Below are 42,061 nucleotides of genomic sequence, written 5' to 3'. Positions count from 1 at the left end.
TGGTTTTCTTGGCTGCCTTGGTTGGGGTCCTGGTTGCCTTTCGAGGCGTGGTTTTCTTGGCTGCCTTGGTTGGGGTCCTGGTTGCCTTTCGAGGCGTGGTTTTCTTGGCTGCCTTGGTTGGGGTCCTGGTTGCCTTTCGAGGCGCGGTCTTCTTCGCCACCTCGGTCGCGGCCTTCCTGGCGGCCTGGGTCGCGGTCTTCGTTGACTCTCGGGCTGCGGTCTTTCTGGCCACCTGGGTCGCGGTCTTGGTTGATTCTCGGGCGGCGGTCTTCTTGGCCACCTGGGTCGCGGTGTCTTTTGCCACCTGGGCCGCGGTCTTTTTGGCCACCTGGGTCGCGGTCTTGGTTGATTCTCGGGCGGCGGTCTCTTTTGCCACCTGGGCCGCGGTCTCCTTGGCCACCTCGGTCGCGGTCTTGGCTGACTCTCGGGCGGCGGTCTCTTTTGCCACCTGGGCCGCGGTCTCCTTGGCCACCTCGGTCGCGGTCCTGGCTGACTCTCGACCCGCGGTTTCCCTGGCCACCTCGGTCGCGGTCTTCGCTGACTCTCGGGCCGCGGTCTCCTTGGCCACCTCGGTCGCGGTCCTGGCTGACTCTCGGGCCGCGGTCTCCTTGGCCACCTCAGTCGCCGTCCTGGTTAACTCTCGACCCGCGGTTTCCCTGGCCACCTCGGTCGCGGTCCTGGCTGACTCTCGGGCCGCGGTCTCCTTGGCCACCTCAGTCGCCGTCCTGGTTAACTCTCGACCCGCAGTCTCCCTGGCCACCTCGGTCGCGGTCCTGGCTGACTCTCGAGCCGCGGTCTCCTGCGCCACCTCGGTCGCGGTTTTGGTAGCCACCTTGCCTGGTTCCTCGTCGGGCGACTCGTCATCCTCGGTCTGGTCGTCCCGAGCTGGCTCGTTCTTGGCCTTCTCACCCTCGGCCTGGCCGCCGTCTTCCGAATCCTGATCGTCGGCGCGGTCGTCCTGGGAGACCTCCTCGCTGTCGCGGATCACGCCGTCGTCCGTACCCGCATTTCCCGGCGAGCCGCCCTCATCGATGGACTCCCGGCCATGGCGGGAACCGCCGTCACCGCTGGCGGCGTATTCGGTGAGCCTGTCCGTGAGGTCAACCATCCGCTCATTCACGGTGGACACCGCATGGTCGGCGAGCGCGCCGGCGAAGTCCCGCAGGCCCGCGACCAACTTGCCGCCGGTCGAACCGTTTCCGTTACCGCTCGTACCCTGGCTCACCTGTCGTCCCCTCCGGAACCCCGCATCGACACCGCCCGTGCGGTGAGGCGGTCACCGATCCTGCCGGCGGAGCGCGCGACGACGCCGATCGCGGCAGACTTGCCAGCGCGACCGCTTCCGCCCCTGGTGGGGCCCACTTTGGCCGCTTACCCGCCGTCGGCGCAGCGAAACGCGGCTTACGTTACGTAGAGGATGGCTGCATGCTCTTCGCCACTTCGGCCGTCAACAACGTCAGAGCCCGACCCGAGCGAATCCGACGACCGAAACGTTTGGTTCAGCCCCCGCTGCCGTACGGGCGGGTAATGATCTCCAGGAAGTGCCCGCTGGGATCTTCCCAGTACACACCGCGTCCGCCGTCATTGGTGTTGATCTCGTTGGGGCGACGTCGTCCTGGGTCAGCCCAGTAGGCCAGACCCCGAGCGCGGATCCGGCCGAAGATCTGGTCGAACTCCGCCTCGCTCACCAGGAACGCGTAATGCTGCGGGTGGACCGGCCCGTGGTCGTCGGCGAAGTCGAGTGAAACCTCGTTGTCGACCTGTACGACCAGGAACGGGCCGAACGGCTTGGGCTCAGCCAACCCCAGGATCTCGGCGACGAACGTGGCCGACTGCTGCTTGTCGCGGACCCGCACGATGGTGTGATTCAGCTGGACAACCATCCCTCAAGTCTCACACGCGAAATCTTGGGCAGTTACCGCTCGTGCTGCGGAACGGTAACTGTCCAAGGTCTCGACACGAATCAGGCGGTGCAGGCGACGCCGTTCAGGGTGAAGCTGGTCGGCCTCGGGTTGCTGCCCGTATGGGTGCCGTTGAAGCCGATGCCGGTCGACGCCCCCGGTGCCAGCGCACCGTTGTAGGACAGGTTCGTCGCGGTGACCGCCGTACCGGTCTGGGCGAACGTCGCCGACCAGCCCTGGCCGACCTTCTGCCCGGTGTGCGGGAAGGTGAAGCCGAGGCTCCAGCCGTTGATCGCGGTCGTCCCGGTGTTGGTGATCGTGATGTTCGCGGTGAACCCGCTGCCCCAATCGTTCGTCGCGTACGCCACCCGGCAGGCACCGGCAACGGGCGGCGCCGACGTGGTCACGGTGACCGACGCCGACGCAGGCGAGGTGTTGCCGGCCGCGTCGACGGCCACCACGTAGAAGGTGTACGCGGTGGCCGCCGTCAGCCCGGTCACCGCGAGTGTGGTGCCGGTGGGCGACCCGACGAGCAGGTCCGTCGCGCGGTAGACCCGGTAACCCGTGACGCCCACGTTGTCGGTCGACGCCGCCCAGCCCAGGGTCACTCCGGTCGCGGTCACCGCGGACGCGGTCGGCTGGCCGGGCGCGGTCGGCGCGACGGCGTCCGGCGCGGGCGGGTCGGTGGTGGTGAGGGAGACCGCTGCGGACGCGGCGGAGCGGTTGCCCGCGGCGTCCTTGGCCACCACGTAGAACGCGTAGGAGGTGGAGGCGGTCAGACCGGTCACCGCGAACGTGGCGGCGGTGGGCGAGCCGACGAGGACGTCGGTGGCGCCTGCCTCACGGTAGACGTCGTACCCGGTGACGCCCACGTTGTCGGTCGACGCCGCCCAGCTCAAGGTCGCGCCGGTCGCGCTGACCGCCGACGCGGTCGGCCGGCCGGGCGCCGTCGGCGCGGTGGTGTCCGGGGTGGGCGTGCCGGGCTCGACGCCCCAGACCCGCCGACCACCGGTGTAGAGCGGCACGTTGCGGTTTGGCCCCGCGACGGTGCTGTACGACGGGTCGTTGGTCGGGTCCCAGGTGCCACCCTCCGGCACGCCGACCTTGAACTGCACCTCCATCCGGTGCTGCGACTGCCCGGCCGGGGCGATGGTGTGCCCGGTGCAGTCGACCTCGACGTACCAGAGGTCGCCGGAGACCTGGCGAGCCGTGGACGGCGACGGGCAGCCCTGGGTGTAGCCGGGGGTGACCACGACGGGCGTCGCGCCCTCGGCGCGGAAGTAGTAGCGGAACTTCGCGTCGGTCAGGGCGCGGGCCGGGTACGCGGAGCGGTTGTAGATGATCGCCTTGAGCCCGGTGCCCCTCGGCTCGGCCTGCATCACCGTGGTCTCCACGGTCAACTCGTCGAGGTCCGGGGTCTCGGCGACGGGGAAGTTCGCCAGCGGGGTGCCGCCGTGCTTGGTCACCAGCGCGGCGAGCGCGGAGGTGAAGCCGGCGTTGTAGTCCGTGGCGACCTCGTTCATCACGTAGTCCGACCGGGTGTCGCTGTACGCGTCGTTGGCCGACGAGGGCCCACCCACCAGCGCGCCGTAGAGCACGTGCCGGGTCTGCTCGGGCACGGTCTGGCTGTCCCACCAGGAGCCGTGCGCGGTGCGGTGGTGCGGGTTCTTCGGCGAGTTGGCGCCGAACCCGATGACGTAGCTGGAGTTGCGCGGGTTGTCGCCGAGCGCGTAGTTGATCTGCCGCAGCGCGAAGTCCTGGTAGCGGGCCTTGCGGGTGGCGTCGGTGAGGTGGTCACCGTGCAGCAGGGCGACGAAGCTGGTGTTGGACGCGTAGCGCAGCGCGCCCCACGAGTCGAGCACGGCCATGCCGCCCGGCGAGTACGGCACCCGTTGCCCGTTCACGCCGACGGTCCAGTAGTCGAGCCACCGGTTGGCGTCGTCCAGGTACTTCTGCTTGCCGGTCAGGCGGGCCAGCAGCACGTACGCGCCGTACTGCTTGTTGTCCCAGGCGATCGTCCACTTGTAGGACTTGGTGGTGGTCTGGTTCTCGTTGCCGAGCAGGTCGTACCCGCTCTCGGCCTTGGCGAGGTAGCCGGCGTCGCCGGTGGCCCGGTACAGCCAGATCGCACCCCAGACCAGCTCGTCCTGGTAACCGCTCCACGACCGGTAGAAGTTGGTCGCGTCGGTGATGCACTCGTGGTAGCTCTTCCGCACCGTCTCGGCGAACGTGTAGAGCTGCTTCGCGTGGCCGAGCAGCTTGTCCGCGTACGCGGCGTCGGTGGGTCGGAAGACCATGGACGACGCGGCCATCGCCGCCGCGGTCTCCCCGGCCAGGTCCGCGCCGCCACAGCTCGCATCGATCTTGTACGCGGGACGCGCCATCGGCATCACCTCGGCCGGACCCCACCACTTGTGGTCGGCGTCGCCGTTGCCGATCTGTCCGTAGAGGACGTTCGGTGACGGGTGCGCCTTGACGAAGTAGTCGTTGACGAAGCGCAGGTTGTTGAGCAGGTGCGGGAGCTGACCTGCGGCCACGTAGCCGTCCCGGTACTCGACCGCGCCCCAGGCGAGCATGGTGGCGCTGAACGCCATCGGGAAGCCGAACTTGACGTGGTCACCGGCGTCGAACCAGCCGCCGGTCAGGTCGAGCCCGACGTCGGCGCCGTCGGTCAACGCGGAGTCCCCGCGCCAGGAGACGCGGTTCCAGGAGGGCTTGGGGCCGGACTGCTGGGCCTCGTAGAAGAGGAGGGACTTCTGCAAAGCCTCGGCGTAGTTGAAGGCGGCCGCGGCGGCCTGCACGCCGGTCGTGGCGGGGACGGCCGCGGACGCGGGACCGGGGACGGCGCCGAGGGTGAGCCCGGTGACCAGGGCCGCACCGGCGGCGAGGACACGGCGTGGCCACGGCTGGTCGGACCGCGCCCGCCGGAGGCGTCTGACGTCGTGCATGACGGCTACTCCTGTCAGAGGGTGGTGGAGCAGGTCCAGGGCTCGGGAGCGCTCCCATGGATAGACGCCAATGTAACGGGAACGTCATCAGTTTGTGAAGCGGTCTTACGGGCGTGGGCGGAAGTGGTGCCGGACCGCGTACCGGAAGACCTCCTCACCCAGCTTCGCCCCGTCGACGTCCGCGGTGCGGAAATGGACGCCGCCCCAGACCCGGGCGCCGATGAGCTCGGTGAGAGCCTGCGAGAAGCTGGTGAACCGCCGGGTCGTACCCGAGTCGGCGCTGTAGCCGCTGAACGTGACGTCGTCCCGGCCGAAGAAGTAGCGGTACAGCGACATCCGGGCGCCAGTGCCGCACGCGTGACCGGAGGGGTACTCGGGGAAGGGCGGTGTGACGAGAAGCGACGTCCAGCCCGGGTCCGCCGCGGTGCGAGGATTGCCGTCCGTGTCTGCCAGCGGGATCGCCGTGACCGGACGCCAGTAGCTCCAGAAGTCCTTCTGGCTGAAACAGGCCACACCTGAGTCGGCCACGACGAGGTCGGTCATCGCGAAGAACCGGGCGGTCTGCAGGACGTCCAGCCGCCGGCTGGTTGCGAGCTGGCGCTTGATCTCCCAGTTCACGGATCGGCGGTCGTGCCACCAGATCGCGGCCTCGGTCTGGTCCTGGGTGCGTACGGTGCTCGTAGCCGAGCCCAGCTGCTTGACCTCGTTCAGGTCGCGGGCGTACGCGGCGCTGGTGAGAGCAGGAGGCCCGGGTGTGCGGAACGCCGACACGCGGGGGAGGAGGAACGGCCGCATGTGCCCGGTCCACGCGCCCTGGGACAGGAACAGCGGCGGCGTCGGCCGCCATCGGCCGGGCTCGGTGCCGGTCGCCCACTGCTGGTCTCCGAACGCGCCGTCGTCATGCCGGGCGGCGACCATCGCGGCCGCGGCCCGGTCTCCGACCCGGATGCCGCCCTGCTTCGGCCGCCCGTCGGGTATCGCGGCGAGCGCGGCGTCGTACTGTGCCCGCAGGCGCGACTGCTGGGCGGGGAAGAGCGCGGCGAGCACCCCGTGCGCGGCGGTGGCCACGGCCGCGTCCACCGACTCGGTCCCGCCGGCCGACGGCGCGACGAGGTACGGCTCGTACGGAGTCCCGGCGATCGCGTTCACCGCGTCGTAGACGGCGCCGTTCACCATCGCGAAGCTGCGCACCTGCTCGTTCGGCTGCTGGGCGGCGATGTCCCAGATCGCCGTCTGCGCGTTCAGGTCCCAGGTGACCACGGCGTTGGCGCCGGAGGCCGCAGCCGTCGCGGCCGGCGCTAATCCGACCATCGTGGACGCGAGCAATGACCCGAGCGCGAGGGCTACGGGAAGGGTGCGGGACCAGATCGTGCGGCGCGGCGACGGCCGACCTGTCATGATCTCCCCTTGATCTGTCGTCGGCGGTGGCCTCGGCAGGCCGCCCTTCCGCGCTGCCCGGAGAGGCATTGGCAATCATCGACGATAGCATCGACGGTCCTAAATTCTCTCGCCTCCCGTGGCACGTCTCGCGGTCGTGCGTGGCTAAACCACCAGCAGTGTCTTGCCGACCGTGGAGCGGGCCTCGATCGCCGCGTGGGCGTCGGCCGCTTGCTCCAAGGGGAAGCGTTGGCCGATCACCGGGCGCAGGTGCCCGGCCTCGGCGAGCGCCAGTGCCTCCGCGGACAGTGCCCGCAGTTCTTCGGGCGTGCCCGTGGCGCCGCGGATCAGGGTCACGCCGCGCGCGGCGGCCTCGTCGTCGGTGACGTCGGACCAGGTGCCGCTGGACAGGCCGTAGCTGAGCATTCGGCCGCCGGGGGTGAGCTGCTCGAAGGCCGCTCGGGCCACCTCGCCGCCCACCCCGTCGAAGACGACGTCGAGTGGCCCGACGTCGGTCGCCCAGCCGGGCACCGTGTAGTCGACGGAACGGTCCGCGGCCACGTGTTCCAGCTTGGCGGCGCTGGCGGCCCCCGTGACCGCAGCGCCGGTCGCCTTCGCGAGTTGGACCAGCAGTGTGCCGACGCCTCCGGCGGCCGCTTCGACCAGGACCCGCTCGCCGGGCTTCACAGCCGCGGCCCGGAGCAGCAGCAGCGCGGTACGGCCGTCCGCGAGCAGCGCCACCGCCGTGTCCAGGCCGAGCCCGTCGGGCACGCGCACGAGGCCCGATGCGTCGACCGCCACCCGCGCCGCGTAGGCGCCCGAGCCGCCGGTCGAGGTGACCACCCGGGTGCCGACCAGCGCCGGATCCACCTCAGGGCCGACCGCGGTGACCACGCCGCCGACGCCGTTGCCGGGCACCATCGGGAAATCGCCCTTGAACGGGCCGAAGCCGTTCGCCCGGAACATGGTCTCGATGAAGGTGATGTTGGCGTAGGCCACGTCCACCAGCACCTGTCCCGGCGCGGGCGACGGGTCGGGTGCCTCACCCGGCACCAGGACGGATGGGTCGCCGAACCGGGTCAACCACACGACTCGCATACGACGAAGGATCACACCTCAACCGAGGTTGAGGTCAACGCTCGGAAACGCCGCCGAGGACCGGCTTGACGTCGACGATCGGCGTACCGTCGAGCGCCTCCAGGTTGTTGACCTTGACGTGCAGGCCGTCGACCTCCAGCACGGTCACCCGGTGCAGGCCGATCGGGTTCGGGCGGTCGGGGGAGCGGGTGCTGAAAACGCCGGTCAGCGGCCGGTCGGCGGCACCGCGCGGGCGCACGCGCAGCACCGCCCGGTCGGCCCGGTCGAACCAGGTCAGCAGCAGCACCTCCTGGCCGGGTGCGAGGTCCGAGAGCGCGTCGGCGACCGTCGGATCGAACCGCAGCCAGGCGTCCGGCCCGCCCTCGTCGCCCTGTCTCGGTGCGGCCGCGGGGTCGGTGAGCGCGGAGGAGACGACCCCGACAGGCGTAATCTCAATCATCCGGTGATCCTAGGGACGCGAGGCGCCGCGCGAGGTACTCGCGCTCCGGCTCGTTGCCGACCAGCTCGAGTGCGGCACGATAAGCCGAGGCCGCCTCGGCGGTGCGGCCCAACCGGCGCAGCAGGTCGGCGCGGGCCGCCGGCAGCAGGTGGTATGAGGCCAGGTGGCGGTCCGCGGCGAGCGAGTCGAGCAGTGCCAGCCCGGCTTCCGGACCGTCCACCATGGCCACCGCGACCGCGCGGTTGAGCTCGACCAGCGGCGACGGCGCGACCGTGCGGAGCACGTCGTAGAGCGCGACCACCTGCGGCCAGTCGGTGGTCGCGACCGAGGCGGCGTCGTCGTGCACAGCGGCGATCGCGGCCTGCAGGGCGTACGGGCCGGGCGGCCCGCCGGTCAGCGCCTCGACCACCAGCCGCCGGCCCTCCGTGATCATGTCGATCGTCCACAGTGAGCGGTCCTGGTCCTCCAGGAGCACCAGGTCGCCGTTGCCGTCCACGCGAGCCGGCCGGCGCGCGTCGACCAGCAGCATCAGCGCGAGCAGGCCGGTCACCTCACGCTCGGCGGGCAGCAGCCGATGCAGGATCCGGCCGAGCCGCACGGCCTCGTCGGTCAGGTCCGCGCGGACCAGCTTGTCGCCGCCCGTCGCCGCGTACCCCTCGGTGAAGATCAGGTAGACCACCTGGAGGACGGCCGGCAGCCGGTCGGGCAGCTCGGTCGCCGACGGCACCCGGAACGGGATCCGCGCCTCCCGGATCTTGCGTTTGGCCCGCACCACCCGCTGCGCCATGGTGGCCGGCGGCACGAGGAACGCCCGAGCGGCCTCCGGGGTGGTCAGGCCGGCGAGGCAGGTGAGGGTCAGCGCGAGCTGGGCGTCGAGCCCCAGCGCCGGGTGGCAGCAGGTGAAGAACAGCCGCAGCCGCTCGTCGGGCGCGTCGTCGCTCCACACCGGGTCGAGCGGCGGTGGGCTGTCGCGGCGGTCGGCCTCGACCTGGAGCAGGGCGAGCTTCGCGGCGAACACCTTGTCGCGCCGCAGCAGGTCGACGGCGCGGTGCCGGGCCACGGTGAGCAGCCAGGCGCCGGGGCGGTCGGGCACGCCGTCCTTGGGCCAGCGGGCCACCGCGGAGGCGACGGCGTCGGCCGCGACCTCCTCGGCCAGGTCGAGATCGCCGAGGGTACGGACGAGCCCCGCCAGCAGCCGCCCCCACTCTTCGCGGAAGACGGCCTCGATCGAGGCGGCGCCCGTACCCATCGGCTGCGGCTCGTCTATTCGCCGAACTCCATCACCGGGCGGACCTCGACCGAGCCGTACTTTGAACCGGGGCAGCGCTCGGCCCACTCGATCGCCGCGTCCAGGTCGGGCACGTCGATCAGGTAGAAGCCGCCGAGCACCTCGCGGGTCTCGGCGAACGGTCCGTCGGTGACCGTCCGCTGGCCGTCCTTGACACGCACGGTGGTCGCGGTCGTGGACTCCTGGAGCGCGTCGCCGCCCTTGCCGATGCCGGCCTTCTCGATCGCCTCGGAGTAGGCCCAGTACTCGTTCATGACCTTCTCCGCCTCGGCCGGGTCCGGCGTACCGGGGGTCTCCTCGCTGTAGATCAGCAACAGGTAGCGCATGGGGTTTCTCCCTTGGCAGGCGGTGGTCGGTGACCACCTCTCATCCTGACGACGAGCGACTTTCCCGCAATCGACATCCCGGCGCGAACTTTTTGGACCGGTACCGAAAGCGTGACGCACCGGCGTTACTGCTGTGGCGCTTGTGCGTCCAGTTCCTCGAAGAGGGTGACGTGCAGATCGCCGGGCGCGTCCAGCCGCGAGTTGAGCGACCGCCACGGTGTCTGCGTCGGCGGTGCCACCGTCTCGGCACCGGCCGCCGCCAGCTTGTCGGTGTCCGCCGCCGCGTCGTCGACCTCGAACGCGATCCGGAACCGGGGTGCCACGGGCCGCCCGACCTCGACCTCGTCGATGTAGCGGTGGTGCGCGGGGTTGGCCAGCTCCAGCGTGGCCCGGCCGGCCTCCAGGATCATCACCTGAGCGCCGTCGCCGCCGCTGAACGCCGCCTCCTCGGTGAGCCCGAGCGCGTCACGGAAGAACGCCACGGCGGCGTCGTAGTCCTCGACCTCGACCACGAGGCGCATCTGTTTGACCGTCATGCCGGCAAAGCTAGCCCCGACTCGACCTTGTCCGCAGCTCCCGCAGGTGCTTGGCGATCGCGCTGATGTCCCGGTCGCCGTAGCCGTCGTCCAGCGCCGCGGCCAGCGCGGCCTTGTTGGCCTGGGCCTGTGGCACGGGTACGCCGGTGCGCTCGGCCAGCGCCAGCACCAGGCCGGCGTCCTTGTCGACCAGGTCGAGCGAGAACGCGACCTGGGCGTGGTCGGGATGCTCGAAGACCTCCCGCTTGTACTTGAGGTACGGCGCGCCGGTGGCGCCGGCCAGGAACACGTCGTACGCCGTGGCGGGGTCGATGCCGGCCGCCTCGGCCAGCACGTACGCCTCGGACAGCCCCTGGTTGATCGCGATCAGCAGGGTGTTGATGGCGACCTTCATCGTCGCCCCGGTGCCCGTGGGTCCAATGTGGAACACCTTGCCGAGGTGGTCGAGGACGGGTCGGACCCGGTCGATGTCGGTGGCCGCTCCGCCGGCGAGCACCGCGAGCGTGCCGGCCTCGACGCTGGAGACGCTGCCGGACACCGGGCAGTCGACGTGGATGCCACCGGCGCCGCGCACCATCTCGGCGAGCCGCAGCGTCGTGCGCGGGTCGATGGTGCTCGTGTCGATGACCGGGGTCCCGAGGCCCAGCCCGGCGACGATGCCGTCGCGCCCCTCGTGGGCGCCCAGGTCGGCGGCGTCGTTGGCCAGCGCGACGAGCACGACGTCGGAGGTGCCGGTGGCCTCCCGGGGCGTGCCGGCGACGGTAGCGCCGGTGCGGGCGGCGATGTCGTCGGCCCGTTCCCGGGTGCGGTTCCAGATCGTCACCGGATAGCCGGCGGCGCGCAGCCGCCCCACCATCGCGCCACCCATGTGCCCCGTGCCGATGATCGCCACCCGTGTCGACTCGCTCATCACCCCATCCTTACACCGCCAGCGGGGCTGGTGGCGCGGCCTGCCGCACCTCCTCGGCGAAATGACAGGCGACGGTGCGAGGGTCCTGTTCGGCGAGCGCGCGCAGGGCCGGGGTCTCGCTGACGCAGCGGTCCTGGCTGAAGCGGCACCGCGTGTGGAAGCGGCAGCCGCTCGGGGGGTCGCTCGGGCTGGGTGGGTCGCCGGCGAGCATGATTCGGCTGGCCAGCCGCCGGCGCGTGCGGTCGACCACCGGGGACGCGGACAACAGCGCCTGGGTGTACGGGTGCGCGGGCTGGTCGTACACCGTGTCGGTGTCGCCGAGCTCAGCGAGGCGGCCGAGGTACATGACGGCCGTGCGGTCGGCCACGTGCCGGACCACCGACAGGTCGTGGGCGATGAACAGCAGCGCGATGCCCATCCGCTGCTGCAGGTCGCGCAGCAGGTTGACGACCTGCGCCTGGACGGACATGTCGAGGGCCGAGACCGGCTCGTCGCAGACCAGCACGCGGGGCTCGAGAGCGAGCGCGCGGGCGATGCCGATGCGCTGGCGCTGACCACCGGAGAACTGGTGCGGATAGCGGTGCATGAGCTCCGGCGCGAGGTTGACCAGCCCGAGCAGCTCGGCCACCCGGTCGCGGCGGGCGGCGGAACCGGTGACCCGCTTGTGCACGACCAGCGGCTCGCCGATCAGCTCGAGCACCGTCATGCGCGGGTCGAGCGAGGTGTACGGGTCCTGGAAGACCATCTGCACCTCGGAGCGCATGAGCCGGCGGTCCCGGCCGCGCACCTTCGTGACGTCCTTGCCGTTGACCGTGATGCTGCCGGAGTCAGGGCGTTCGAGGCCGACGATCATGCGGGCCAGCGTCGACTTGCCGCAGCCGGACTCGCCGACGATGCCGAGCGACTCGCCGGCCCGCAGTTGGAGGCTCACGCCGTCGACCGCGCTGACCCGGGACCGGCGCAGGCCGGACCGGCCGGTGTGAAACGTCTTGTGCAGGTCCTGGGCGTCGAGCACCAGGTCACCCGGCGACGGCGACATGGCGAACCTCCTCGGAACGGTGACAGGCGGCGAGCCGGGCGGACGTGTCGGTGAGCACGGTCAGCGGCGGGCGCGTCGTGCGGCACTCGTCGACGACGTACTCGCAGCGGGGATGGAACGGGCAACCGTCCGGCTGGTTGGACGGGCTCGGCGGGCTGCCGGAGATCGCGTGCAACCGGCCCTCGCGGCGGTCGGCCCGGGGCACGGACCTCAGCAGCGCCTCCGTGTACGGATGGGCGGGCGCTCTGAGCAGGTCGTCGGCGCTGCCGGCCTCGACCACCCGGCCCGCGTACATCACCATGACCCGGTCCGCGACCTCGCTCACGACGCCGAGGTCGTGGGTGATCAGCAGGACGGCCATGTCGAGGTCGCGGCGCAGGGTGTCGAGCAGCTCGAGGATCTGGGCCTGGACGGTGACGTCAAGGGCCGTCGTGGGCTCGTCTGCGACGATCAGCTCGGGGCGCAACGCGATGGCCATCGCGATGAGGATGCGCTGGCGCATGCCGCCCGAGAACTGGTGCGGATAGTCGGAGATCCGGCGGGCCGGCGCCGGGATGCCCACCTGGCCGAGGAGGTCCACCGCGGCGGCCCGCGCCGCCCGGCGTGACATGTCGCGGTGCTCCCGGAACAGCTCGCCGAGCTGGTCGCCGATGGACAGCACCGGGTTCAGCGCGGACAGCGCGTCCTGGAAGACCAGGCTCATCCGGGTGCCGCGCAGCTTGCGGTGCTGCTGCTCGGACAGGCTGCGCAGGTCCGTGTCACCGAGCTTGAGCGTGTCGGCCGTGACGGTCGCGTTGCGGTCGGAGAGCCCCATGATCGCGCGCGCCGCCGCCGACTTGCCGGAGCCGGACTCGCCGAGGAGCGCGACGAGCTCGCCGCGGGCGACGTCGAGGTCGACACCGACGACGGCGGGCACGGGACCGCGGCGCGTGGTGAACGTGACCGAGAGGCCCCGCACCTCCAGCGCTCGTGACGTGGAGTCAATCGACGATTCCATTGCGTGTTCTCCCCAGTAGCGAAACGGACGTTCCTGCCCGTAGTTCACCATCTTGGCGTCCATCACGCCTGTTCTTCTTTTGCATCTTGACTACAGCGCCGAATTTTTGCAACCCTCCCATTCATCGCCGATCATGCCGCCCGCAACGTCGGGTGCACGGCGACGAAATCTGCGACACAGAGGGAGGGCTTCGATGCTGGAGAGCGCGAAGCGTTACACCGGGTACACGGCCTACGACTACCTGGAGCCGGGCAAGGACTTCAAGGTCTTCGAGTACGCCGAGCAGATCAGCCGGGTGCCGGCCTATCAGGGCCTCGAGCTCTCCGACAGCCAGCGCGAGCGGGTTGTCCGGCTGCTCACCGACGAGATCGTCATCTCCCTGCACGACCACGTGCAGGTCTTCCCGCAGGACATGGGCCAGTTGCGCGAGCACATCCGGCAGGGCCGCGAACCCACCGGCTACCGCGGCCTGGCCCGCTCCGGCATGACCGCCGTGTTCGACAACGGCATGGACGGCACCTGCTGCATCTCCAGCGACGCCGGCTGGAAGTACCAGGACGTGCTGTTCGACCTCGGTGTGCGAATGGCCGACATCGCCCACCAGGACTTCGTCATCAAGGGCGAGACGCTCAAGGACATCTACCGGGCGCACGAGACCGGGCGGATGGCGCACGTCTTCGCGCTGGAGGCGGCGACGCCGATCGAGAACGAGGTCGACCGGCTCGACGTGCTCTACGGCTTCGGCGTACGCCAGATCGGCATCGCCTACTCCGAGTCCAACTACCTCGGCAGCGGCCTCAAGGAGCGCGGCGACGGCGGCCTCACCTACTTCGGCGAGAAGGCGGTCGAGCGCATGAACAAGCTCGGGTTCGCCATCGACATCTCGCACTCCGGTGACCGCACCGCGCTGGAGACCGTCCAGCACTCGACGAAGCCGGTGTTCATCACCCACTGCGGGTCGCGCGAGGTGTGGCCGACCAACCGCATGAAGCCGGACGCGGTCATCAAGGCGTGTGCCGAGCGCGGCGGCGTCCTCGGTCTCGAAGCGGCTCCCCACACGACCCTGTCCGCCGCCCACCCGCGGCACAGCCTCGAGTCGGTCATGGACCACTTCACGCACTGCGTGGACCTGATCGGCATCGACCACGTCACGTTCGGCCCGGACACCCTGTTCGGCGACCACGTGGGCCTGCACAAGGCGTTCGCCAGCAACCTGTCCACGAAGGAAGCCCACGGTCGCGTGGAGTTCCCCGAGGTGGAGTACGTCGACGGCCTGGAGAACCCGGCCGAGTGCTTTTACAACATCATCGGATGGCTGGTGAGCCACGACTACTCGGACGACGAGATCCGCAAGGTCGTCGGCGGCAACACCATCCGCGTCCTGGAGGAGGTCTGGGTCTAGATGCGCCTTCGTCAGTCCCTGATAGCGGTCGCCACCGTCGCGGCGATGACCGCGATGACCGCGTGCAGCCCGAGCGCGCCGGACCAAGCCGGTGGCGCGAGGGACAGCGGTGACACGCTGACCATCGCGACCACGACCGACGTGGTCAACTTCAACCCCCTGATCGGCAACAGCCGCACCGACAACTGGATCACCAGCCTGATGTACCCGCGGCTGCTCTCGATCTCCGCGGACGGCCAGAAGTCACCGTTGCTGGCGAAGGACTACGGGTTCACCAACCCGACGACCGCGTTCTGGAATCTGCGGGACGACATGAAGTGGAGCGACGGCAAGCCGGTCACGGCCGACGACGTCGCGTTCACCATCAACTCGATCCTGCGTGACAAGCCGGCCGGCAACACGACCTACGGCCAGCTTGTCAACGTGGACTCGGCTTCCGCGCCGTCGCCGACCCGGGTCGAGCTCAAGCTCAAGCGGCCCGACTCGACCGTGGTGACCGAGGTCGGCTTCTGGATGAACGTGGTCCCGAAGCACGTCTTCGAGCCGTCCGGCAACGTGGCGAAGTTCGCCAACGACAAGGACTGGGTCAGCGCCGGTCCGTACAAGCTCACCGCCGTCGCCAAGGGCCAGAGCTACACGCTTGAGCGGGTCACCCCGTACCCGTTCGCCCCGAACAACACGCCGATCGTGAGCAAGATCGTCTACCGGGTCTATCCCGACATCAACACCGAGATCCTGGCGCTGAAGAACAACGAGGTCGACCTGATCGCCAACGCGCTGCCGCCGGCGCAGGTCAAGAACCTGCAGGGGACGCCGGGCATCAAGGTGCAGGAGATCCCGGGCCTCGGGTACGCGCACATGACGTACAACATGAAGCACCCGGCCCTTGCGGACCTCAAGGTGCGGCAGGCGCTCGCGCACGCCGTCAACTACGAGGCGATCCGCTCGGTCGTGCTGCAAGGGCAGGCGGTCACGACCGGATCCAGCCCGATCCCGCCGGTGCTCAAGGAGTTCGCCGACCCGTCGAGCAAGGAGTACGAGTTCGACGTCGAGAAGTCCAAGCAGCTGCTCACCGAGGCCGGTTACGGGCCGAGCAAGCCGCTGACGCTGACGATGATCTACTCGCTCCAGGACGCGGTGACCTCGCAGTGGGCCAACCTGGTCAAGGACGACGCGGCCAAGGCGGGCATAACCATCAACCTGCAGGGCATGGACCGCAACACCTACCTCGCCAAGACCGACGCGGGTGAGTACGACATCTACGCCGGCAACTTCGCGATCATGGACGACCCGACGACCAACATGGCGTTGACCTACCTCCCCGGTGGGGCCATCAACTACACGCTGGTGGACGACCCCGCGCTGAACTCGCTGATCACACAGGCGCAGGGCACGACCGACAAGGCCGCGCAGAAGCAGTTCGTGCAGCAGGCGGCCGCGATGGTGCGGGACAACGTCTACGACAACGTCATGTACATGCAGAACCTCTACATCGCACACAGCGACAAGTGGAGCGGCTTCGTCGTCAAGCCCAGTGAGCTGCTGTCCGTCGTGGACCCGCAGTCGCTGGCGAACGCGAAGAAGAGCTGACGGAGAACTGACGATGACCCAGGTTGTCCGATTCACGGCGCGCCGACTCGGCAGGGCACTGCTGACCGTCTGGTTCGCGGTCACGGTCACCTTCCTGCTCCTCCGGCTGTTGCCAGGCGACCCCGCGCTCGCGGTGGCCAGTCCGAACATGACGCCGGAGGCACGGCTGGAGCTGTTGCGCCAGTACGGCCTGGACGAGCCCCTCCTCGTCCAGTACGGCAAGTACCTCTGGCAGCTCGTGCACGGCAACCTGGGCATCTCGTTCGCCCGGCAGATCCCGGTCAGCGATGTCCTCATGGAACGACTGCCGTGGACGCTGCTGCTCACCTTCTCCTCCTTGTTGGTCACGGTCGCGGTCGGCATCCCGCTCGGGGTGCTGGCCGCGACCCGGCCCCGCGGCTTCCTCGACCGGTTCACCCAGGTCGGCGGCGTCGTCGGGCAGTCCCTGTTCGTGCCGAGCGTCGGCATCTTCCTGCTGTTCTTCCTCGGCCTGAAGCTCCACCTGCTGCCGATCGGCGGTTCCTACTCACCGGGCGTCTACGGCCCGGCGTGGTACCTCGACGTCGCCAAGCACCTCGTCCTGCCGTGCCTGAGCCTGATGCTCGTCCAGCTCGGCTCGTACGTGCTGACGCTGCGCTCCACGCTCATCGACGCGCTCGGTGAGGACTACTGCGTCCTCGCGCGGGCGAAGGGCATGCCCAACCGCAAGGTGGTCTGGAAGCACGCACTGCGCAACGCGTTGCTGCCGACCACCACGCTGGTCGGCCTCCAGCTCGGCTATCTCGTCGGTGGCGCGGTGCTGACCGAGACCGTCTTCGCCTATCCCGGGATCGGGCGTGGCATCTACGAGGCGGTAACGCAACTCGACTTCCCCGTGCTCCAGGGCGCGTTCGTGCTGCTCGCGGTCACCGTCGTGATCGCGAACATGCTGACCGACCTGACGTACGGCGTGCTCGACCCGAGAGTGAGAACGGCATGACGGCTTCCGTGGCAGGGCTGGACAGCGTCACCAACGACCAGGTCACCGCGGCCCGGGCGACCTGGTCGGCGTTCCGGCGGAACCCGCTCGGCATGGTCTCCGTCGGCATCCTCGTGGTGCTGGTGATCGTCGCCGCCTGCGCGCCGCTGATCGCCGCCTATCCCACCGGGTACGGCGACCAGGTGCTCCAGGGACCCTCGGGCGCGCACTGGTTCGGCACCGACAACCTCGGCCGCGACATCTTCGCCGAGGTCGTCTGGGGTGCCCGGCTCAGCATCCTGATCGCGGCGCTGTCCTCGGCGCTCGCGATCGCCATCGGGGTCGTGGTCGCCGTGCTCGGCGCCTATTTCCCGAAGGTCGACTCGATCGTCGGCACCGTCGTCGACCTGTGCCTGTCGCTGCCCGTACTCCCGCTGATGATCCTCGTCGCGGCCCTGGCCGGGCCGAGCCTGGTCACCCTCGTCCTGGTGATCGCGTTCTTCTCCTGGCCCGAGGTGACCCGGGTCGTGCGGTCGCAGGCGCTCTCGGTGGTCCGGCTGCCCTATATGGACGCGGCCAAGCTCACCGGTGGCTCCTCGGTCTGGATCATCCGCAAGCACCTGCTGCCCGCGGTCGCGCCGGTCATCGTCGTCTCGGTCGTGCTCACCGCGTCGCGGGCGGTGCTCTCCGCGGCCGGCCTGGCCTTCCTCGGCCTCGGCGACCCGACGAGCTGGTCCTGGGGGCGGATCCTCTACGAGGCCCAGCAGTCCGGCGCGATGCAGAGCGCCTGGTGGACCACCCTGTTCCCGTCGCTGGCGATGCTGGCCCTCGTCGTGTCGGCGACCCTGATCTCGATCGCGTACAACGACGCGCGTAACCCGCGCGCCCGGGAGGACTAGTCCATGCTGGACACCCAACGGCTGCCGGCCGGCTTCTACGCGGCGCTCCAGAGCGACCTGCGCACCGCCCTCGCGGCGGAGGGGCTCGACGCGGTCATCGCCGACCACCCCGACGACGTCGCCTACCTGACCGGGTTCTTCCACCACCCCAACGAGCGGCCGGCCGTCGTGCTGGTCGCCCAGGACGGCCCGGCCCTGCTGCTCGTGCCGGAGCTGGAGCGGGAGTACGCGCTCGCCCAGCACGCGGCGGCCGAGGTAGTCGCGTACCCGGAGTTCCCGGGGCTGCGCCCGCCGCTGAGCTACCTCGGTGCGGCCGCGGAGAACGGGAAGTCGCGGCGGATCGGCTACTCCGCCGGCCTGACCGTCGACCGTCTCGACCAGGTGCGGGCCGCTTTCCCGTCGGCGACGCTGGTGCGGTCCGAGGTCGTCATGCACGCGCGCTACGTCAAGCGGCCCGAGGAGGTCGCCCTGCACGCCGAGGCGGCCCGGATCACGGACCTCATGCTCGTGGCCGGCCGCGCGCTCGTCTCGGAGGCTGTCGCTGCCGGTGGCGAGTTGCCCAGCGAGGCCGAGCTCGCCGCGCACATCGGGCAGGTCGGCACGTCCACGATGTACGCCGACCACACCGAGGTCGTGGTGGTCTCGTTCCTCGCCGGCGGGCTGGTGTATTCGGGGGCGAACAGCGCCCGCCCGCACGCCCTGCCGTCGGGGCACCGGCTGCGTCCCGGCGAGACGTTCATGCTCTCGCTGGGCTGCGCGGTGGGCGGGCGTTTCGTCGAAGGTGAACGGACGTTCGTTCTCGGAGAGCCGTCCGCCGACCAGCGCCGCTACTACGAGGTGGTCCGGGAAGCGCAGGAGGTAGGCGGTGCCGCGCTCCGGCCCGGCGTGCCGTGCTCCGAGGCCAACCGGATCTGCCTCGACGTGATCCGCGACGCCGGGCTCGGCCACTTCCTGCGCCACCGGCAGGGGCACGGCATCGGCCTCGGCATGCACGAGGCGCCGTGGCTCTCCGACGGCGACGACACCCCGCTCGCCGCCGGCATGGTCGTCTCGAACGAGCCCGGCATCTACATCCCCGGGCACGCCGGCTACCGCATCTCCGACTCGATGCTGATCACACAGGACGGTGCGCGGCCGTTCACCTCGTACCCCCGCGCCCTCGACGACATCGTCGTCCCGGTCTGAAAGGAACCATCCCGTGCGGCTCAGAATCAATGACAACGAGCTCGAGGTCGAGGTCTTCGGCGCCGACGACGCGCCGGTGCTGATCGCGCACCACGGCGCGCCCGGCCTCGGCTCCCGGGCCGAACCGCGTGCCACCTTCGCGCCGTTCGCCGACACGTTCCGGGTCATCGTCTTCGACGCCCGCGGCTCCGGGGTCAGCGAGGGCAACGCGCCCTTCACCCACGAGCAGTGGGTGGCCGACGTGGACGGTCTGCGGCAATGGGCCGGCGTCGAGACCTTCGTGATGGCGGGCGGCTCCTACGGAGGCTTCATCTCCATGGAGTACGCCATCCGCCATCCTTCCCGTGTGCGGGCCCTCGTGCTTCGCGACACGTCCGCGGACCACGAGAACGACAAGGCCGCCCGGGCCAACGCGCTCTCGTCGACGCGGGTCGAGATCGACGTGCCGAAGTTCGACCGGATCAACGACGGCACCGTGTGGGACGACGACGACCTGCGTGACTGCTGGCGCGAGATCCTGCCGCTGTACGACCACGTCTACGACCCGGCCAAGGTGATCGAGAAGGTCGAGGCCACGCCGTACCGCTATCAGACCCACAACTTCGCCTTCTCGGTCAACATCCCGAACTACGACATCAAGGACCAGCTACATAGGATCACCTGCCCGACGCTGGTGACCGTCGGCCGCGACGACTGGATCACGCCGGTGGCCAGCAGCGAGGTCATCGCATCACTGATCCCGAACGCTAGGCTCGTCGTGTTCGAGAAGTCCGGCCACTCCCCACAGGTCGAGGAGGCGGAGTTGTGGCGCCAGACGGTCCGTGGCTTCCTGCGGGAGGTTGGCGCGGATGACCGCTAGCGGCCTCCCCGACGAGCTCGACCGGCGCATCATCGCCGCGTTGCAGAGCGACGGCCGGGCCAGCTGGACCGAGATCGCGGAGCTCTCGGGCAGCTCGGTCGCGACCGTCGCTCGGCGCGGGCAGATGTTGCTGCGCGACGGGGTCGTCCGGGTCGCCGCCGTGCCGGCCAACAACCATCCGGGTCCGGCGGACCTGTTCGTCCTGCGCATCACCTGCGCGCCCGGCACCCAGCTCGCCGTCCTGGACGAGTTGGTCCGCTTCCCCGACCTGCGCTTCCTCGGCCTGGTCACCGGTCCCTACGACATCCTCGCGGAGCTCAGCCTGCTCCGTGAGGAGTCGCTGCTGTCCCGCATCGTCGAGAAGATCCTCGCGATCGACGGCGTGCAGCGCTGCGACACCGACCTGACGCTGCACGTCTTCAAGGTCTCCAGCGACTGGGCGCGCCAGCTGCTGACCAACGTGCCGCCGGACACCGTGACGGAGCCGCACCAGTGCGAGCCCGGCCACCTCGACGAGGTCGACCACGAGATCGTCGACCTGATGCGCGACGACGGCCGGGCCAGCTTCCGGACGGTCGCCACCGCCATCGGTCTCAACGAGAGCACCGTGCGGCGGCGCTTCGAAGCCATGCTCGGCCGCGGCTGCCTCCAGGTGATCACCTTGGTGCCGGCCGCCGCGATGGGCTTCGAGTCCGAAGTGGTCCTCAACATCACCGTCGCCCCGCCGTTCCTGGACACGGTCGCCCGCACGCTCTCGGGCTACCGCGGGGTCCGCTACGTCGCCGCGATGCTGAGCCACAACGCGCTGATGTGCGAGCTGATCCTGCCGACGACGAAGGACCTGTTCGCGTTCACCACCGACACCCTGGGCCGCCTCGAAGGTGTCCAGGGTTGGACGGCCAGCGTCGTGCTCCTGGTCCTCCGCCGTGGCTTCGTCGAGACGCCGTGGTGGCGAGACAGTCTCGCGCGGGGCTCTCAATAGCTAACGGCCCGGTGGGCCGCCGAGCGCGGCGGCGGCGGGGCCGGGGTGGGTTGTCTCGGTGTCGGCCAGTCGCGTGGCGATGTGACTGAGGGCGGTGTCCAGGTCGGCACGGGTCGGGCGCTGCCCGTCGCGCTCCGGGAGCTTGGTCAACAGCCAGGTCTTCCAGGCTTCGGCGAGCTTGGTGTACGCCTCCTCGCCCGGACCCGTCAGGCTCAGGCACTCGTCGTCGTCGATGGCGACGAGGCCACGCCACGCGGCGGCGGCGAACGCGGGGCGCAGCACGGCGCCGGGCATGTGGTACGCGCGGCCGATGCCGGCCAGGTCGATCGGACCCGCGTACCGGGTGCGCAAGTGGATCTGGGCCAGGCACCACGCGTCCGCGGCGCTCAGCTTGGTGCCCGAGGCGGCCAGGACGCTCGGCGCGGCCGCCGGTCCTTCGCTGCGGAAGACGCGCGAGATCGCCTGCTCGAGCTCGGCGTCCGAGCTTTGCGCCTCCGGCATGCCGAACCCCTCGCCCAGGTCCGGCGCGGCGGCCCGGGCCGTGTCACGCAGCGGGACCTCCTTGAGGAACAGGGCGATCACGAAGGCGATCAACGGCACCGGGACCGCGTAGAGGAACAGGCTGTGCACCGACTGCGCGTACGCCTCGATGATCGGTCCGGACTGTGCCGGCGGCAGGCTGTGCACCGCGGTGGGCACCCCGAGCACGTGCGGTGGGATGAAGCCGGTCTGGCGCAGCGCGTCGACCAGGTGGTGGTTGAGCTGGTTGGCGAAGATCGTGCCGAACACGGCCGCGCCGAACGAACTGCCGAGGGTCCGCAGGAACGTCACGCCCGAGGTGGCCACGCCGAGATCGCGGTAGGCGACGGTGTTCTGCACGATGATGATCAGGATCTGCATGGATAGCCCGATGCCGACGCCGAACACGAACATGTAGACGGACGTGAGCAGCACGGACGTGCCGGAGCCCATCCGGGACATCAGGAAGAGCCCGAGCGCCATGACCAGGCCGCCGGCGACCGGGAACATCTTGTAGCGGCCCGTCCGGCTGACGGTGGTGCCGGCGATCACGGCCGTGACCAGGAGGCCGAACACGAGCGGAAGGGTGCGTACGCCGGAGACGGTGGCGGAGACGCCCTGCACCCATTGGAGGTACGTCGGCAGGAAGGTGAACGCGCCGAGCAGCGTGAAGCCGACGAAGAAGCTGAGCGCGGAGGACACCACGAACACGCGTGACTGGAACAGCCGGATCGGCAGCACCGGCTCTTTGGCGCGGCGCTCGGCGAAGCCGAAGGCCACCAGCAGGGCGGCAGAGACCGCGAACAGCACGACGATGACGGGGGAGCTCCAGGCGAACTCGGTGCCGCCCCAGCTCGTCGCCAGCGTCAGGCCGGCCGCGCCGGCACCGATCAGCACGATGCCGAGATAGTCGATCACCGGCCGGCCGCGGCTCGTGATCGCCGGGATGGTCCGGGCGGCAACCAGGATCACGGCGATGGCCAGCGGCACGTTGATGTAGAACACCCAGCGCCAGCCGAGGCCGCTGTCGGTGAACAGGCCGCCGATCAGCGGACCGACGACGGTGGAAAGGCCGAACACGGCGCCGAGACCGCCCTGGTAGCGCCCGCGGTCGCGGAGGGGAATCACGTCGCCGATGAGCGCGGTGGCGGTGACGAGCAGGCCGCCGGCGCCGATGCCCTGCACGGCGCGCGAGGTGACGAGCCAGATGAGGCTCTGCGCGGCGCCGCACAGCAGCGAGCCGACGATGAAGACCAGAGCGCTGACCTGGAAGATCCGCTTGCGCCCGAACTGGTCACCGAACTTCCCGGCGAGCGCGGAGGCGATGGTCTGCGTCAGGAGGTACGCGGTGACCACCCAGGACAGATGGTTGGCACCGCCGAGATCACCGACGATCGTGGGCAACGCGGTCGCGACGACGGTCTGGTCCATCGCGGCGAGCAGCAGCCCGAGGGCCACGGTCCCGTAGATGACGTTGATCTGGCGCCGGGAGAGCTCGGGTCGGCGCACGTCGTCGCCAGAATTCGTTGTCGTGACCGCCACGCGCTCGCACCCCCGTACGCCCGCCCGCTGGATCTTCAGCGTACGGGCGGCACCAGGACGCTGAGGCAGGTTACGCAACCTTCGAGTTTCTCGTACTCGCTGATATCGACGACGATCGGCGCGAACCCGAGCTGATGAACAAGGTCGGCGGTCCGCGGAGCGGAGGCGGCGATGAGCACGCGCTCGTCCCCGAGGGGAACGAGGTGACAGCCGCCCTCCTCCTCGACCGGGAGGAGCTGGGGGAGGGCTTGAATGTCGAGCAGCCCCGGCAGGGCGACCATCGTGCCGTCGGGAAGAGCGGTGACGGCCGACTTCAGGTGGAGGACGCCGTGTAGCCCGACCGCCGTGGTGGTCCGCCCACGGGTGGCGAGGTGGTCGCGCAGCTGGGCGAAGCCGGCCTCGTTGGTCCGCCCACCGAGACCGACGTAGACCCGGTCACCGACCTGCAGCACGTCACCGCCGTCGAGAGTGCCGGGCTCCTCGATCTCGACGACGTCGAGCAACAAGGCCTCGGCGGCGGCCCGAGCGCCCTCGATCTCTGGGCGGCGCTCAGCGGCACCCGGCCGAGTGAGCACGGCGAGCCCGTCGCAGACGACGAGCGTGTCCTCGACGAACACACTGTCGGGGCAGTCATCGGCCGGCGTCACGTCGACGACGGACCAGCCCGCGCCGGCGAGAGCCGCGCGGTAGTCGTCGTGCTGCCGCCGGGCGAGATCAAGGTCAATCGGTGTTCGCTCGATATGCGTGACGATGCCCTCGGCCAACCGCGAGCTTGGCACCCGAACCAACGCCGTCCCACCACTGATCATGGCCCGATTCTGATCGCGCGGGGCCACCACCGCAACGCACCGCCGCACGGCCCTGGCCTTCAACCCCCGAGGACCAGCCATCGACTGGCGGCGGCCTGTTGCGGGCGCCGTCTGCGATCGACTGGCGGCGGCCTGTTGCGGGCGCCGTCGTGCCATCGACTGGCGGCGGCCTGCTGCCGACTGCCTGCCAATCACCGTCGACCAGCGACGGCCTGCGGCCGACCGTCTGCCACCGGTCACCGCCCACGACCGCAGCCAGTGCGTCGGGGCTGGTTGCATCGCCGCATCTGGGTGAGTGGGTAGTGGCGCTGCGCTGGGTGCATTCGGCTAGTGGGTGTTCCTGCGACAATGAAGCGACTCGGCATCGTCGATCACCACGGGAAGCCCATCACGCGGTACGCGAGGGCGCGCTCGGCTCGATCTCCGAAAAGCAGCGGCCCTCGGCCTGCTGGGCCGCCCGGTCTGCACGACCGTCCTCGGCGCCGGGGTCGAGGAGGTCGGGTGATCGTGTGCACCACATCAAGAAGACATCCAGGCCAGCCCATGATCATGTGAGGCTGGTCTGGGCGACACGCCGTCGAACATATTGACCTGGCACACATGATCATGGCCGTGGCCGAATCCAATGTTGATAGGACGCACATGATCATGGCGCGCGCTCGATAGCTGGGCACATGCGTTAGCCAGCGCAGCGATCGCGAAGACCAGCATCGACCAGACGCCTGATTACTCGCGTAGGCGCGGGCCTCGCCCGCCCGGGTGCGGACGTGCACACGCGAGCGCGGGCCTTGCTGACTCGCCGCGTGCGGCCGGGTGTCGCCGCACTAGGTGTAGTAACCGGGAGCGTTGTTGACGCGCGTGATGGGTGGCTTTCCGGCGAGGGCGGTCTGTCCGCGGTGGTGGTTGTAGGTGTTTAGCCATGAGGGTAGGGCGTCGGCGGACGGGCCTTGGGCTTCGGTGGCCTGGCGGCCTTCGAGGGTTGCGCCGCGTTGGGGCTGCGCCGGAGCGCGCCGTGTTGGTGCTGCGGTGTGCGGGCGGGCCTTGGAGCGCGATGGGCGGGCTGGTTCGGGCTTGTGCGGGCGGGCTCGGGGCGGGCTGGGGCGGACTGGTTCGGGCTTGTGCGGGCGGCGCTTGGGGCGGGCTGGGGCGGGCTGGTCCGGGCTTGTGCGGGCGGGGCTTGGGGCGGGCTGGGGCGGGCTGGTTCGGGCTTGTGCGGGCGGGCCTCGGGCGGCGTGGGGCGCCGGGCTGGGGCTTTGGCGAGCGCGCCGGGTTATGGCCCCGCTGGGCGTGGCGGACCTCGGGCCGTGGGCGTGGTCGGCCTTGGGCTTCGGCCGGGCGACGCAGCCGGTGCGCTTGTTCGTCGGTCGGGGGCGTTAGTGGCGTAGCGAGGTCGTGATGCGCATCAGGTCCGCCTGGGTGATGGGTTCGCCCTTGCCGCCCCTGGCCTCCTGCATCGCCTTGGCTAGTTGGGCTCGGCGTAGGACCTCGCCTACGTCGGCTCCGCTGAAGCCGTGGCTGGCCGCGGCCAGGGCCGCCGGGTCGACGTCGGGCGCGAACATTTTGAAGCCCGCGTATTCGTGGCGGTCGGTCAGGTCGCGGATCTTCATTTTGAAGATCTCGGCTCGACCCGCCTCGTCCGGTAGCGGGATCGAGAGTTTGACGTCGAAGCGGCCCGAGCGGATCAGGGAGTCGTCGACGCGGTGTGGGAAGTTGGTGGTCGCTACGACGATCACGTTCTGGTTGTCTTCGATCAGGTTGTTCATTTCCTGCTTGAAGATGCCCGCGACCGCGTTGACGGCCTGGCTGGCCGCGTCGCCGCCGGTGCCCGCGTAGCTGATGATGCTGTCGAACTCGTCGAAGAGCATCACCGTCGGGTGTCGGTAGCGGCGGGCTTCCTGGAAGATCGTTTTGATGTTGCGTTCGGAGCCGCCCAGCCACTTGTCGAGGATCTCGGGTGTGCGGATCTCGCGGAACGTCGCGCCGATCTCGTTGGCCAGCGCTCGCGCCAGCATGGTCTTGCCCGTGCCGGGCGGGCCGTAGAGGAGGATGCCCTGCGGTCGGCGGGCTCCCCAGCGGGCCATGATGTCGGGGTGGCGGAAGCTGACCGCGATCTCGCGGAACTGGCCGACGATCGTGCTCAGGCCGCCGACCTGGTCGAGCGTCACGTTCTCGGTGCGGGTCGGGCCCGGCGCGGCGGCTGACTGCTGGGCGCTCGGCGCGGGCTGGGACTCGCGCTTGCCGATCACGTAGGTGCGGCCGCGCAGCGGCGCCTCGCCGCCTACGAACTCGCCGACCACCCGCAGCACCAGCAGGGTCATCTCGCGCAGCAGGTCGGTGGTCATGTCGGTGCTCGGCACGCTGGCCCGGATCGAGACCGTCCGTGGACCGCCGCGCAGCGGGCCGTCGGGCGAGAACGGGTTGGCGCTGGCCGACCCGTTGGTCGTCGGCCCCTGGTAGGTGATGGTCGCCTTGAGCCCCGCCGCGTTGGCGGCGGCCAGCGGGTCGACCTTCTCGCCGTAGTCGTCGGGGGGCCAGATGGTGCGCACCAGCTTGCTCGGCACCGATCCGATCACCTCGGCGCCTTGTGCGATCTTGCTCGCCACCGGGCCGTCGTTGCCGAACCTGCGCGCGAGCATGGCGCCCAGCGGCGCCGCCGCGCCGAGCATGGCCGCGTCGAACATCGTGCGGGCGCTCGGCCCGCCCCGGACGCTGACGTCGGCCGACAGTTGATGCGTCGCCGCGCCGTCGATGCTCGCGGTGTCCAGCCAGTAGCGCACGTCCTGCACCGGCGCCGGGAAATAGCCGCCGCTGAGCAGCCGCACCCGGGTTTCCCGCGCGGCGACGATGATCGCCGGACCGTCGTTGATCACTAGGCGCCCACCGAGCACCTCGACGGTCTCGGCGTCGCCACGCGGCCCGCTAGAGGCTCCATCCGACATTGATCCACCCCCGTCAGAAACCGGGTCGACCCGCACCTAAGACTGACACGCCGGGCCGACCCCGGCCACCGATCACCCGGGAACCGCGAGCGCCGTCCCTTTTGTCCGAAAAAACGCGTGAAATCACGACACGCAGAACTCGTTGCCCTCCGGATCGCGCATCACCACAGCGAATTGCCCGTTGGCCGCGTCGTCCAAAACACGAAAGATCGAGGCGCCGGCCACACATAGTCGCGCCGCCTCGGCCTCGACCAGCGCACGGCGCTCCGCCAGCGGCCGCGACCGGCCGCCGGTCACGTCGAGGTCGAGATGGAGCCGGTTCTTCACCGTCTTGGCCTCGGGCACCTTCTGGAACCAGAACTTCGGCCCGACGCCGGCCGGATCGACCAGCCGATCAGGCACGTCGGGCTCGCCGGCCAGCTCTTCCTCGGGAACGCCGACGCTGCGATACCACCCGTGCCAGCTCGCGAAGCCGGACGGCGGCGGTGCCAGGTCGTAGTGCAACGCCGTCGCCCAGAACTGCGCCAGCGAAGCCGGACGGCGGCGGTGCCAGGTCGTAGTGCAACGCCGTCGCCCAGAACTGCGCCAGCGAAGCTGGATCCGCGCAGTCGATGGTGATCTGCATCTTCGTCATGGGTGACATGTTCGACCACACGTACGACAGAAATCAGGCGGCGACCACCCGCCGCCGAGCGACGTGCTCGACCAGCGCGATCAACAGCGCCTTGCCGGACTGCCGGTCGCGCGCGTCGCAGAGCACCACCGGCACGTCCGGGTCGAGGTCGAGCGCGTTGCGGACCGAGTCCGGGCTGTGCAGCTGCTTCCCGTCGAAGCAGTTCACGCCCACCACGAACGGCGTGCGCCGCGTCTCGAAGTAGTCGACCGACGGAAAGCAGTCGGCCAGCCGCCGCGTGTCGGCCAGGACCACGGCGCCGAGGGCACCGAACGCGAGCTCGTCCCAGAGGAACCAGAAGCGGTCCTGACCGGGCGTACCGAACAGATAGACCTGAAGATCCTCGTTGATGGTGATCCGGCCGAAGTCCATGGCGACCGTGGTCGTGGTCTTGGCCTCGACGCCGGAGACGTCGTCGGTGTCCTCGCCCGCCGAGCTCAGCACCTCTTCGGTCTGCAAGGGGCGAATCTCGCTGACCGCGCCGACCAGCGTGGTCTTGCCTACCCCGAAGCCGCCCGCGATCAGAATCTTGAGCGCCATCGGAATGCGTTGCCCCGCTCCGGGACGCTCAGAGCGCACGGAGTCCATTGACCACCGCCTGGAGGATGTCGTAATTGGGAAGTGCGGCCGCTGGCTGCGGCTCGTAAGAGACCACGAGCCCGGCGCCGAGCAGGTCGCCGAGCAGGACCCGGACCACGCCGAGCGCCAGGTCGACCCGGGCGGCGAGCTCGGCCACCGCCACCGGGCGCTGCGCGACCTCGATGATCGCGCGGTGCTCGGGCTGCAGCGGTGCCGCGTCGACGCGGTCGAGCGGCGCCGCCACCACGAACGCCACCAGGTCGAAGCCGGTCGCGGGACGAACCCGACCACCGGTCACCGTGTACGGGCGAACGACCGGCCCGGCGTCCATGTCGAGCCAGTCGTGCCCGGGAGAGTCAGCCGCCATCGCCACTCTCCGGCGGCACTGGGGGTATCCGGGCGGGCGAGGTCAGGCTCTGCCCGACTCGGGTGACCAGCATGGCCATCTCGTACGCGACGAGGCCGATGTCGGTCTCCGAGGTGGCCAGCAGCGCGAGGCAGGCGCCCTGGCCGGCGGCGGTCACGAACAGATAGGCCTGCTCCATCTCGACCATCGTCTGCCGGACGGCGCCCGCGGCGAAGTGCCGGCTGGCGCCCTTGGCGAGACTCTGGAAGCCGGCCGCCATCGCGGCGAGGTGCTCCGCGTCGTCGCGCTCCAGTCCGGCGGTCGAGCCCATCAGCAGCCCGTCGGCCGAGAGCACGATCGCCTGCTCCGCCCCGGGCACGCGGGCGACGAGGTCTTGCAGCAGCCAGTCGAGGTTGGACTGCGGCCTGGTCGTCTGCGTCACTTACGCGTCCTTTCCGGATGGATCCTTGACCTGCGCGCCCTCGGGTGCCGGGTGCGTGGACCGGTCGCCCGCGGTGGGCGGTTCCGGTTGCTGCTCGAAGGGTACGGGTGGCGCCACGGAGCCAACTCCCTCCGTCGGTTCGGGAAGTTCACCCGACGCACCGGTCTCCGTCGCCGGCCGGCGCCGCTGCAGGGGTTCGGGATCGGCGCCGTTGCCGTTGTGCGTGACCGTGCCGTTCCCGGTCACCGGTGTCTCCGGGCCAGGATCGCCGGGGGTGATCGGCGTCGGCGTGGTCGGCGAGGTGTAGCGGCGGATCCGCAGCGCGCGGGTCGCGTCGCTGACCGTCGAACCGGCATCGCCGCCCGCGGTGGCACCGTCATCGGCGCCTACGACCGGGCCGGAGAAACCAGAGCCGCCCGCGGCCGCATCCGGCTCAGCGGTGGACGGGGCCGGCGCCGGCGGTGTCCACATCGGGCGCTCGACCGCCTTGGCGGTCAGGTCGCCGGTGGTCGCCATTCCGCTCTCCTGCCGGCCGCGCGTGGTGCCGGCCTGGAGGGCGGACATGCGGGCACGCACCTCTTCCGGGTCGCGGGCGGCCGGCGTCTGCGCTGACCCGCCCACGCTGCCCGACGGCTCGTCGACCGGGCGGCGCAACTGCGGCGCCAGGTGCCGCTGGCGGTTGCGGCGGGGAAGCCCGTCGTCGCCGATGACAAGTTCCGTGGTCGCCTCCTCCGGCGTGCGCCGACGTCGTTGCACGGGCAGGCCGAGCACCGGCGTCGGCTGCGCCGCGGCCGCGGCAGACGAAGGCGACAGCGACGGCGTGGCCACCGGGGCCAACGGCGGCTCGGCGACCGGCGGCGGGGTCGCGATCGGCTCGCGTGGGGTGTGCGCCGGCGCCGTCAGGCCGCCGGACAGCGCCGTCGGCCAGGTCGCACCGGGCGACGACGACCACGCGCCGGACGAGGTGCCGTCACCGGCGGGTGCGGCGGCCTCCGGGACCGCCCACACCGGAGAGTCGTCGGCCCCGACCAGCACCGCGTCGTCCACACCGGGCGGCAGGGCCCGGTCCGTCGCGGCCTCGACCTCGACGGGTGTGCGGCCGGGCAGGGCCAGGGCTCCCGTGCCCGACGCGATCAGCGCGGTCGGCAGCAGGGCCACCGCGGTCACGCCGCCGTAGGGGGAGGAGCGCAGCTGCACGCGTACCCCGTGGCGGGCGCCAAGCTGAGCCACGACGAACAGGCCCAGCCGCGCGGAGTTGGCGGGGTCGAACTCCGGCGGCTCGCTGAGCCGCTGGTTGGCCTCCGCGATCGCCTCGTCGGGCATGCCCAGGCCGCGGTCCTCGATCTCGATGGCGTACCCGTTGGGAACGGCCTGCCCGGCGACCCGCACCTTGGTGTGCGGCGGCGAGAAGGACGTCGCGTTCTCGATCAGCTCGGCCAGCAGGTGGATGACGTCGGCGACCGCACGGCCGGCGACCGCGGCGGGCTCGATCGCCATGATGGTGACCCGGGGATAGTCCTCGACCTCGGACACCGCGCCGCGGATCACGTCGATCATCGGCACCGGCACCCGCCAGCCCCGGCCCGGTGCGGCGCCGGCCAGGACGACCAGGTCCTCGGCGTGGCGGCGCATGCGGGTGGCCAGGTGGTCGATCCGGAAGAGGTCGCCGAGCTCGTCCGGGTCCGTCGTGCGGCGCTCCATTTTGTCGAGCAGGGCGAGCTGGCGGTGCAGCAGCGTCTGGCTGCGGCGGGCGATGTTGAGGAAGACCTCGCTGAGCCCGCGGCGCAGCACCGCCTCGTCGACCGCCGACGTCACCGCGGTGCGCTGGACCGCGGCGAACGCGTGGCCCACCTGCCCCAGCTCGTCGGATCCGAACTCGAGCGACGGCGACTCGGCCTCGATGTCGACCTCCTGGCCGCGGCGCAAGCGGCCGACCAGGGCGGGCAGCCGTTCGTCGGCCAGGGACAGCGCGGCGGTACGCAGCCCGACCAGCCGGCGGATCAGCTCGCGGCCGACGCGCACCGAGACGTAGAGCGCGACGGTGACCGCGACCAGGCCCAGGAAGCCGGCCAGCCCGAGCCGGATCAGGATGCCGGTGGCGGCCGGGACGGCACGGTCGGTGAGCCGCTCGGACGCGTCCAGCTCGAAATCGCGCAGGTCGTGCTGGACCTGGTCGTACGAGGACTGCCAGGCCGTCGCCGAGATCGGCGGGACGCCGTTGTCGGCGCCCTTGGTCACGAGCGTGTTGAGCATGTCGTTGAGCTGCGAGAACGCGGCACCCTCGGTGAGCCGGGTGTACTCGGCGCGGTCCTCGTCGGGCAGGTCGGCGATGGCGTTCTCGTACAGGTAGCGCTGGGTGCCGATGATCTGCACCAGCTGGCCGTGCTCGTCGGCGCCGAACCGGCCGCCGGCGAACACGCCACCCACCAGCGCGTCAGCACGGGCCAGCACCTCGCGGGCGCGGCCGAGTGAGGCGACCGCCCGCGCCTCGCGACCGAGCTGCTCGTCCGGCAGGGCCACCAGCACGGCGAACGCCCGGAACGCCGAGTCGATCACGCCGTTGTAGAGGCCGAGCGCGCCGGCCTTGTCCATGTCGCGACGGTCGATGAAGTCGCGGCCCGAGGGCAGCACCGCGAACGCCTGGTCGAGCTGGGCGAGCCGGCTGGCCAGCAGGTCGCTGGTGTCGGCCTGCGCGGACCGGCGACGGAACTCGGAGATCGCGTTGTCGGTCGCGGTGCGCTGGGTGGCGAGCCGTTCGGGGCTGCTCTTGCCGGCCAGATAGACAAGCGACAGTCGGCGTTCCTGCTGGAGGGCCGAAACGACGTTCTCACCGGGCTTGCCGATGTCGTCGAGCAGGCCCTGCGCGGACAGCAGGCTGAGCGCCGGCCCAAGCGTCAACGTGGTCGCGAAGATCCACAATGCCGTGAGCGCGGCGATCGGCACGGCGACCAAAGAAATGATCTTCGAACGGATCGACCAGCTGCGCGTATTCATCAGTCCTCGCCCGAGGGTTGGCAGGATCGACGACACGTGTCCTGTCAGCTCCCGCCAGAAAGCCGACACCGCCGGTGACGCGTGCGCCTTGGGCAGGATACGCAAACGTACCGCCCCGCACTACCGCCGGACGTCGATGTCCCGTACGCCGGTCACCGGTTGATGAAAGTTCTGCGAACAAAGTCTCGCGAACCGGGATTGGCGACCGTTGCCATCTGGGAAATACCTCCGGCGAAGGAGGGACGCCATGTCGCCCACTCAGATTGTCGTTCTCGTCATCGTCATCGTGGTGCTCGTCGCGGTCGGGATATTCGCTTGGACGGCCATGCGCCGTCGGGCCCTGCGCGACAAGTTCGGCCCGGAGTACGACCGGGTCGTGCAGGAGCAGGAGAGCCGGGCGGCCGCCGAGCGTGAGCTCCGCGACCGTGAGCGCAAGCACGCCGAGTTGAGCCTCACACCGCTGAGCCCGGAGTCGCGCGACCGCTACGCCCAGGCGTGGGAAGAGCTTCAGGTCATGTTCGTCGACGATCCGGCCCGCGCGGTCGGTGCGGCGGACGAGCTCGTCACGCGGCTGGTCGCGGAACGCGGCTACCCCACCGAGGACTACGAGGACCAGCTCGCTCACCTGTCCGTCGAGCACGCCCGCACGCTCGGCAACTACCGCGACGCGCACGACATCCACCTCGCCAACGAGCGTGGCGAGGCCAGCACCGAGCAGTTGCGCCAGGCGGTCGTGCACTACCGGGCACTCGTCGCCGAGCTGCTCGGCGACCAGCCCGTGCGCACCGAGCAGACGGTGCACACCGACGAGCCCGTGCGCACCGACGAGCCCGTGCGCACCGATCAGCCCGTGCACACCGACGGCCCGGTTTCCGACGCCCGCTGACTTCGAGGAGATCCCCCATGACGTACCAGGACCAGCGCAACGAAGAACACCCCGAGGCGGTGAGCTCCGACCCGGTGCCGGTGCCGCGCACCGCTCCGGACGACGAGCTGCACACCGACGCCGACCGGGACGGCAACGACGACCGCACCGAGGCCGAGCGCGGCTACCACGAGAACGAGACGGACGAGCCGGAGATCGGCTACCACGACAGCGTCGAACCGGCCGAGGGCCAGCACGACAACGTCACGCCGGACACCGACGACCGGGTGGAAGACGACGAGGACGGTGAGGTTCGCGAGGACGACGAGGTCCGCGACGAGGCCGACGTCTACCAGGAGGCCGAGGACGAGCGCACCGGGTACGACGACCCGGTGATCGCCTCTCCGGTGGACACCGACGTCGAGCGCAGCGGCGTCGACGGCGCGGAGCTCGACCGGGACCGGGCGGACGACGACGACCGCACCTTCGGCGGCCCGACCTTCCCGGAGAGCACGATGACGCCGGTCGCGTTCGGCGCGGCGGCAGCGGGCGGCGCGGCAGCGGCGGCGGCCATGGCGGCCAACCGCACCGACACCCACACCGACACGGAGACCGTCGAAGACCGAGAAGAAGAAGACCGGGCCGACGTGCGCGACGGCATCGGCGACGACCGCACTCCGGACGAGGTGGCGGTGGTCGCGACCGACGACGAGCCGACCGAGCTCATGCCCGGCCAGGTCGACGCCGAGCCCGTGACCGCCCTGGTAGCGGTCGAGGCCGCGCAGGGCTTCCGGGACCGCTGGCGTGAGGTGCAGCTTCGCTTCGTCGACGACCCACGGGGCGCCGCGGGCGAGGCCCAGGGGCTTGCCGAGGAGGCGGCCGACGCGCTGGTCGCCGCGCTCGACTCGATGCGCAACGACCTGGGCGGCTGGGAGGCCACCGAGGGTGGCGACACCGAGCATCTGCGCGTGGTGGTCCGCCGCTACCGCGACTTCCTGGACCGCGTGCTCCAGAGCTGAGCCGACCGCAGGGGCCCTCGCGGATGCGCGGGGGCCCTTCGCTCAGCCCAGCGGCGTCGGCGTGACCTGCTCGCCGTCGACGGTCACCGTGCCGGTCGTCAGGTCGAGCGCCGGTGCCGGTCGCGCGACCCCGTCGACCTCGAGGATGCCGACCTGCCGGCCCTCGACCACGATCCAGCCGCCGCGCACCTTGGCGTTGCGCACCTGGGCGGTTGCCCGGTAGAGGCCGGACGGCTTGCGTACCGCGCCGATGTCGAAGGTGAAGGTGGCACGACCAGCGGTGACCGTGCCCTTGGCCCGCTTCTCGTCGAACGAGCCGGTGATCTTCCCCTCGTCACCGGCGAGCGCGAGCCGCTCGTCGACCGCGGTGCCCTGGAACCAGGCCTCGACCTTGTCGCCGTCACAGAGGTAGGCGATCGCCACCCCGTCCTTGACCGTGATCGCGATGCTGGCATCACCACCCCGCACCGAACCGCCCCAGGTCACGGTGATCTTCTCCTGCGCCTGAGCGCGGGCCGGCGGCGGCGTGACAGCGGGTGCGCCCGGCGCCTCGGCGGTCGGCGTCGGCGCCGCTGGAGCGGCCTTGTTCTCGCCGGCCGACGCCGGCTTCGGGGCGACGACGGTGAGCGCGTTGTTGGCGGCGAACAGCCCGCCGCCGGCGGCGAGGCCGACCACCAGCGTGACGACGGTTCCCAAGCGCTTCATGATCACTCCCCGTTCCGGGCGTTCCCTACGGGAGACAGCCTCTCGTGCTGTCGCTCTGTCTACAACCACGCACCGCGGAATGCGACGGTTCGCGAAGCCGAGGAGTTTTCAGGAACTGCCTCCCGGGTACGTCGCCCACGGATCGATCCGAGCCGTTCGGACCGGCGGTCGAAAGGGGACGGTGTGGACGGTGGGCTGCGGCTGGATCTGAACTGGCTGGACTACACCCTGCTGACGCTGTACTTCGTGACCGTGCTCGGGGTGGGTTTCGCCGCCCGGCGCGCGATCAGGACCAGCGTCGACTTCTTCCTCTCCGGGCGCTCGCTGCCGGCCTGGGTGACCGGTCTCGCGTTCGTCTCCGCCAACCTCGGCGCCCTGGAAATCATCGGGATGGCCGCCAACGGTGCCCAGTACGGCATCATGACCACGCACTACTACTGGATCGGCGCCGTGCCGGCGATGGTCTTCCTCGGCATCGTGATGATGCCGTTCTACTACGGCTCCAAGGTCCGCTCGGTGCCCGAGTATCTCCGGCTGCGCTTCAACCGCCCGACCCACCTGCTCAACGCGATCACCTTCGCGGTGGCGCAGGTGCTGATCGCCGGCGTCAACCTCTACGCGCTGGCCCTCGTGCTCGACGCGCTCCTCGGCTGGCCGCTCTGGATCTCGATCATCGTTGGTGCCGCGATCGTGCTGACCTACATCAGCATCGGCGGCCTGACCTCGGCGATCTACAACGAGGTGCTCCAGTTCTTCGTCATCCTGGCCGGACTCATCCCGATCACCGTGATCGGCCTGGTCAAGGTCGGTGGCATCGACGGCCTGTTCGACAAGGTGCGAAACAGCGACCTCGGCGAGGCCGGCCTGCACGCCTGGGCCAACACGGGGTCGTCGGACAACCCGCTCGGCGCGCACTGGCTCGGCATCGTGTTCGGGCTCGGCTTCGTGCTCTCGTTCGGCTACTGGACCACCAACTTCGCCGAGGTGCAGCGCGCGCTCTCCGCCCGCAACATGAGTGCCGCCCGGCGCACGCCGCTGATCGCCGCGTACCCGAAGTTGCTCATCCCGCTCGTGACCATCATCCCCGGCATGATCGCGGTGGTCACGGTGCAAGGGCTCGGCGCCGAGAAGGGCGACCTGGTCTACAACAACGCGATCCCGTTGCTGATGCGCGACCTGCTGCCCAACGGCGTGCTCGGGATCGCGGTCACCGGCCTGATGGCCTCGTTCATGGCCGGCATGGCAGCCAACGTCAGCGGGTTCAACACCGTCTTCACGTACGACATCTGGCAGACGTACGTGAAGAAGGAGCGCTCAGACGAGTACTACATCAAGGTCGGCCGGATCGCGACGGTCGGCGGCATCGTGGTCGGCATCGGCACCGCGTTCATCGCCGCCGGGTTCTCCAACATCATGAACTACATCCAGGCCCTGTTCTCGGTCTTCAACGCCCCGCTGTTCGCCACGTTCATCGTCGGCATGTTCTGGAAGCGGATGACCGCCGCGGCCGGCTTCTGGTCGCTGCTGTCCGGCACGGTCGTGGCCCTGTTGACGTACCTCCTCTATCTCGGTGGTGCCCTGCCGTTCGACACCGACCTGGAGGAGAGCTTCTGGGGTGCCGGCCTCGCGTTCGTGACCGTGCTCGTGGCGGCGTTCGTGATCAGCCGGTTCACCGCGCCGAAGCCCGAGGGCGAGCTGCGCGGGCTGGTCCGCGGGCTCGGCGGTGTCGACCTGCGGGGTGACGTGATCGCCGGCGACGCGGCCTGGTACCGCTCGCCGCTGCTGCTCGGCGGCGTCGCGCTGGCCCTGTCCCTGCTGTTCTACATCCCGGTCTGGTGAGGGCGATGAGTGACGAGGAACTGCTCGGCGACAACGAGGAAGAGCGCCGCTCGGCCGCCGCGCGGATGTTCGACGTCCGCCGTGTGATCGGCGGGTTGTTCGTGGTGTACGGCGTGATCGTCACCCTGGTCGGCGCCTTCGACGGTTCCAACGCCATCGAGAAGGCACAGGGGGTACGAATCAACCTGTGGGCCGGGTTGGCCATGCTGGCGGTGGGCCTGCTGTTCCTGCTGTGGCAGTGGCTTTCCCCGGCGGAAGCACCCGCGCCCCCGGAATCCGGCCGCGATGTCGAAAATGAAGGAGGCGACGCGTCGGTCCGGTGAAGGAGGAAGCCATGAAATACATGCTCATGCTCTTCGAACCCGAGACCGACTGGGAAGCACATCCCGACGAGTTGCGGGCGAGCCTGGCCGAGCACGACGCGTTCTCGAAGTGGCTCAAGGAACGCGGCATCACCGAGGTGGGCGGCGAAGCGCTGCGCGGCCCGAGCACGGCCACCACCCTGCGCAAGGTCGGCGACGAGATGGTGGTCACCGACGGGCCGTTCGCCGAGCTGAAGGAGCACCTCGGCGGCTACTACATCATCGACGCCAAGGATCTCGACGAGGCGATCGAGGCGGCCCGGCGGTGCCCGACGGGAACAGTGACCGAGATCCGGCCGATCTGGGACATGACCGATTACACCTGACGTCGACGACGCGCTGGCGACGGCGTACCGCCGTGAGTGGGCCCAGGTGCTCGCCACGGTGGTGCGCCTGACCCGCGACCTGGACGCAGCGCAGGACGCGGTGCAGGAGGCGTTCGCGGCGGCGGTGCCGGCGTGGCGTGCCAACGGGGTGCCCGCGAACCCCGGCGCGTGGCTGACCACCACCGCCCGGCGCAAGGCGGTCTCGGCCCGGCGGCACGTCTCCGCGCTGGAGAGCCGGCTGCCGCTGCTGGTGGTCGACGAGCCGGGTCCCACCGACCCGTTCCCCGACGACCGGCTGCGGCTGCTGTTCACGTGTTGCCACCCCGCGCTGGACCTGGCCGCCCGGGTCGCGCTCACGCTCAACGTCGTCTGCGGACTGCCGACGGCCGACATCGGGCGGATCTTCCTGGTGCCCGACTCGACGATGGCGGCCCGGGTCACGCGGGCCAAGCGGAAGATCCGGGCGGCGGGGATTCCGTACCGCGTGCCGGCGCCGGACGAGATCCCGGAGCGGCTGCCGAGCGTGCTGGCCACCGTCTACCTGTTCTTCGTCCAGGGCCACACGCCGCCGCGGGGCGAGGAGCTGACGGCGGCCGGCGTCACGGCGCGAGCGCTCGACCTGTCCCGGGTGCTCGCGGCGCTGCTGCCGGACGAGCCGGAGGTGGTCGGCCTGCTGGCGTTGCTGCTGCTGACCGAGGCGCGCCGGCCGGCCCGGGTGGACACCGCCGGTGCTCCGGTGCTGCTCGCCGACCAGGACCGGGCGCGGTGGGACCGGCGGCTGATCGCCGAGGGACTCGCGCTGGTGCGACCCGAGCCGCGCGGCCCGTACGCCATCCAGGCGGCGATCGCCGCGGTGCACGCGCTGGCGCCGCAGGCCGCCGACACCGACTGGACGGCGATCGTGCGGCTCTACGACGACCTGCTGGCCGTGCACCCGTCGCCGGTGGCGGCGTTGGCCCGGACGATGGCGTACGCCGAGGTGGCCGGACCGTCCGCGGGCCTCGCGGCCGTCGACCTGCTGGCGGCCGACTCGCGGCTGGCCGGCTATCACGTGCTGCCCGCCGCCCGGGCCGACCTGCTCCGCCGGCTGGGCCGGTCCGTGGAGTCGGCGCAGGAGTACGCGCGGGCGGCCGAGTTGGCCGGCAACGCGGCGGAACGGGCCTATCTGCTGGCCCGGGCGGCGGAACATGGATACGGGTCCCCGCCCCGGCTGACGTGACCGGAACGGGGACCCGTGGCTCATCTCGTTACGAGAGCGGTGGGTAGGCGTTCGCCATGAGCTGGCGGAACTGCGCCGAGAACCACGCGCCGGAGATCGGTGCGTCGGGCAGTGCGCCGGTCGGGTTGTTGCCGTTGAGCGAGTTGCCGCCGTAGGTCGGGTCGCACATCCGGTCGAAGCCCTTGCCGTCGTTGTTCGGGATCTCGCGGCTCGAGCCGTCGGACTCACCCGGGGGCTTGACCCAGACGTAGGCGTCGATGCCGGACGCCGGCGCCGCCGTCGGCCGCTCGCCGAGGCCCGCCCCGCTCTGGTTGCACCAGTTGCCGGCGTGGATCCGCCGGTCGATGCGGGACTGGTCGACGAACGTGTTGAGGTCGGTCGACGTGCTCGGTGCGGCCGGTCGCGCCGATCCGCCCCAGCCGTTGCGGGACGTGTCGATCAGCATGCCGATGTTCGAGGCGAAGCCCTGGCTGACCAGCTCGGTGCGGAACGCCTGGGCGAACGACAGCTCGTCGACGTAGAAGTTCCAGTCGACCCAGCGGGACTGCCGGATCTGCTGGCCGTTAACCGTCGTGTTGATGGTGAAGTGCGGCTCGCGCAACGCCGAGTAGTTGGCGGTGTTGACGATGAAGCCGTGCACCTTGTCGACGGTCGAGCCGGCGGCGGTGGCCGCCTGCTTGAGCTTCTGAGCGGTCGGGCGGAAGTTGCTGTCCCAGCCGATCCAGCCGTGGTGGGCGGCGTCGATGTAGTTGTAGACGTTGGGGATCGCGCCGAGCTTGTTGAGCGCGTAGCCGACGCCGTTGACGTACCCACCGTTGCTGTTCATGGTCGCGCACTTGGCGATGCTGAGGTTGGTGACCAGGTTCGGCAGCGAGTCGATCTCGATGATCGTGATGATCCGCAGACTGCGGTACTTGCTGTTGCTCATGATCGCCGCGATCGGGTCGATGTACTCGCTCTGGTAGCGAGGCAGTTCGTCGACGCCGAGCTCGCCGTTGGAGGCCAGCGCCGAGCAGTCCCGGCCGGGCAGGTTGTAGATGACGAACTGGATGTAGCCGGCGCCCTGGGCGAGCGCGGCGTCCAGGTGGTCCTCGACGCCCATCGGGCCGTTGGACTGGCTGTCCGGGGTGCCCTCGATGGCCGCGATCCGGTCGATCCACACCGCGGTCGGCTGGTTGGAGACCCGGGTGCCGCCCGGCTCCGCGGCCGCCTTGGCGGACCACTCCGGGTTGACGTAACCGCGGGCACCCGAGTACGGGTTGTCCACCTTGGACCCGTTGCTGGGCTGGTCGTTGTCGGACTCGGTCGCGGTCACGCTGACGTTGCCCGCGGAGCTGGTCGCCGCGATCGTCGCGCTGCCGTTGGTCTGGTCGCTGTCCTCCGCCGCGCTGACGGTGACCGGCACGCCGGTGCTCCAGTTGGAGCTGGTCAGCGTCAAGCTGGTCGGCGAGATGGTGATGTCGGAGTCACCGGACTTGGCCAGTGACACGGCTACCGAACTGCTCGGCGCGGAGCTGAGCCGGTAGGTGACGCTCGCTGAGCCGCCCTCGGGCACGCTCACGGCACCGGTGCTGGACTGCAGCGTCGGGGTGGACGAACCGCCGCCGACGGTGAAGGGCACGGCCGAGGTCGTGGTGGACAGGCCGGCACTGTCGTACGCCCGCGCCGCCGCGGTGTGGCTGCCGGAGGCGACGGAGGTGGCGCTGTACGCGTACGGGGAGCTGGTGTCGCTGTTGACCACCGTGCCGTCGATCAGGAACTCGACGCGACTGATGGGTCCCTCGACGTCGCTGGCGGTGGCGGCGAGCGAGACCGCGGATCCGGCGGCGAAGTTCGCGCCGCTGGACGGGCTGGTCAGCGTCACGGTCGGAGCGGTGTTGGTCGGCGTCGTGCCGCCGCAGGTGGTGCCGTTGACGGTGAACGAGGTCGGCTTGGGGTTGCTGCCGCTCCAGGCACCGTTGAAGCCGATCGACGTGGACGCGCCGGTCGCCAGGTTGCCGTTGTAGGACAGGCTCTGCGCGGTCACGTTCTGGCCGGACTGGGTCCAGGTCGCCGACCAGCCCTGCTGTACGCGCTGGCTGGAGTTCGGGAAGGTGAAGCCGAGGGTCCAACTGGTCAACGCGTCACCGGTGTTCTTCAGGGTGACGTTGGCGGTGAACCCGCCGGGCCAGTCGTTGGTGGTGTAGGTGACGTCGCAGGCGACGGCCGCCTGAGCCGCCGTCGACGTCGCGACGAGGCCGGTGGCGGCGAGCAGGCCGGCCCCGGCGACGGCGAGCAGCCGCCGTCTTATCGACAGTGTCATTGCCGTGTCTTCTCCTTGGCCAGACCGGGTCCGTACCCGGGGATGGGGGTTGGGTTTGCGATTGCTCGGCCCGGCCCGGTCAGGCGCCAGCGCGCGGCGTCGCACCCCGCCGTCCGGAGTAGACGAACCCCGGTGCCCTCGGCGACGATGCAGTGCGACCCACGTAGATGCGGCTCGATGAGGAGTCTGCCATGGGAGCGCTTCCATCACAAGCGCTCTATGGGTACGGCTAGTCGACGATCACGACGTCCAGGTGGCGGGGGCCGTGTACGCCCTCCACGCGGTTGAGCTCGATGTCGCTCGTCGCCGACGGACCGGAGATCATCGTCAGCGGGCGGGTGGGGTCCGTCAGGCGGCGCAAAGCGGCCGGGAGGCGTTCGACGATCTGGTCCACCCGGACCACGCAGATGTGGTGGTCGGGCACCAGCGTCAGCAGGCGGCGGCCCTGGTCCGGGCCGGCGTCGAGGATCAGGGTGCCGGTCTGGGCCACCGCGACCGCGCAGCCGGTCACCACCGCCACCCCGGGTGCGTCCAGGTCCGCGACCGTCAACGCGTCGACCCCGTCGCGGGCCACCGTGCCGCGGTAGGAAGACAGCCAACCGTCCGGCGCCCCCGGCGGCAGCACCGCCGTCGGCACCCCGGTCAGCAGACCGGCCACCGTCGAGGGCAGGTCGCCGGCGCCGCAGCGGCGGACCGTGGCCTTGTAGTCCTCCAGGCGGTCGACCAGGAGGTCCACCAGGTCGGCGCCGGCCGGCCCGTCGTCCGCGGCGTAGTCGCGCGGCACCTCGACCGGGGTGGACGGCTGCGCCGTGCGGACCCGGCGGAGGATCTCGGCGCGGGCGTCAGGAGGAGTGCTCACGGGTCCACCATTCGCGGAAGGTCTGCCTGGGCGGCAGTGGGGCGTCGCGCACCGAGGTCCACGCCGACAGCGGCCACGGCAGCCGGCGCAGCGTCCCTCGCCGGCCGGCCGCCATCCGCAGTGGGGCCGCGCCACGGCGGGCGGCGCGCAGGGCGGCCGAGTACCGGCGACGGTCGCGCATCACATAGGACATGGTGCGCATCGCCGTGCGCTCCGCCGACGGTCGGCCGCGCGCGGCGTCCACGCCGGACTGTCGCAGATGGACGAGCACCTGTGGAATGTCGATCCGGACCGGGCACGCGTCGAAGCAGGCGCCGCACAGGGTCGACGCGTACGGCAGCGTGCGGTTGGCGCCCTCACCGCTCAGCTGCGGCGACAGGATCGCTCCGATCGGACCCGGATAGACCGACCCGTACGCGTGCCCGCCCACCCGCTCGTACACCGGGCACACGTTGAGGCACGCCGAGCACCGGATGCAGCGCAGCGCCTGCCGGCCGACCGGGTCCGCCAGCGTGTCCGTGCGGCCGTTGTCGACCAGCACGATGTGCACCGTCTGCGGTCCGTCGCCGGGCGTCACGCCCGTCCACAGCGACGTGTACGGGTTCATCCGCTCGCCCGTCGACGAGCGCGGCAGCAACTGGAGGAACACCTCGAGGTCCGCGAACGAGGGCAGCAGCTTCTCGATGCCCACCACCGAGATCAGCGTCTCCGGCAGCGTCAGGCACATCCGGCCGTTGCCTTCGGACTCCACCACCGCCAGCGTGCCGGTGGAAGCGATCGCGAAGTTGGCGCCGGAGATGCCCACCTTGGTCGACAGGAAGCGGGACCGCAGGTGCCTACGGGCCGCTTCCGCCAGCGCCGGCGGGTCGTCCGTCAAGGCGGCGGTGTCGACCCCGGGCATCCGGGAGGCGAAGATGTCGCGGATCTGCGTGCGGTTGTAGTGGATCGCCGGCACCAGGATGTGCGACGGGGTGTCGTCGGCCAACTG

37 protein-coding genes and 2 pseudogenes (1 of these 39 running past the window's edge) are annotated in these 42,061 nt (G+C 70.5%); 13 read left to right on the top strand and 26 right to left on the bottom strand.

What is annotated here, in order from left to right:
* From AB0J88_RS25690 to AB0J88_RS25635, 12 genes and pseudogenes are all read right to left on the bottom strand, one after another.
* Positions 1–1,225: pseudogene (locus AB0J88_RS25690) on the bottom strand (hypothetical protein); the annotation flags it as partial.
* A gap of 274 nt (positions 1,226–1,499) precedes the next feature.
* Positions 1,500–1,883: a VOC family protein gene (locus AB0J88_RS25685; protein WP_364351736.1), complete on the bottom strand. Its 384-nt coding sequence runs from the start codon at positions 1,881–1,883 to the stop codon at positions 1,500–1,502.
* An 80-nt stretch (positions 1,884–1,963) separates the two neighbouring features.
* Positions 1,964–4,849 carry a glycoside hydrolase family 9 protein gene (locus tag AB0J88_RS25680; protein ID WP_364351739.1) on the bottom strand — a complete coding sequence of 962 codons (2,886 nt, stop codon included), beginning with the start codon at positions 4,847–4,849 and terminating at the stop codon, positions 1,964–1,966.
* Positions 4,850–4,954: 105 nt separating this feature from the next.
* Complete coding sequence (locus AB0J88_RS25675; protein ID WP_364351742.1) at positions 4,955–6,247, bottom strand: vanadium-dependent haloperoxidase; 1,293 nt, start codon at positions 6,245–6,247, stop codon at positions 4,955–4,957.
* Between the two features lie 144 nt (positions 6,248–6,391).
* Positions 6,392–7,324, bottom strand: coding sequence for a zinc-binding dehydrogenase (locus AB0J88_RS25670; RefSeq protein WP_364351745.1), 933 nt, complete (start codon positions 7,322–7,324; stop codon positions 6,392–6,394).
* A 34-nt stretch (positions 7,325–7,358) separates the two neighbouring features.
* Complete coding sequence (tsaA, locus tag AB0J88_RS25665; protein ID WP_364351748.1) at positions 7,359–7,763, bottom strand: tRNA (N6-threonylcarbamoyladenosine(37)-N6)-methyltransferase TrmO; 405 nt, start codon at positions 7,761–7,763, stop codon at positions 7,359–7,361.
* Complete coding sequence (locus AB0J88_RS25660; protein ID WP_364351751.1) at positions 7,756–9,012, bottom strand: RNA polymerase sigma factor; 1,257 nt, start codon at positions 9,010–9,012, stop codon at positions 7,756–7,758. The genes tsaA and AB0J88_RS25660 overlap by 8 nt, the downstream gene beginning before the upstream one ends.
* 14 nt (positions 9,013–9,026) lie before the next feature.
* Complete coding sequence (locus AB0J88_RS25655) at positions 9,027–9,377, bottom strand: YciI family protein (protein ID WP_364351754.1); 351 nt, start codon at positions 9,375–9,377, stop codon at positions 9,027–9,029.
* A 125-nt stretch (positions 9,378–9,502) separates the two neighbouring features.
* Complete coding sequence (locus tag AB0J88_RS25650) at positions 9,503–9,913, bottom strand: VOC family protein (protein WP_364351757.1); 411 nt, start codon at positions 9,911–9,913, stop codon at positions 9,503–9,505.
* Between the two features lie 10 nt (positions 9,914–9,923).
* On the bottom strand, positions 9,924–10,823 hold the full coding sequence (locus AB0J88_RS25645; RefSeq protein WP_364351760.1) for an NAD(P)-dependent oxidoreductase: 900 nt from the start codon (positions 10,821–10,823) through the stop codon (positions 9,924–9,926).
* Positions 10,824–10,833: 10 nt separating this feature from the next.
* Positions 10,834–11,862 carry a dipeptide ABC transporter ATP-binding protein gene (locus AB0J88_RS25640; RefSeq protein WP_364351763.1) on the bottom strand — a complete coding sequence of 343 codons (1,029 nt, stop codon included), beginning with the start codon at positions 11,860–11,862 and terminating at the stop codon, positions 10,834–10,836.
* Positions 11,843–12,859, bottom strand: coding sequence for an ABC transporter ATP-binding protein (locus AB0J88_RS25635; protein ID WP_364351766.1), 1,017 nt, complete (start codon positions 12,857–12,859; stop codon positions 11,843–11,845). The genes AB0J88_RS25640 and AB0J88_RS25635 overlap by 20 nt, the downstream gene beginning before the upstream one ends.
* 193 nt (positions 12,860–13,052) lie before the next feature.
* On the opposite strand from AB0J88_RS25635, the gene AB0J88_RS25630 reads away from it, so the two are divergent.
* From AB0J88_RS25630 to AB0J88_RS25600, 7 genes are read left to right on the top strand one after another with little or no spacing between them, the layout of a single operon-like run.
* On the top strand, positions 13,053–14,261 hold the full coding sequence (locus AB0J88_RS25630; protein WP_364351769.1) for a membrane dipeptidase: 1,209 nt from the start codon (positions 13,053–13,055) through the stop codon (positions 14,259–14,261).
* Between the two features lie 45 nt (positions 14,262–14,306).
* Positions 14,307–15,851 (top strand): ABC transporter substrate-binding protein, encoded by a 1,545-nt coding sequence (locus AB0J88_RS25625; protein ID WP_364738000.1) that lies wholly within the window; start codon positions 14,307–14,309, stop codon positions 15,849–15,851.
* A 13-nt stretch (positions 15,852–15,864) separates the two neighbouring features.
* Positions 15,865–16,830 (top strand): ABC transporter permease, encoded by a 966-nt coding sequence (locus AB0J88_RS25620; RefSeq protein WP_364351775.1) that lies wholly within the window; start codon positions 15,865–15,867, stop codon positions 16,828–16,830.
* A complete protein-coding gene (locus AB0J88_RS25615) occupies positions 16,827–17,708 on the top strand; it encodes an ABC transporter permease (protein WP_364351778.1) in 882 nt (293 codons plus the stop codon). Before AB0J88_RS25620 ends, AB0J88_RS25615 begins: the two co-directional genes overlap by 4 nt.
* A gap of 3 nt (positions 17,709–17,711) precedes the next feature.
* Positions 17,712–18,893 (top strand): Xaa-Pro peptidase family protein, encoded by a 1,182-nt coding sequence (locus tag AB0J88_RS25610; RefSeq protein ID WP_364351781.1) that lies wholly within the window; start codon positions 17,712–17,714, stop codon positions 18,891–18,893.
* A 13-nt stretch (positions 18,894–18,906) separates the two neighbouring features.
* Entirely contained in the window at positions 18,907–19,752 is an 846-nt protein-coding gene (locus tag AB0J88_RS25605) for an alpha/beta hydrolase (protein WP_364351784.1), read from the top strand.
* Positions 19,742–20,734, top strand: coding sequence for an Lrp/AsnC family transcriptional regulator (locus AB0J88_RS25600; protein ID WP_364351787.1), 993 nt, complete (start codon positions 19,742–19,744; stop codon positions 20,732–20,734). Before AB0J88_RS25605 ends, AB0J88_RS25600 begins: the two co-directional genes overlap by 11 nt.
* Here the strand turns inward: AB0J88_RS25600 and AB0J88_RS25595 are convergent, their stop codons facing one another.
* The 10 genes and pseudogenes from AB0J88_RS25595 to AB0J88_RS25550 form a co-directional block, all read right to left on the bottom strand.
* Complete coding sequence (locus tag AB0J88_RS25595) at positions 20,735–22,795, bottom strand: MDR family MFS transporter (RefSeq protein WP_364351790.1); 2,061 nt, start codon at positions 22,793–22,795, stop codon at positions 20,735–20,737.
* Positions 22,796–22,830: 35 nt separating this feature from the next.
* On the bottom strand, positions 22,831–23,604 hold the full coding sequence (gene ddaH, locus AB0J88_RS25590; protein WP_364351792.1) for a dimethylargininase: 774 nt from the start codon (positions 23,602–23,604) through the stop codon (positions 22,831–22,833).
* An 824-nt stretch (positions 23,605–24,428) separates the two neighbouring features.
* Positions 24,429–24,530: pseudogene (locus tag AB0J88_RS25585) on the bottom strand (IS481 family transposase); the annotation flags it as partial.
* 447 nt (positions 24,531–24,977) lie between these two features.
* The gene (locus tag AB0J88_RS25580; protein WP_364351795.1) at positions 24,978–26,543 is read right to left on the bottom strand and encodes an ATP-binding protein; all 1,566 of its coding nucleotides are present in this window, start codon (positions 26,541–26,543) and stop codon (positions 24,978–24,980) included.
* 123 nt (positions 26,544–26,666) lie between these two features.
* Positions 26,667–27,047, bottom strand: a complete 381-nt coding sequence (locus AB0J88_RS25575) for a VOC family protein (protein ID WP_364351798.1) — start codon at positions 27,045–27,047, stop codon at positions 26,667–26,669.
* Positions 26,938–27,168 carry a VOC family protein gene (locus tag AB0J88_RS25570; protein WP_364738028.1) on the bottom strand — a complete coding sequence of 77 codons (231 nt, stop codon included), beginning with the start codon at positions 27,166–27,168 and terminating at the stop codon, positions 26,938–26,940. The genes AB0J88_RS25575 and AB0J88_RS25570 overlap by 110 nt, the downstream gene beginning before the upstream one ends.
* Positions 27,169–27,210: 42 nt before the next feature.
* Positions 27,211–27,804: an ATP/GTP-binding protein gene (locus tag AB0J88_RS25565; protein WP_364351803.1), complete on the bottom strand. Its 594-nt coding sequence runs from the start codon at positions 27,802–27,804 to the stop codon at positions 27,211–27,213.
* Positions 27,785–28,162, bottom strand: a complete 378-nt coding sequence (locus AB0J88_RS25560) for a DUF742 domain-containing protein (RefSeq protein ID WP_364351806.1) — start codon at positions 28,160–28,162, stop codon at positions 27,785–27,787. The genes AB0J88_RS25565 and AB0J88_RS25560 overlap by 20 nt, the downstream gene beginning before the upstream one ends.
* Positions 28,152–28,583, bottom strand: coding sequence for a roadblock/LC7 domain-containing protein (locus AB0J88_RS25555; protein ID WP_364351809.1), 432 nt, complete (start codon positions 28,581–28,583; stop codon positions 28,152–28,154). Before AB0J88_RS25555 ends, AB0J88_RS25560 begins: the two co-directional genes overlap by 11 nt.
* A complete protein-coding gene (locus tag AB0J88_RS25550; RefSeq protein WP_364351812.1) occupies positions 28,584–31,577 on the bottom strand; it encodes a nitrate- and nitrite sensing domain-containing protein in 2,994 nt (997 codons plus the stop codon). It abuts the gene before it with no gap.
* 247 nt (positions 31,578–31,824) lie between these two features.
* Between AB0J88_RS25550 and AB0J88_RS25545 the strand changes: the two genes are divergently transcribed.
* Both AB0J88_RS25545 and AB0J88_RS25540 read left to right on the top strand, forming a co-directional pair.
* Complete coding sequence (locus AB0J88_RS25545) at positions 31,825–32,463, top strand: hypothetical protein (protein WP_364351815.1); 639 nt, start codon at positions 31,825–31,827, stop codon at positions 32,461–32,463.
* 17 nt (positions 32,464–32,480) lie between these two features.
* Positions 32,481–33,461 (top strand): hypothetical protein, encoded by a 981-nt coding sequence (locus AB0J88_RS25540; protein WP_364351818.1) that lies wholly within the window; start codon positions 32,481–32,483, stop codon positions 33,459–33,461.
* Between the two features lie 42 nt (positions 33,462–33,503).
* Here AB0J88_RS25540 and AB0J88_RS25535 read toward each other — a convergent pair whose 3' ends face one another.
* Positions 33,504–34,166 (bottom strand): hypothetical protein, encoded by a 663-nt coding sequence (locus AB0J88_RS25535; RefSeq protein ID WP_364351821.1) that lies wholly within the window; start codon positions 34,164–34,166, stop codon positions 33,504–33,506.
* A gap of 183 nt (positions 34,167–34,349) precedes the next feature.
* On the opposite strand from AB0J88_RS25535, the gene AB0J88_RS25530 reads away from it, so the two are divergent.
* Genes AB0J88_RS25530 through AB0J88_RS25515 form a run of 4 tightly spaced genes read left to right on the top strand, consistent with a single transcriptional unit; the run spans position 34,350 to position 37,912 of the window.
* Positions 34,350–36,005, top strand: coding sequence for a sodium:solute symporter family protein (locus AB0J88_RS25530; protein WP_364351824.1), 1,656 nt, complete (start codon positions 34,350–34,352; stop codon positions 36,003–36,005).
* Between the two features lie 5 nt (positions 36,006–36,010).
* Positions 36,011–36,328 carry a hypothetical protein gene (locus tag AB0J88_RS25525; protein WP_364351827.1) on the top strand — a complete coding sequence of 106 codons (318 nt, stop codon included), beginning with the start codon at positions 36,011–36,013 and terminating at the stop codon, positions 36,326–36,328.
* A gap of 11 nt (positions 36,329–36,339) precedes the next feature.
* Complete coding sequence (locus AB0J88_RS25520; RefSeq protein ID WP_364351830.1) at positions 36,340–36,693, top strand: YciI family protein; 354 nt, start codon at positions 36,340–36,342, stop codon at positions 36,691–36,693.
* Positions 36,683–37,912, top strand: coding sequence for a DUF6596 domain-containing protein (locus tag AB0J88_RS25515; RefSeq protein ID WP_364738025.1), 1,230 nt, complete (start codon positions 36,683–36,685; stop codon positions 37,910–37,912). Before AB0J88_RS25520 ends, AB0J88_RS25515 begins: the two co-directional genes overlap by 11 nt.
* A gap of 28 nt (positions 37,913–37,940) precedes the next feature.
* On the opposite strand, the gene AB0J88_RS25510 is transcribed toward AB0J88_RS25515, so the two are convergent.
* The 3 genes from AB0J88_RS25510 to AB0J88_RS25500 all read right to left on the bottom strand — a co-directional run.
* Entirely contained in the window at positions 37,941–40,214 is a 2,274-nt protein-coding gene (locus AB0J88_RS25510) for a glycoside hydrolase family 6 protein (protein ID WP_364351833.1), read from the bottom strand.
* A 229-nt stretch (positions 40,215–40,443) separates the two neighbouring features.
* Positions 40,444–41,073: an LUD domain-containing protein gene (locus AB0J88_RS25505; protein WP_364351835.1), complete on the bottom strand. Its 630-nt coding sequence runs from the start codon at positions 41,071–41,073 to the stop codon at positions 40,444–40,446.
* On the bottom strand, positions 41,057–42,061 hold the 3' portion of the coding sequence (locus tag AB0J88_RS25500) for a LutB/LldF family L-lactate oxidation iron-sulfur protein (protein ID WP_364351838.1). It continues 438 nt past the right edge of the window; 1,005 of the gene's 1,443 nt are visible here — the last part of the coding sequence; its start codon lies beyond the right edge, outside the window; the stop codon is at positions 41,057–41,059. Before AB0J88_RS25500 ends, AB0J88_RS25505 begins: the two co-directional genes overlap by 17 nt.

Source organism: Asanoa sp. NPDC049475, assembly GCF_040676915.1.
Classification (GTDB): domain Bacteria; phylum Actinomycetota; class Actinomycetes; order Mycobacteriales; family Micromonosporaceae; genus Asanoa.
Note: the sequence above shows the minus strand (reverse complement) of the source record. Positions and strands in the feature narration are given on the sequence as shown.

Excerpts from the sequence above, each read along its gene's own strand:
- AB0J88_RS25655 (WP_364351754.1), bottom strand. The coding sequence starts at position 9,377 with ATGCGCTACCTGTTGCTGATCTACAGCGAGGAGACCCCCGGTACGCCG.
- ddaH (WP_364351792.1), bottom strand. The coding sequence starts at position 23,604 with ATGATCAGTGGTGGGACGGCGTTGGTTCGGGTGCCAAGCTCGCGGTTG.
- AB0J88_RS25550 (WP_364351812.1), bottom strand. The coding sequence starts at position 31,577 with ATGAATACGCGCAGCTGGTCGATCCGTTCGAAGATCATTTCTTTGGTC.
- AB0J88_RS25620 (WP_364351775.1), top strand. The coding sequence starts at position 15,865 with ATGACCCAGGTTGTCCGATTCACGGCGCGCCGACTCGGCAGGGCACTG.
- AB0J88_RS25525 (WP_364351827.1), top strand. The coding sequence starts at position 36,011 with ATGAGTGACGAGGAACTGCTCGGCGACAACGAGGAAGAGCGCCGCTCG.
- AB0J88_RS25570 (WP_364738028.1), bottom strand. The coding sequence starts at position 27,168 with ATGCAGATCACCATCGACTGCGCGGATCCAGCTTCGCTGGCGCAGTTC.
- AB0J88_RS25600 (WP_364351787.1), top strand. The coding sequence starts at position 19,742 with ATGACCGCTAGCGGCCTCCCCGACGAGCTCGACCGGCGCATCATCGCC.
- AB0J88_RS25535 (WP_364351821.1), bottom strand. The coding sequence starts at position 34,166 with ATGAAGCGCTTGGGAACCGTCGTCACGCTGGTGGTCGGCCTCGCCGCC.
- AB0J88_RS25615 (WP_364351778.1), top strand. The coding sequence starts at position 16,827 with ATGACGGCTTCCGTGGCAGGGCTGGACAGCGTCACCAACGACCAGGTC.
- tsaA (WP_364351748.1), bottom strand. The coding sequence starts at position 7,763 with ATGATTGAGATTACGCCTGTCGGGGTCGTCTCCTCCGCGCTCACCGAC.
- AB0J88_RS25545 (WP_364351815.1), top strand. The coding sequence starts at position 31,825 with ATGTCGCCCACTCAGATTGTCGTTCTCGTCATCGTCATCGTGGTGCTC.
- AB0J88_RS25685 (WP_364351736.1), bottom strand. The coding sequence starts at position 1,883 with ATGGTTGTCCAGCTGAATCACACCATCGTGCGGGTCCGCGACAAGCAG.
- AB0J88_RS25635 (WP_364351766.1), bottom strand. The coding sequence starts at position 12,859 with ATGGAATCGTCGATTGACTCCACGTCACGAGCGCTGGAGGTGCGGGGC.
- AB0J88_RS25565 (WP_364351803.1), bottom strand. The coding sequence starts at position 27,804 with ATGGACTCCGTGCGCTCTGAGCGTCCCGGAGCGGGGCAACGCATTCCG.
- AB0J88_RS25675 (WP_364351742.1), bottom strand. The coding sequence starts at position 6,247 with ATGACAGGTCGGCCGTCGCCGCGCCGCACGATCTGGTCCCGCACCCTT.
- AB0J88_RS25640 (WP_364351763.1), bottom strand. The coding sequence starts at position 11,862 with ATGTCGCCGTCGCCGGGTGACCTGGTGCTCGACGCCCAGGACCTGCAC.
- AB0J88_RS25670 (WP_364351745.1), bottom strand. The coding sequence starts at position 7,324 with ATGCGAGTCGTGTGGTTGACCCGGTTCGGCGACCCATCCGTCCTGGTG.
- AB0J88_RS25520 (WP_364351830.1), top strand. The coding sequence starts at position 36,340 with ATGAAATACATGCTCATGCTCTTCGAACCCGAGACCGACTGGGAAGCA.
- AB0J88_RS25645 (WP_364351760.1), bottom strand. The coding sequence starts at position 10,823 with ATGAGCGAGTCGACACGGGTGGCGATCATCGGCACGGGGCACATGGGT.
- AB0J88_RS25510 (WP_364351833.1), bottom strand. The coding sequence starts at position 40,214 with ATGACACTGTCGATAAGACGGCGGCTGCTCGCCGTCGCCGGGGCCGGC.
- AB0J88_RS25625 (WP_364738000.1), top strand. The coding sequence starts at position 14,307 with ATGACCGCGATGACCGCGTGCAGCCCGAGCGCGCCGGACCAAGCCGGT.
- AB0J88_RS25650 (WP_364351757.1), bottom strand. The coding sequence starts at position 9,913 with ATGACGGTCAAACAGATGCGCCTCGTGGTCGAGGTCGAGGACTACGAC.
- AB0J88_RS25560 (WP_364351806.1), bottom strand. The coding sequence starts at position 28,162 with ATGGCGGCTGACTCTCCCGGGCACGACTGGCTCGACATGGACGCCGGG.
- AB0J88_RS25580 (WP_364351795.1), bottom strand. The coding sequence starts at position 26,543 with ATGTCGGATGGAGCCTCTAGCGGGCCGCGTGGCGACGCCGAGACCGTC.
- AB0J88_RS25660 (WP_364351751.1), bottom strand. The coding sequence starts at position 9,012 with ATGGGTACGGGCGCCGCCTCGATCGAGGCCGTCTTCCGCGAAGAGTGG.
- AB0J88_RS25540 (WP_364351818.1), top strand. The coding sequence starts at position 32,481 with ATGACGTACCAGGACCAGCGCAACGAAGAACACCCCGAGGCGGTGAGC.
- AB0J88_RS25630 (WP_364351769.1), top strand. The coding sequence starts at position 13,053 with ATGCTGGAGAGCGCGAAGCGTTACACCGGGTACACGGCCTACGACTAC.
- AB0J88_RS25610 (WP_364351781.1), top strand. The coding sequence starts at position 17,712 with ATGCTGGACACCCAACGGCTGCCGGCCGGCTTCTACGCGGCGCTCCAG.
- AB0J88_RS25680 (WP_364351739.1), bottom strand. The coding sequence starts at position 4,849 with ATGCACGACGTCAGACGCCTCCGGCGGGCGCGGTCCGACCAGCCGTGG.